The 57671-nt window shown below is 43.7% G+C and carries 53 protein-coding genes and 2 riboswitches (1 of these 55 running past the window's edge); of the genes, 27 read left to right on the top strand and 26 right to left on the bottom strand.

The features are described from left to right. Positions 1-715: the 5' portion of a prepilin-type N-terminal cleavage/methylation domain-containing protein gene (locus N2317_07025; GenBank protein MCX7817245.1), read on the bottom strand. 521 nt of this gene lie to the left of the window's left edge; the window shows 715 of its 1236 coding nt (coding positions 1-715); its start codon is at positions 713-715; the stop codon falls past the left edge of the window. Between the two features lie 183 nt (positions 716-898). On the opposite strand from N2317_07025, the gene recJ reads away from it, so the two are divergent. After that, positions 899-2650, top strand: coding sequence for a single-stranded-DNA-specific exonuclease RecJ (gene recJ, locus N2317_07020; protein MCX7817244.1), 1752 nt, complete (start codon positions 899-901; stop codon positions 2648-2650). On the opposite strand, the gene N2317_07015 is transcribed toward recJ, so the two are convergent. From N2317_07015 to N2317_06990, 6 genes are read right to left on the bottom strand one after another with little or no spacing between them, the layout of a single operon-like run. Next, on the bottom strand, positions 2645-3436 hold the full coding sequence (locus N2317_07015) for an ABC transporter ATP-binding protein (protein ID MCX7817243.1): 792 nt from the start codon (positions 3434-3436) through the stop codon (positions 2645-2647). The genes recJ and N2317_07015 overlap by 6 nt on opposite strands. 11 nt (positions 3437-3447) lie before the next feature. Beyond that, complete coding sequence (locus N2317_07010; GenBank protein MCX7817242.1) at positions 3448-4515, bottom strand: branched-chain amino acid ABC transporter permease; 1068 nt, start codon at positions 4513-4515, stop codon at positions 3448-3450. Between the two features lie 6 nt (positions 4516-4521). Further along, complete coding sequence (locus N2317_07005; GenBank protein ID MCX7817241.1) at positions 4522-5400, bottom strand: branched-chain amino acid ABC transporter permease; 879 nt, start codon at positions 5398-5400, stop codon at positions 4522-4524. Positions 5401-5403: 3 nt separating this feature from the next. After that, entirely contained in the window at positions 5404-7338 is a 1935-nt protein-coding gene (locus N2317_07000; protein MCX7817240.1) for an AMP-binding protein, read from the bottom strand. Beyond that, the gene (locus N2317_06995; protein ID MCX7817239.1) at positions 7322-8134 is read right to left on the bottom strand and encodes an ABC transporter ATP-binding protein; all 813 of its coding nucleotides are present in this window, start codon (positions 8132-8134) and stop codon (positions 7322-7324) included. Before N2317_06995 ends, N2317_07000 begins: the two co-directional genes overlap by 17 nt. Continuing rightward, entirely contained in the window at positions 8131-9345 is a 1215-nt protein-coding gene (locus N2317_06990) for an ABC transporter substrate-binding protein (protein MCX7817238.1), read from the bottom strand. Before N2317_06990 ends, N2317_06995 begins: the two co-directional genes overlap by 4 nt. Before the next feature lie 343 nt (positions 9346-9688). Between N2317_06990 and N2317_06985 the strand changes: the two genes are divergently transcribed. The 4 genes from N2317_06985 (at position 9689) to N2317_06970 (ending at position 17368) form a co-directional block, all read left to right on the top strand. Then, positions 9689-12148 carry a DNA internalization-related competence protein ComEC/Rec2 gene (locus N2317_06985; protein MCX7817237.1) on the top strand — a complete coding sequence of 820 codons (2460 nt, stop codon included), beginning with the start codon at positions 9689-9691 and terminating at the stop codon, positions 12146-12148. 67 nt (positions 12149-12215) lie between these two features. Next, positions 12216-13484: a histidine--tRNA ligase gene (gene hisS, locus N2317_06980; protein ID MCX7817236.1), complete on the top strand. Its 1269-nt coding sequence runs from the start codon at positions 12216-12218 to the stop codon at positions 13482-13484. Next, the gene (aspS, locus tag N2317_06975; protein ID MCX7817235.1) at positions 13481-15238 is read left to right on the top strand and encodes an aspartate--tRNA ligase; all 1758 of its coding nucleotides are present in this window, start codon (positions 13481-13483) and stop codon (positions 15236-15238) included. The genes hisS and aspS overlap by 4 nt, the downstream gene beginning before the upstream one ends. 240 nt (positions 15239-15478) lie before the next feature. Next, a complete protein-coding gene (locus N2317_06970; protein ID MCX7817234.1) occupies positions 15479-17368 on the top strand; it encodes a histone-lysine N-methyltransferase in 1890 nt (629 codons plus the stop codon). A 17-nt stretch (positions 17369-17385) separates the two neighbouring features. Here the strand turns inward: N2317_06970 and N2317_06965 are convergent, their stop codons facing one another. Both N2317_06965 and N2317_06960 read right to left on the bottom strand, forming a co-directional pair. Then, a complete protein-coding gene (locus N2317_06965; protein ID MCX7817233.1) occupies positions 17386-19332 on the bottom strand; it encodes an ATP-dependent helicase in 1947 nt (648 codons plus the stop codon). Between the two features lies 1 nt (position 19333). Next, positions 19334-19981, bottom strand: a complete 648-nt coding sequence (locus N2317_06960; GenBank protein ID MCX7817232.1) for an adenylate kinase — start codon at positions 19979-19981, stop codon at positions 19334-19336. 156 nt (positions 19982-20137) lie between these two features. Here N2317_06960 and N2317_06955 point away from each other — a divergent pair, with 156 nt between their 5' ends. Beyond that, positions 20138-21046, top strand: coding sequence for an MBL fold metallo-hydrolase (locus N2317_06955; GenBank protein ID MCX7817231.1), 909 nt, complete (start codon positions 20138-20140; stop codon positions 21044-21046). 8 nt (positions 21047-21054) lie between these two features. On the opposite strand, the gene N2317_06950 is transcribed toward N2317_06955, so the two are convergent. Further along, the gene (locus N2317_06950; protein ID MCX7817230.1) at positions 21055-22413 is read right to left on the bottom strand and encodes a sulfide-dependent adenosine diphosphate thiazole synthase; all 1359 of its coding nucleotides are present in this window, start codon (positions 22411-22413) and stop codon (positions 21055-21057) included. Between the two features lie 131 nt (positions 22414-22544). On the opposite strand from N2317_06950, the gene N2317_06945 reads away from it, so the two are divergent. Next, positions 22545-22934, top strand: a complete 390-nt coding sequence (locus N2317_06945; GenBank protein MCX7817229.1) for an acyl-CoA thioesterase — start codon at positions 22545-22547, stop codon at positions 22932-22934. Between the two features lie 5 nt (positions 22935-22939). On the opposite strand, the gene N2317_06940 is transcribed toward N2317_06945, so the two are convergent. Both N2317_06940 and N2317_06935 read right to left on the bottom strand, forming a co-directional pair. Beyond that, on the bottom strand, positions 22940-23860 hold the full coding sequence (locus tag N2317_06940; protein MCX7817228.1) for a patatin-like phospholipase family protein: 921 nt from the start codon (positions 23858-23860) through the stop codon (positions 22940-22942). A 28-nt stretch (positions 23861-23888) separates the two neighbouring features. After that, the gene (locus N2317_06935; protein ID MCX7817227.1) at positions 23889-25370 is read right to left on the bottom strand and encodes an AMP-binding protein; all 1482 of its coding nucleotides are present in this window, start codon (positions 25368-25370) and stop codon (positions 23889-23891) included. 293 nt (positions 25371-25663) lie between these two features. On the opposite strand from N2317_06935, the gene N2317_06930 reads away from it, so the two are divergent. Both N2317_06930 and N2317_06925 read left to right on the top strand, forming a co-directional pair. Beyond that, positions 25664-26083: a hotdog fold thioesterase gene (locus N2317_06930; GenBank protein ID MCX7817226.1), complete on the top strand. Its 420-nt coding sequence runs from the start codon at positions 25664-25666 to the stop codon at positions 26081-26083. 72 nt (positions 26084-26155) lie between these two features. Then, the gene (locus N2317_06925; protein ID MCX7817225.1) at positions 26156-26353 is read left to right on the top strand and encodes a hypothetical protein; all 198 of its coding nucleotides are present in this window, start codon (positions 26156-26158) and stop codon (positions 26351-26353) included. Between the two features lie 115 nt (positions 26354-26468). Here the strand turns inward: N2317_06925 and N2317_06920 are convergent, their stop codons facing one another. The 4 genes from N2317_06920 to N2317_06905 form a co-directional block, all read right to left on the bottom strand. Further along, the gene (locus N2317_06920; GenBank protein MCX7817224.1) at positions 26469-27209 is read right to left on the bottom strand and encodes an energy transducer TonB; all 741 of its coding nucleotides are present in this window, start codon (positions 27207-27209) and stop codon (positions 26469-26471) included. 12 nt (positions 27210-27221) lie between these two features. Continuing rightward, positions 27222-29216, bottom strand: coding sequence for a TonB-dependent receptor (locus N2317_06915; GenBank protein ID MCX7817223.1), 1995 nt, complete (start codon positions 29214-29216; stop codon positions 27222-27224). Between the two features lie 30 nt (positions 29217-29246). Further along, a riboswitch (cobalamin riboswitch) is annotated at positions 29247-29423 on the bottom strand. Then, on the bottom strand, positions 29420-30196 hold the full coding sequence (locus N2317_06910; protein MCX7817222.1) for an ABC transporter ATP-binding protein: 777 nt from the start codon (positions 30194-30196) through the stop codon (positions 29420-29422). Its footprint overlaps the riboswitch before it by 4 nt. 2 nt (positions 30197-30198) lie before the next feature. Continuing rightward, on the bottom strand, positions 30199-31257 hold the full coding sequence (locus N2317_06905) for an iron ABC transporter permease (GenBank protein MCX7817221.1): 1059 nt from the start codon (positions 31255-31257) through the stop codon (positions 30199-30201). 9 nt (positions 31258-31266) lie between these two features. Further along, positions 31267-31459, bottom strand: a riboswitch (cobalamin riboswitch). 85 nt (positions 31460-31544) lie between these two features. Between N2317_06905 and N2317_06900 the strand changes: the two genes are divergently transcribed. From N2317_06900 to N2317_06860, 9 genes are all read left to right on the top strand, one after another. Next, a complete protein-coding gene (locus N2317_06900; protein MCX7817220.1) occupies positions 31545-31838 on the top strand; it encodes a hypothetical protein in 294 nt (97 codons plus the stop codon). A 2-nt stretch (positions 31839-31840) separates the two neighbouring features. Beyond that, a complete protein-coding gene (gene ligA, locus N2317_06895) occupies positions 31841-33886 on the top strand; it encodes an NAD-dependent DNA ligase LigA (protein ID MCX7817219.1) in 2046 nt (681 codons plus the stop codon). Positions 33887-33903: 17 nt separating this feature from the next. Continuing rightward, complete coding sequence (locus tag N2317_06890) at positions 33904-34680, top strand: LamB/YcsF family protein (protein ID MCX7817218.1); 777 nt, start codon at positions 33904-33906, stop codon at positions 34678-34680. Next, complete coding sequence (gene pxpB / locus N2317_06885; protein MCX7817217.1) at positions 34677-35321, top strand: 5-oxoprolinase subunit PxpB; 645 nt, start codon at positions 34677-34679, stop codon at positions 35319-35321. The genes N2317_06890 and pxpB overlap by 4 nt, the downstream gene beginning before the upstream one ends. Beyond that, positions 35314-36258, top strand: coding sequence for a biotin-dependent carboxyltransferase family protein (locus N2317_06880; GenBank protein MCX7817216.1), 945 nt, complete (start codon positions 35314-35316; stop codon positions 36256-36258). The genes pxpB and N2317_06880 overlap by 8 nt, the downstream gene beginning before the upstream one ends. Further along, the gene (locus tag N2317_06875) at positions 36237-36530 is read left to right on the top strand and encodes an acylphosphatase (GenBank protein ID MCX7817215.1); all 294 of its coding nucleotides are present in this window, start codon (positions 36237-36239) and stop codon (positions 36528-36530) included. The genes N2317_06880 and N2317_06875 overlap by 22 nt, the downstream gene beginning before the upstream one ends. A 70-nt stretch (positions 36531-36600) precedes the next feature. Then, the gene (locus N2317_06870) at positions 36601-37593 is read left to right on the top strand and encodes a TRAP transporter substrate-binding protein (protein ID MCX7817214.1); all 993 of its coding nucleotides are present in this window, start codon (positions 36601-36603) and stop codon (positions 37591-37593) included. 74 nt (positions 37594-37667) lie between these two features. Continuing rightward, positions 37668-38198: a TRAP transporter small permease gene (locus N2317_06865; protein ID MCX7817213.1), complete on the top strand. Its 531-nt coding sequence runs from the start codon at positions 37668-37670 to the stop codon at positions 38196-38198. Between the two features lie 16 nt (positions 38199-38214). Next, on the top strand, positions 38215-39513 hold the full coding sequence (locus N2317_06860) for a TRAP transporter large permease subunit (protein ID MCX7817212.1): 1299 nt from the start codon (positions 38215-38217) through the stop codon (positions 39511-39513). On the opposite strand, the gene N2317_06855 is transcribed toward N2317_06860, so the two are convergent. Beyond that, positions 39503-40687 carry a pyridoxal phosphate-dependent aminotransferase gene (locus N2317_06855; GenBank protein ID MCX7817211.1) on the bottom strand — a complete coding sequence of 395 codons (1185 nt, stop codon included), beginning with the start codon at positions 40685-40687 and terminating at the stop codon, positions 39503-39505. The two genes, N2317_06860 and N2317_06855, sit on opposite strands and share 11 nt — an antisense overlap. Before the next feature lie 163 nt (positions 40688-40850). Between N2317_06855 and N2317_06850 the strand changes: the two genes are divergently transcribed. Continuing rightward, complete coding sequence (locus N2317_06850) at positions 40851-41057, top strand: zinc ribbon domain-containing protein (protein MCX7817210.1); 207 nt, start codon at positions 40851-40853, stop codon at positions 41055-41057. Between the two features lie 237 nt (positions 41058-41294). Beyond that, positions 41295-42230 (top strand): DMT family transporter, encoded by a 936-nt coding sequence (locus N2317_06845; GenBank protein MCX7817209.1) that lies wholly within the window; start codon positions 41295-41297, stop codon positions 42228-42230. Here N2317_06845 and N2317_06840 read toward each other — a convergent pair. Further along, entirely contained in the window at positions 42180-42938 is a 759-nt protein-coding gene (locus tag N2317_06840; GenBank protein ID MCX7817208.1) for a DnaB helicase C-terminal domain-containing protein, read from the bottom strand. The genes N2317_06845 and N2317_06840 overlap by 51 nt on opposite strands. Then, positions 42928-45018, bottom strand: coding sequence for an elongation factor G (fusA, locus tag N2317_06835; protein MCX7817207.1), 2091 nt, complete (start codon positions 45016-45018; stop codon positions 42928-42930). Before fusA ends, N2317_06840 begins: the two co-directional genes overlap by 11 nt. 262 nt (positions 45019-45280) lie before the next feature. On the opposite strand from fusA, the gene N2317_06830 reads away from it, so the two are divergent. Together N2317_06830 and N2317_06825 are read left to right on the top strand one after the other, a co-directional pair. Beyond that, the gene (locus tag N2317_06830) at positions 45281-46585 is read left to right on the top strand and encodes a YkgJ family cysteine cluster protein (GenBank protein MCX7817206.1); all 1305 of its coding nucleotides are present in this window, start codon (positions 45281-45283) and stop codon (positions 46583-46585) included. Further along, on the top strand, positions 46579-46869 hold the full coding sequence (locus tag N2317_06825; GenBank protein MCX7817205.1) for a Dabb family protein: 291 nt from the start codon (positions 46579-46581) through the stop codon (positions 46867-46869). Before N2317_06830 ends, N2317_06825 begins: the two co-directional genes overlap by 7 nt. Here N2317_06825 and N2317_06820 read toward each other — a convergent pair. After that, positions 46863-47816 carry a DNA cytosine methyltransferase gene (locus N2317_06820; protein MCX7817204.1) on the bottom strand — a complete coding sequence of 318 codons (954 nt, stop codon included), beginning with the start codon at positions 47814-47816 and terminating at the stop codon, positions 46863-46865. The genes N2317_06825 and N2317_06820 overlap by 7 nt on opposite strands. A gap of 80 nt (positions 47817-47896) precedes the next feature. Here N2317_06820 and rfbC point away from each other — a divergent pair, with 80 nt between their 5' ends. The 5 genes from rfbC to lptG all read left to right on the top strand — a co-directional run bounded on the left by rfbC (position 47897) and on the right by lptG (position 52267). Further along, complete coding sequence (gene rfbC, locus N2317_06815; GenBank protein MCX7817203.1) at positions 47897-48445, top strand: dTDP-4-dehydrorhamnose 3,5-epimerase; 549 nt, start codon at positions 47897-47899, stop codon at positions 48443-48445. A 95-nt stretch (positions 48446-48540) separates the two neighbouring features. Then, positions 48541-49206: an MBL fold metallo-hydrolase gene (locus tag N2317_06810; protein ID MCX7817202.1), complete on the top strand. Its 666-nt coding sequence runs from the start codon at positions 48541-48543 to the stop codon at positions 49204-49206. 8 nt (positions 49207-49214) lie between these two features. Further along, entirely contained in the window at positions 49215-50042 is an 828-nt protein-coding gene (locus N2317_06805) for a kinase/pyrophosphorylase (protein ID MCX7817201.1), read from the top strand. A gap of 3 nt (positions 50043-50045) precedes the next feature. Next, entirely contained in the window at positions 50046-51182 is a 1137-nt protein-coding gene (gene lptF / locus N2317_06800) for an LPS export ABC transporter permease LptF (protein MCX7817200.1), read from the top strand. Further along, complete coding sequence (gene lptG, locus N2317_06795) at positions 51179-52267, top strand: LPS export ABC transporter permease LptG (GenBank protein ID MCX7817199.1); 1089 nt, start codon at positions 51179-51181, stop codon at positions 52265-52267. The genes lptF and lptG overlap by 4 nt, the downstream gene beginning before the upstream one ends. A gap of 12 nt (positions 52268-52279) precedes the next feature. Here lptG and ahcY read toward each other — a convergent pair whose 3' ends face one another. The 6 genes from ahcY to N2317_06765 all read right to left on the bottom strand — a co-directional run. After that, positions 52280-53704, bottom strand: a complete 1425-nt coding sequence (ahcY, locus tag N2317_06790) for an adenosylhomocysteinase (protein MCX7817198.1) — start codon at positions 53702-53704, stop codon at positions 52280-52282. Between the two features lie 78 nt (positions 53705-53782). Then, complete coding sequence (locus N2317_06785) at positions 53783-54421, bottom strand: DUF502 domain-containing protein (protein MCX7817197.1); 639 nt, start codon at positions 54419-54421, stop codon at positions 53783-53785. A 30-nt stretch (positions 54422-54451) separates the two neighbouring features. Beyond that, positions 54452-54802 carry an aspartate 1-decarboxylase gene (locus N2317_06780; protein MCX7817196.1) on the bottom strand — a complete coding sequence of 117 codons (351 nt, stop codon included), beginning with the start codon at positions 54800-54802 and terminating at the stop codon, positions 54452-54454. A gap of 11 nt (positions 54803-54813) precedes the next feature. Continuing rightward, a complete protein-coding gene (gene panC, locus N2317_06775; protein ID MCX7817195.1) occupies positions 54814-55671 on the bottom strand; it encodes a pantoate--beta-alanine ligase in 858 nt (285 codons plus the stop codon). A 227-nt stretch (positions 55672-55898) separates the two neighbouring features. Then, positions 55899-56171 carry an HU family DNA-binding protein gene (locus N2317_06770; GenBank protein ID MCX7817194.1) on the bottom strand — a complete coding sequence of 91 codons (273 nt, stop codon included), beginning with the start codon at positions 56169-56171 and terminating at the stop codon, positions 55899-55901. Positions 56172-56423: 252 nt separating this feature from the next. Then, positions 56424-57671, bottom strand: a 1248-nt coding sequence (locus tag N2317_06765) for a DUF4301 family protein (protein MCX7817193.1), incomplete at its 5' end; no start/stop codon positions are given.

Here is a 57671-nt window from a genome sequence, read left to right as displayed (position 1 = left end):
ATTTATATTTTCCCCCGGTCGAGAAGGGAACACCACCTTCAGCATAAATAGTGGCACTGTAAGGAGTTCCCACGTATGCCCACGGAAGTTCATTGTTTAGTATTTTCAACTGGGACCCCTGACATCCTACTTTAATACGGAGCTCATCCAGAGCAACCCACTTTACGAGATCGTCGTACTCCTCTGGCCTTGTAAAATCTCCTGCGTACTCATCTATGTTTGGTGTGTCCTGTTCATACACTCTGATAAATTGTTTCCCTCCGGGACTCACTGAGAGGGGACCTGTCTGTACGTTAAAGTTCCCTGCGCCACTGACCACAACAAATGCCACATTTGGTATTTGGTTTGTGCATGTTGCGTCTAGGCAGACGATAATATTGGTTAATTTCCTACCGCATATACCTTCAGCAGGATTCGGAGGCACCGAAGTGAGGTTTTCATCCACAAAATAAACTAGAGCCTTCCCCCACGCATCATTGGGGTTCCTTACGGCGTTCCTGAATTCTGTAGGTCCTGGTAGTCTGTTATTTTTAGCGACAAAGCCGACGATTGATTCAACTGATGCATTGAGGATATCCCGTGTTTCTGATATTTTTACCCTTTTCGTTAGAGGTCCCACAAATGCAGCCCCAAGACCAATGAGAATACCTAGTATGACAAGAACAATAGCTATCTCCACTAGTGTGAGACCTTTTTCTTTTTTTCTACATGCCATTGTTTAGCCCGTCGGAACTTTCGAGATTTTAGAAACTTTTAAAATAATTTTGTATTTTAAGCAAAACTTTTTTGTACGTGTTAGAAATAAATCTCTTCTTGACATTCCGGTGATGGTGGATAACATAAGGCACAATTTCCAACTCAAAAGGCTCAAGAGATTTTCAAACCACATTAAGGGATCATGATGGGAAAAAAGAGTAGTCTTCCAGTTACCAGGTGGGTATTCCCATACGAAAATAGAACATTGGTAGAGGAGATATCAAAGGAGTTTGGGATACTTCCGGAGATTGCCCAGATACTCGTGAATAGAGGTATTAGGGATACTGATGCGGCTAAACGCTATCTCAGTCCCTCACTCAGAGATTTACACAGTCCCTTTCTAATGAAGGATATGGGTAAAGGTGCAAGACGAGTAATACGTGCCTTGCATAACAACGAAAAAATTACGATCTTCGGTGATTATGACGCAGATGGCATCACGGCAACTGTAATACTGTTAAAATTTCTTCACAATGTTACCTCTAACGTTGATTACTACATACCTGACCGAATTGAGGAGGGTTATGGTTTAAACAAGAAGGCAATTGACAGAATAAAATACACGGGTACGAGTTTAATTATTACAGTCGACTGTGGTATCTCCGATACGGAAAATGTGGAATACGCTAAATCGAAAGGAATGGACGTCATTATCCTTGACCATCACGAGATTCCCCCGAAGGTACCAAAAGCATTGGCAGTTATAAATCCAAACCAAAGAGATTGTAGTTTCGCTTTTCGCTATCTCACCGGTGTGGGCGTCGCTTTCAATTTCCTGATCGCTCTTAGAGCCCTTATGCGGCAGGAAGGATTCTGGGGTCGATTCACCTATCCTAATCTAAAGGAATATTTGGATCTCGTTGCCTTAGGCACATTGGGAGACATCGCACCTCTTATAGACGAAAATAGGATTATGACCAAGATAGGACTGGACCTCATCACTGAGGATTCTCGCGTAGGAATAAAGGCGCTAAAAGAAGTTAGTGGTCTGGCGAACCAAGTGATAGATGCCAACAAGGCTACTTTTTGTTTGATACCCCGTATAAATGCAGCAGGAAGAGTGGGATCACCTCAAGACGCAGTCCGACTGCTGCTCACCGAGGATCTTGAGGAAGCGAGGGAGATTGCACGTCGACTTGAGACCTACAACAGAAAGAGGCAAACTTTGGAAAGGGCTATTCTCCAGGACATCCTTAAAGAGATTGAGCAAGATTTCGATCTTGAGGGTAGACGTTTTCTTGTCTTTTCATCCAAAAATTGGCACCCCGGTGTAATAGGGGTAGTAGCTTCCCGCCTTGTTGATCGTTACCGTCGCCCTGTTATGCTCATCAGCCTCCAGGACGGGATTGGCAGGGGTTCAGGACGGAGCGTAAATGATTTCAATATATACGAAAGTCTCCGTGAGTGTGATCACCTCCTACTCTCATACGGGGGACATCAGTTGGCTGCTGGTATATGCATAAGGGAGGAAGATATAGAGAATTTTTCCAGGACGCTCGAGGAAATTGTGGGTAAACGATTAGGTGAAGGCAATTTCATTCGTTGTACACACATAGATGCTCATTGTGAGTTGAGCAATTTAAGCCACGAGCTACTGTCACAGGTAGCACTGCTTGCCCCGTATGGTAATCAGAACCCCGAGCCCGTGTTTTATTCCCGCAACGTCAGTGTTCTTTTTTCAAGTGTTGTGGGCAACAACCACCTCAGAATGCGTGTTGTAGGAAGTGGTATAACCTGTAATTCTATTTGGTACAGTATGGGTCATTTGGCTGGTTATATAAAAAACGTTTCTTCAGATATTGCTTTCACACCACAGATTAACTTTTGGAACGGAATGTCGGAAATCCAACTAAAAATGCTGGATATGGCAATACAGGAAAACATCTCTTTATAACCAGCGTTTTCTTCTTCTGTAAGATTTCACCACCTGGTAATTTCTCGTTTCTCCTGATGCACCTATACCGAGATAGAATTCCTTAATATCGGGATTTTCTCTGAGCTCTTCTGACGGACCCTCCATGACTATTCGTCCATTCTCCATTACGTAACCGTAGTGTGCAATCTGCAGGGCCATATTTGCGTTCTGCTCCACAAGTACAATGGTAGTTCCCTGTTCTTCATTGATCCTTTTTATTATTCCGAAAATCTCCCGCACAACCAGGGGAGCAAGACCCAGAGAAGGCTCGTCTAAGAGTAATAGTCGGGGATGGGCCATGAGTGCCCTGCCGATAACGAGCATTTGCAGTTCTCCACCGCTTAGATAACCGGCTTTAACTTTCTTCCGGCTGGCTAGAGCGGGGAAGTAGTTGTATACCATTTCCATGTCATCTCTGAACGGTTTACCGAAACGGGTTGCGGTTCCCACCCTCAAGTTTTCCTCAACGGTGAGATATTTGAAGGGCTGTCTTCCCTCAAGAACCTGAATGATCCCCATTCTCGTTATATCTTCTGGTGGTAGGTTATGGATGGGTCTTCCATCGAAAATGATCTCTCCATCTGTTACCTTTCCATTTTCAGGTTTTAGTAAGCCGGAAATAGCTTTCAGGGTTGTTGTTTTCCCGGCACCATTACTGCCCAAGAGGGCAACAATTTTGTGTTCCTCCACTTCAAGCGAAACACCTTTCAGTACCTGAATAACATCAGAATAAACAACAGAGATATTGTTAACCTGTAAAAGCATAACTCACCTTCTCAATAAGAGAATGGCCAGAGGCGAAAACTTGACTTTATAATGCGCCAGACTTCAGCTAGCCCCCGAGGTTCGAAAAGAATGAATAAGACAATAGCAATCCCGAATGTGAACTCCCGTAGTGGGGCCATGTTAAGCGCGAGGTGAGAGAGAAAATGGATGTTCATGAGTGCTTCCGTAATAACACGGAGGAATTCGTTAAGTAGCATTATGAACACTGTGCCGAAAACTGAACCTGTTATGCTTCCTAGACCACCTATGATCACCATTGCTACGAACTCCACCGAAAGGGCTAGGTTAAAAGGTTCGGAAGTGACGCTTACCGTGTAGTAAGCAAAAAGGGCACCAGCAACACCTGCGTAAAATGAACTTACACCGAAGGATAGGAGTTTGTACGGAAAGAGGGGAATACCCATGCCTTCCGCAGCCCTATCGTTATCCCTTATAGCCATAAAAGCGCGACCGTATTTGGTTCTCACAATGTTGACTGCAAACCATATCATGACGATAAATATAGGAAACGTTAAGAAGAAAAATGCCCTATCTCCCCTGATCTTCCATCCGAATAAGTCCGGAGCAGGTAAAGTAATGCCCATTGTGCCCATAGTGACTGATTCCCAGTGAACCAGGACGTATTCGATGATAAATTGACCGGCCAGAGTAGCTATTGTTAGATAAAGGCCCTTCAGTCGACTGGAGGGTAACCCAAAGACCATGCCTACAAGTGCAGAAATGAGCCCAGCAGCTGGAATGGTGATAAAAAGGGGAAGTTCCCAACGGGTGGCTAATATGGCTGCGCCGTAAGCACCAACACCGAAAAATGCCCCATGACCAAGGGAAATCTGACCTGTGTAACCTATGAGGATGTTTAAACCCACGGCGGCAATAGACATGATGCAGATGAAATTTATTACGTAAAGTACATAGGGTTTGCAGATGAAAGGGAGCAAGAGTGACAACACTATACCGAGAATTACGAATAAACGTCCAAAATCCGTTTCGAAGATGTTAAGCTCCTCTTCGTAGCTTTCTCTGAAATTACCACATGGATGAAAAATGAGTTTCTTCACTTATTTTTACACCCTCTCAATTTCTACTTCACCAAAGAGTCCGTATGGTTTCACCATAAGGATGAGTACTAAGACTACGTAAGGTACCACATCTTTAAGAGAAGGAGATACATAACCGCCAGTCATGGATTCGAGAAGACCGATTATTATGCCACCAATTATGGCACCTCCAATGCTTTCCAGCCCGCCTAGTATGACAACGGGAAAGACCTTCAACCCAATGGCACTCAGTTCATGGACGTTAACGCCGTTTATAATTCCAAGGACTATGCCGCTCATTCCAGCGACAAGCGCCGCAATGGCCCAGGAAAGGGCAAAGACCCTTCTTACGTTAACCCCAAGGGATAAAGCGGCTTTTTGATTGTCTGCGACCGACCGCATATAGATACCTTGGGAGGAAAATTTAAAGAACAAACCGAAGAGCGCTAAGAAAACTATACCCACAATGAACACCATAGAGTAAACAGGTGGTATATTCACCGAACCAAGGGATAGGCCCAGCCAATTAGGTAGAAAATCGGAGTACGTGTAGAGATTACCGCCCCACAAAAGAAGAATTAAACCTTTGAAAATAGCTGCAAGACCCACGGTAAGCATGATGACAAATATCAGGGGTTCTCCTATGAGGGGACGCAAAAAAATGCGTTCAATCACAAACCCCAGGACGAAGCATCCAACAAGTGTTACTAGAAAGGTTAACCCTATTGACAACTTACCCCAAGTAGTGAGAGCAAGAAACAGGTAAGCACCAAAGGCGAGAAGTTCCCCATGGGCAAAATTGAGGACACTAGATGATTTAAATATCATCACGAATCCCATCGCAGAAAGTCCGTACAACAAACCGAGACTTAAACCATTGATCACAAGCTGGAGTAGAAAATCCATCGTTTATCTCCCCTCTGAAGTGTCTACGTCAATAATCCTCACCGTGGTACTTACCTCACCTACCCTTCCGTCCCGATAGCGGATCTTTCCGGTGAACTTTACCTTTTCCGTTCCTGGGCGATACATTGCCTCTATTAGGTCTATGTAAACACCGTAGATGAAACGTCTCCTCACTTTGCCAGTACGGGTCAACTCTTCATCATCGGCGTCCAAAAGTTTGAAGAGGAGTATGAACTTTTTAATACGCATGACCTCTGGCAACTGATTATTAATTGACTTTACCTCTGCTTTTATCAACTCTTCCACCTCTTCTCGCTGCGTGAGATCCATATATGTGGTAAATGGTATAAGACGTTCTTCAGCCCAGTTTCCAACATTCTCCATATCTATATTTATTAGGGCTGTTATGTACGGTCTTCCCTCCCCAAAGACAACCGCTTCTTTTATGTAAGGACTGAATTTTAAACGGGTTTCTATAAAATCAGGCGAAAACGCATTCCCCCTTTTATCCCTAATAATGTCCTCTTTTCTTCCGATTATTATGAGATGGCCGTTCTGATCTATGTAGCCCGCATCACCTGTGCGCAAAAAACCGTCCTCTGTAAAAGCTGCCTCTGTTGCCCTGTAATCTTTGTAGTATCCTGCAAAGAGCGTGTCACTTTTAACTTGAACTTCCTGCTCGGGTGATAGGCGAACGGTTACTCCCGGTAGTGGTTTGCCAACAGTTTCCAGTTTTACCTCGTTGTCAGGTTGAACCTGGAATATTCCCCCACCTTCTGTGAGACCGTAACACTGTTTTAGATTAAGGCCGATGGCCTGGAAGAACTTGATTACGTCGGGACTTATAGGGTGTCCTCCTGTAAGAGCTGCCCTCAAGCGAAGGCAACCTATGCGGTCAAGCAAAGGTTTGTAGATCACAAAAGACGAGAACCTGTGGAGAACTTTGTAATGAAGAGGGATATCGCTGCCGTTAAAGCGGTAATCTATAACCCTACGCCCTATAAGCTCTGCCCATGTGAAGAGTTTTCTCTTTATGTAACCGGCATCGCTCATTTTTACCCGGATTCTAGAGGCCATGTCTTCCCAGAATCGAGAGGAAGTGACTATGACGGCAGGCCCTATCTCTCTGAAATCCTCACTTATAGTTTCCGGCGTTTCTGGAAAATTCATGGTCATACCGCACACCAACGCCACACCTAACCCCCACATCTGATCCACTATCCAGGCCGGTGGTGACATGGAAAGCCAGTTTTCACCAGGTTCCAAGTTCAATGCTTCCTTCCATTTCCGCCCCATAGCGAGCAAGCCCCTATGAGTGAGCATTGCCTGTTTAGAAACACCTGTAGTACCCGACGTTTGAATCATTACCGCTATATCGTCTGCCTTTCCTCTTCTTACCTCTTTGTAGAATTCCTCAGGTGTCTCCGAGTCGGCTCTTTCCCCGATCTTCAATACTTCCCTGAAGGGTATAAACCAGGGATCCTGCCAATAATCCCTCATGCCCGTCGTATCCACTACAACAACTTTGCGGACATGAGGGGTTTTGTTCCTGATCTCTAGCATTTTATCTGCTTGTTCTTGATTCTGAACGACTACACAGGTTGCTTCTACTCTGTTCAAAGAAAAGCAGAGTTCCTCAGGGATGGAGGAGGTGAACAAATTGATGGTGGTACAACCTATTGATTGTGCCCCAATTTCTGTGAATAACCATTCGGGGATATTGTCTGTTACAATGGCTACAATATCCCCTCGGTTTACACCCAGTCTCTTCAAACCAAGCGCAGTTTTTTTTGTGTACTCCAGGTAATCCCGCCACGTATAGGTTTGCCAGATCCCATATGCCTTTTCTCGAATAGCATATACTTTGTCATCTAAGTGGTGAGCTTGATAGATTAGCATCTGCGGAATCGTGACGGGTGGTTTATCCAAGGTATGCACGGATCACCTCCTGATTATTTCTTACCTCTTCAGGAAGTCCTTCCGCTATTTTCTCACCGAAGTTGAGCACGGCAATACGATGGGAAATGCTCATGACTATGGACATGTCGTGTTCCACAAGGATAATTGTCTGTCCCCAGGCTTCGTTGATCTCTTTTATGAAACGGACCATGTCTTCTTTTTCCTCAAAGGTCATACCCGCAAAGGGTTCATCAAGAACGAGGAGTTTTGGTTCAAGTGCCAATGCCCTTCCCAGTTCCACTCTTTTCATCATACCGTATGGGAGGGAACCTACAGGTTTTTTGCGGATCGCCTGAATTTCTAGAAAATCTATGAGCTCCTCCAGGATGCGTCTGTGACTGACTTCCTCCTCGCGGACTGACCGGGAGAAGAGGAGGGCCTTTAGAAAAGGATAACGTGTGTGGATATGTCTTGCCAGCATCAGATTGGAAATGACCGAGATACGTGGGAAGAGCTCTATATTTTGAAAAGTTCTTCCTATACCCAACTTTACCAGTTTATGGGGGTTGAGCCCCGTAATATCCTTACCATTAAATACAATCCTTCCCTCCTGAGGTTTGTAGAAACCGGTGATGCAGTTCATAAGACTAGTTTTGCCTGCACCGTTTGGTCCTATCACGGCAAATATCTCGCCTGTATGGACCTCAATGCTTACGTTTATGAGCGCCCTTACACCACCAAATGATAGAGAGAGGTTCTGAACTGAAAGTTCAGCCTGCCGATCTTCCGGATTTCTATTCTTTAATATGCTTGGTTCTCCTCTGAAAGTTTTCATTTCTTCTTCAAAAGTTTTATCTTATCTTTGCCGGGTGTAAAGAATTCTGTAAGTGGAACAAATGTTCCGTCTTCGTTAACTTTAACGATGCGCGCCTTAAAGGATGCACTATGGTCATTTGGAGTATACGTAACTTTAGGCACTAACCCACCGAAATCCTCGTTTCTGAAATTCTCCATTGCTCTGTTGATGGTCTCTCTGGTTATGTCCTTGTACATCTCCAGCGCGCGCGTAAAAGCCCTCTCCATTATCATCGCTACTACAACACCTTCCCAGTAGGCTGCATCGAATGACTTGACGGTTCCATAGCGTTTCCATAACTGTTCCATTAATTTTATTCCCGGAGTGTTGTCCGAGGGTAATCCTCCAGGGAACTGAATAATCAGTCTATCCCTTATAAGCCCTTTGCCCATTTTGAAGAAATCGGGATCTGTTGATGTCCACGTCCCAAAAAACATGGGATTGTATTGGATTTTGTCGGCACTTTTGAATGCTGTTATAATGGCGGAAGGTAGCATCTGCATGAATACGTACTCCACACCATTATTTTTAAGACGGAGGAGTTCAGTAGTCAGGTCAACTGCCCGGGGAGGGAATTCTTCGACGGCCACTATATTCACTTTGATCTTTTTTGCGTACTCCAAACTGGGTTGGTGAATGGATCTACCATAGGCATTATTAAAGGTGAGCAAGCCTACCTTTGGAGGTTCACTACCCTTGTGGATGGCTTTTATATAATCCAGAATGGCGTAGCAATCCATCTTGTAGTGTCCAAAAGGTAAATACATGTAATCTATAGGTTTTTCCAGAAGTTCCCAGCTTGTTGAGAAGTTAATTGTGGGAATGCGGTACTCTTGGATAATGGGTTTTGCAGCCAATCCCTCGCCGGCTCCCCAGGTGGCAATCATGTGTACGTTGTCCTGTACGGCAAATTTTTTTACCGCGGCAATTGCTTCTGGCACCTTGTATGCTGTGTCAACAAGGATCATTTCGATTTTTCTCCCACCTACTCCATTTTTAACTTCGTTAACATATCGGAAGTAATCCTGTATACCTTTTGCATGGTATTGACCCCAGGTGGAGGCAGGACCAGTCAGATTTATTGCAGCTCCCACTTTAATGCTACCTGGTCCGGAAATGGCAGGTGACAGGTATCCTAAAATAATAACACACGCACATAGTAAAACTCCCACCCATTTTTTGCCTTTCATGTTGCACCCCCAAACTTTGAATGAATATGAAAAAAGGGCCGTGTTGAACCCCCGGCCCTTAAAAATTTTAGAGCCGTGGGGACTTATTGGTCTGCCCACGGCTCCTTTTTTCCTGCATAAACGGTCAAGAGCCTATCGGGCAGACCCTGACCCTAAAGCTAAAGAAAAAGCAAAAACCGAATAGATCTTTAAAATTTCTCACTTTTGTTTTCATGCGCGTCCTCAAATTATGGCAATTCTCATATTTCAAGTAAATCACTATGTCAAGATAAATTTTACGAATTGAAAATGTAGCTTTTGCGAAACAGAATATGTATATGCTGTTGCTTTAGGAGTTTGCCAGATGGAAACACCTCTTATATTTCCCCTAATTTCGCTTATAGGTGGAATCGTTTTATCGTTTAAGTCGCAAATCGAGTTTTCTGTTATAGTTGGTGCGCTTTTTGCCTCATTCCTTGTCATTTTGTTAAGTCGTTATTTGAATCGGCCGCTTCTTTCCCTACTTTCTGTTTTTGCTGGGTTTTTTTTCTTAGGACTGCTTACCTATCACCTCCACTTTTACAGCGAAGTACCGGCCAATCATGTAGTTAATTTCGTAAGTAATGAAAAGATTGCTCTGGAAGGTGTTGTAAGTGAAATCCCTTTATTCACCTCCGAAAGAACAGAATTCGTGCTCAGTGCCAGTTATATTTACAACCAAAATGGTCAGCCCATGCCCGTTCAGGGAAAAGTCTTCGCTGTGGGCCCACCAAATATGTCCGTGGATTACGGTCATTACGTGCATCTGAAGACCCGTCTTAGAAAGCCGACAAACTTTGAAAACCCAGGGCGTTTCGATTACGCAAAGTTTCTGTTTCACCGGGGGATAACTGTTCGTTGCACGTTAAATAGGGAAACGGATTATGTTGTTATCCGAAAGGTAAACACCAGTCGCTTTATGGGGCTTCTTTCCGAAGCTAGGAGAAATTTAAGAGAACTCATAAATCAGAGAGTGAGGCCGCCAAACTCTGCCATTATCCAGGCTCTCATCCTTGGAGATACAAAGGAAATTCCCCCGCAAATAAGAGATAAGTTTAATGCCACAGGGGTGTCCCACATCCTTGCCATATCAGGTTTCCACGTAGGAATTGTTACCATAGTATCATTTTATCTGTTTCGTAGTCTGCTCAGTATATCCCCGTATCTCCTGTTGCGTTTTGATGTGAAGAAAATCTCTTTGACGTTTGCTATGCTTCCCGTTGTTGTGTACACTGCTATTGCCGGTGCTAAAGTCACCGTTATCCGGGCATCTTTAATGATAATCCTCTTCATTCTTGCTGCATTTCTGGGAAGGCTAAGAGACATTTACAATGTTCTTTTTATGGCTGCTCTTATCATTCTGCTTGTGGCACCGCATTCACTTTTTGAATCATCTTTTCAGCTCTCCTTCGTGGCTGTGTTATCCATTGTATATCTGACAAACCGCATAATGGCATTCATTCCCATTCCTACGCAAAATAGTGAATCTCCCAGGGTCGTCCAAAGAATGGTACATTCCGGGCGAACCTTTCTTTCCGTAACGATTGCTGCTACACTGGGAACGATGCCTCTTTTACTCTATCACTTCCAGAGACTTCCCCTTGTGGGTATACCTGCAAATTTAGTTGTTGTTCCCATCCTGGGTCTCATCACAGTTCCTCTGTGTTTGTTTGTTCTTTTTACGTATCCCTTTTCCACCTCCTTAGCTTCCATCTTTCTTGATCTTGCGGCATGGTTTGTGGATAAATCACTGTTACTTGTCGATTTTTTTAGCGCACTGCCATCTGCTTCCCTCTTCATTCCGCCGCCTAAATTGGTGGATGTAATTCTTCTGTACATAGTGATAATCGGTTTCACTAAAACAATGGATCTTTACAAAGAGGGAAACACCTCAAAAATGCGGTGTAGATTTGCGCTTTTATTGACTATTCTTTTTATTGCAATCTTTGTTTTCCACTATACGAATCCTCTTTTAAAAACAAACAGGAATGGTTCTCTCCGTATAACTGTTCTAGATGTAGGGCAGGGAAACTCAGTTTTAATTACCACACCAGAAGGCAAACACATTCTGCTTGACGGTGGAGGATACCATAAAAGTCACTTCGACATAGGGAGGTCTGTTGTTGTGCCTTACTTGCTCCACAGTGGGATTACAAGTCTTGACGTCGTTGCCCTTAGCCATCCTCATCCCGATCACTATGGGGGACTTTTATACGTTGTGGAAAATTTTCCTGTAAAAGAATTCTGGTACAACGGTGATGAAGTTGACGACGAGATGTTTCACATTCTGAAGACAACAGTTGTAAAGAAAAAGCTTTACGTTCGAATATTGAAAGAGCAAAGAACATTTTTTGAATTTGGTGGTATTTCCATTAGGGTGCTAAACCCTTCTGCAGACTCTGATGAAGGAACAATCAATGATCGAGCATTGGTTTTTCAACTGTTGTTCAAGGATTGCTCTGTTTTTCTTCCGTCGGACATATCTCAGGAAGTTGAGAAAAGGATAGTTTATGAACATCCAGATATCAGGGCATCTGTGCTTGTGGTTTCCCATCACGGCAGTCATCATGCCACGTCTGATGAACTGTTGAAGACTTTGAAGCCAAAAATAGCGATCATTTCTACGGGCAGAGATAATCCTTTCGGTTTCCCTCACGTTGAAACTCTCACACGTCTTGCCGAAAGAGGAGTAAGGGTGTTAAGAACTGATTTACATGGAGCTGTAACAATTACTTCCGATGGTTCAGGTGTAGATGTGGAAACTTACAAGAAAGAAGTAGAGTGAATCACTTTATGTTGCGTTAAAATGCATAATATGTTAACCGGTTCTGCTATTCCAGGAGTAAGTAACGGTGAACATAAAGGCGGTAAAAGGTTTTAAGGATATTTTACCTCAGGATTCCCCTAAGTGGCGATTTGTAGAAGAAAAGGCTAGAGAGATTTTTTCTCATTTCGGGTTCCGGGAAATAAGGGTGCCCGTATTAGAGAAAACGGAGCTTTTTCGTAGGAGTATTGGAGAATCCACGGATATTGTGGAAAAGGAGATGTACACGTTTCTTGATAAGAGTGATGAGTATCTTTCCTTAAGACCTGAAGCGACAGCTTCTATCATAAGGGCATTCATCGAGCATCACCTGTATACAGTTGATCCTATTGCAAAACTGTACACCATAGGTCCTATGTTTCGTCGGGAACGTCCACAGAAAGGCAGATTACGTCAGTTTCATCAAATTGATGTGGAAATCTTGGGTTACAACGATCCCAGGATCGATGCAGAGCTGATTCTCATGCTTGTTCAGTTTCTGAAAGATGTGGGACTGCGGGACTATCAAATAGAGGTCAATTCCCTGGGTTGCTCAAGCTGTCGTCCTATTTTTAGAGAGGCAATTGTAGATTATCTTAATAAAAGGGAATGGGATCTCTGTCAGGACTGTCAGCGTCGCCTCTATGTTAATCCATTGAGGGTTTTTGATTGTAAGGTGCCTTCCTGCGGGGAAATAGTGAATTTCGCACCTTCAATAAAAGACTATCTATGCGAAAGTTGCAACAGTCACTTCGCTGTTTTCTGTGAATCCCTTGCACGTTTTGCAATACCTTATCAAGTTAATGCAAAGATGGTCAGAGGACTTGATTACTACACCCGAACAGCATTTGAGATTACTACAACTGCCCTTGGTGCCCAGAATGCAGTGGCTGGTGGCGGACGCTACGATGGGCTTGTTAAATCCCTGGGTGGACCCGACATTCCAGGGATAGGGTTTGCGGTAGGTATGGAAAGGCTCCTCGAAATAATTCCTAATCCACCGGAGCTTCGGGAAGAAAACCCGTTTCTCTTTATTGCTGCTCTGGGTGAACTTGCCCAGTCTTTGGCCTATCATCTGTGTAACACCTTGCGTATAAATGGAATACCTGTGGAAATGAATTACTGTGAAAGGAGTTTGAAGAGTCAGCTTAAAAGAGCAGATAAGCTCCGTTGTCCTTATACTTTGATAATCGGGGAGAGCGAGATACAGGAAAATAAAGCAATTCTTAGGGATATGAGAAGTAGCGAGCAGGTTTTAATTTGCCTTAATGATGTCTTTGAGAAAATCCAGTGGCTTTATAGAGAGGGAAAAAGGTGAAAAGAACACATTACTGTGGTGAACTAACGGTTAGCGATATAGGTAGGGAAGTTATCCTTATGGGATGGGTACACAGGAGGAGGGATCATGGCGGGGTTATCTTTGTGGATCTTCGTGATAGAAGCGGGATCGTCCAGATTGTATTCAACCCGGAATTCAATCCCGAACCTCACAGAGAGGCCCACCGTATTAGAAATGAATATGTAATATCCATTAAGGGAGTGGTCAGACGCCGTCCCGAGGGAATGGAAAACTTCGAGCTCAAAACGGGAGAAATTGAGGTTTTTGCAGATAAGCTCAACATTTTAAGTGAAGCTCGGACACCTCCATTCGTGATCGATGGAGCGACGGAGATTTCTGAAAATATCCGTTTGAAATACCGTTATCTTGATTTGAGACGACCCTCTGTTCAGAGAAATATCATATTGAGAAGTCATGCTGCTGCTGTCACAAGGGAGTACTTCTACAATGCTGGATTTATAGAGGTAGAAACACCATTTCTCACTAAAAGCACACCGGAAGGTGCGCGGGACTACCTTGTGCCCAGTAGGATCTATCCTGGGTCATTCTATGCCCTACCTCAATCACCCCAACTTTTTAAGCAGTTGCTTATGATCGCTGGTTTTGATCGGTATTTCCAGATAGTGCGGTGTTTCCGTGATGAAGACTTGAGGGCAGATCGTCAACCTGAGTTTACACAGGTTGATGTGGAGATGTCGTTTGCAGAAGAGGATGACATAATAGCTACAATAGAAAGCTATATGGCAGATTTGTTCGGGAAATGTCTGGACCGTGAATTGAAAATTCCTTTTCCCCGCTTGACTTACCAGGAAGCGATATCTCGTTATGGAAAGGATAATCCGGATCTTCGTTTTGGTTTGGAGATGGTGGATCTGACCGATATTCTGGCAAATACGGCCTTTAATGCCTTCCGTGAGGTAATTGCCGCAGGTGGTGTCGTAAAAGCCATTAAGTTAAGCGATGCAAGAACAGTGTCTAGAAAGGATCTGGATGAATTTCGCGACTACGCAGCGAATTACGGCGCAAAAGGCCTTGCTTGGGCCCGCATACAGAAAGACAGTTGGGTATCTCCAATTGCCAAGTTTCTATCCCCACAGGAGATGGCAGGCATCGAATCGTGTGTAGGGGCTAAGGAAGGAGATGTACTACTCTTTGTAGCTGATGCACCATCAGTTGTGCACGAATCTTTGGGGAATCTCCGTATTTACATTGCTCAAAGAATGAATCTCATAAGTCCCGATGAATTTGCCTTCGCCTGGATTACCGACTTCCCTCTTTTTGAATACAGCGAAACAGAAAAACGGCTTGTCTCGGTCCATCATCCGTTCACAGCACCAAAGACAGAAGATCTCGGAATCCTGGATGACGCTCCCGACCGTGTTAGAGCCAGAGCTTACGATCTTGTTCTGAATGGCGCGGAAATAGGCGGGGGAAGTATCAGGATTCACAATCCCAAGTTGCAGAAGAAAATTTTTGATGTGCTCAATTTGAGTTCGGAGGAAGTACAAATTAAATTTGGCTTCTTTCTCGAAGCATTGGAATACGGCGCTCCACCTCATGGCGGGATAGCGCTTGGTTTCGACAGACTGGTTATGATGATGGCGGGTGCAGAAACGATAAGAGAGGTTATAGCCTTCCCGAAAACTCAGAAGGCAGCGTGCCCCCTAACAGAAGCACCATCCCGCGTAAGTGTGGAACAGTTGCTTGAACTTTCCTTGAAGGTTGTGCAGTAATTTTTATTGACAAGAGAGGAAAAAAAAAGTAATAAAACTAGCAAATTTTTAAGACAAAGTATGTGTTCGTTCAAACACTTTTGTTTAGAAGTTCCAGAAAGAATCCAGCGTGGCGGGGAACCGAAACCCTGCCTCCCATGTGGTGCACCTCAATTCCCTAGATAGTAATGCCCGTACAAAATAAAGTCTGAGAAGGGCGCATGAAATCTCAGGCGCCTTTTTTTTAGATAGGAGGAAAGAATGGCAAAGTGGAGTCAAAAGAAAAAGGTACTTGAGCATGAACACACAAAATTCTGGCAATACGAATTGAAGGATGTTCTGGAGCCTAATCTTCAGAAAGAAATATTTCCCTACCATGAGGTGGCGCGCATAGATTTTGATAATCGTATCATCGCCATCGATCCTGCGGATGAGATATTCATCACCGATACCACCTTCCGAGATGGTCAACAGTCTAGACCACCGTACACCGTTAAACAAATAGTTGATCTTTATACTTTTTTGCACAAGCTTGGAGGCGAAAAGGGTGTCATAAGGCAGACGGAGTTTTTCCTTTACAGCGCGAAAGATCGTGAAGCGGTGGAAAACTGTCTCGCCCTTGGTTACAGGTATCCTGAGATTACTGGCTGGATCAGAGCAAAAAAAGAAGATGTTCCTCTTGTAGTTGCGGCTGGACTCAAGGAGACAGGGATTCTAACTTCTGTCTCTGATTACCACATTTTTTTGAAATTAAACAAAACGCGAAAACAGGTTGTGGAAGAATACCTCGAGGTTGTTCGAACCCTACTTGAAGCGGGTATTGTTCCTCGTTGTCATTTTGAAGATGTCACGAGAGCTGATATTTATGGTTTCTGTATTCCTTTTGCCATTGAATTGATGAAACTCAGAGAGGAATCTGGAATAGATATCAAGATAAGACTATGCGATACCCTAGGTTTTGGTGTAACTTACCCCGGGGCAAGTTTGCCACGTAGCGTGGATAAGCTTGTAAGAGCTTTCATTGATGAGGCGGGAGTACCGGGCCATTTACTGGAATGGCATGGCCACAATGACTTTCATAAAGCTCTCATAAACGCGACGACAGCTTGGCTTTACGGGTGCGCCGCCGCAAATGGAACACTGCTTGGTATTGGAGAGCGCACGGGCAATCCACCCCTTGAGGGGCTGATAATGGAGTATATTGCCCTTAAAGGTTCGCATGATGGTATCGATACCACTGTTATAACTGATATTGCCCGTTATTACGAAAAGGAAGTGGGTTATCGCATACCGCCGAATTTCCCGTTTGTAGGTGCCGAGTTTAATCTGACAAAAGCAGGTATACACGTAGATGGAATTTTGAAGAACGAAGAGATTTATAACATCTTTGACACGAAGAAACTGCTCAAACGACCTATTGTTCCTATGGTAACGGACAAATCTGGCAAGGCAGGAATTGCCTTTTGGATAAACACGCACTTGGGGCTTTCTGGCGAAAATGCAGTTGATAAGAGACATCCCGGTGTATCAAAGATCCACAAGAGGATAATGGAGGAATACGAAAAAGGCAGGGTAACCAGTATATCTAACGAAGAGATGGAAAGACTGGTTCGAACGTACATTCCTGAACTTTTCATGTCCGAACTCGATCGGATCAAACATCGCGCCGCCGAGGCGGCCATTGCTGTGGTCAAGCAGGTTATTGAGCATCCCGTGATGAAAACAATGAAGCCTGAGCTCCAGGAACCCATCATGCAGAAATGTATTGAGGAGAATCCTTCCATACAGTTTGCCTACGTTGTGGACATGAACGGTAAGAAGATAACGAGGAACATCACGAACATAGCGGATAGGTCTAAATACGAGAATTACGGTGTGGGCACGGATCAGTCAGATCGCGAATGGTTCATCGTCCCCTTACGTACCGGTAAGGTTCACGTTACTAACTTTTACATATCTCGAATGACGGGCGCTTTATGTTTTACGGTTTCCGCACCCATAATTGATGATAACGACGAGATGGTGGGGATCTTCGGGGTGGATATCAAGTTTGAAGATTGGGTTAAACGTGTGGAGGATATGGAGGAAGCTACTAAGATCGCCCTTAGAGCAGAATACGAAAGCAGCATGAAACCCCATGGAGTTATGTAACTAAATGTGTCGATCAATCACTTTACATGCCAGATTTGGAAAGGATTTTCATCGGGACTTGCGGATACGATTTCTTTTATAAACCTTGAGATCCGCATAGGTTCCCTGCCACCTCCACGAGAATTCCTCACAGCGGGGAAGCATATAAACAATGAATCCCTGGCTCTTGTTATGGCGACATAGAATAGCCGCCGTTCCTCTTCTTCGCCGCCTGGATCCAGTAGTGCACGGCCGTATGGTAACATTCCTTCCGCGCACCATAAGATAAAAACAACCTGCCATTCTAGCCCTTTGGCCTGGTGTATTGTACTGAGGATGATACGGCCTTCTAAACGGCTCTTTTCATCATCTCCTGCTTCTGATTTGCTTGTCTGCAGAGCCACCTCCGCTAGAAATTCTTCGAGAGATTTGGATTTTTCCGCGAACAAAATCAATTCAATAATGTCTTCAATTCGTTCCTGGGCATTGGCAAATGTGTTTCGTATGTACTCCTCATAACCACTCTTAAGAAGGGCGTCAATCATAGGAGTGGGAAGTTTTTCTGGTGAGGCTTTTAACATTCCCTGAAGCACACGTTGACATGAAGAAACACTTTCTCTTGCCCCTTTGGAGACGATTTTAAGTAGATCCTCCCCGAAGAAAGCCTCCACAGGATCCTCACTTTCAGATATGTATCTCCAGATCTTGTCTACCGTAGATTTACCTATACCCTCATACATCCCGAGAATCCTGTTCCATGCCATTTCATCTCTGCTGTTGGACAGAACCCTTAAATAGGCTACTATATCTTTCACATGAGCCTGTTCGAAGAAACGTAAGCCTGATCGGAGGTCGTAAAGTATACCTCTCCTTGTAAGCTCCATTTGTACTTCTACCGATTGAAAATGAGCTCTGTAAAGAATAGCTATCTGATGTGGAGGTATTGCTGCGGCCAGGCAATCCTCAACTTTTTTAGCGACGAATCGGGCTTGATCCTCGTCGTTACGAAGGAATACAAGAAGAGGGACTGAACCATTTTCCCTTACTGGCACCAGTCTCTTATGAAACTGATTGATGTTTTTACGTATACTTAGATTTGCCACCTGGAGTATCTCCGGGGTGCTACGGTAATTCGTTTCTAGGCGAAATATTCTACTGTCCGGGTGACGTTGCGGAAAAGTGAGAATATTTGTGTAATTCGCACCTCGAAAGGCGTATATACTTTGAGCGTCATCTCCGACAACCATAAGGTTTCTGTGATATGAACCCAAATAGTCCGTGATTTCCCCCTGGAGGTAATTCGTGTCCTGATACTCATCCACAAGAACGTGTAGGAAACGTTCTCTGTAATATTCACCTATATGTGGAAAATCCCGCATGAGAAGCCACCAATTGAGAAGCAGATCGTCAAAATCCATTACGTTCAACTCTTTTTTACGTTTTTTGTACCTCTCGTAGATTGCTTCAATTTCTTCGATGTACTTTGCAAAAAAGGGGTATCTTTCCTCAATAACACGGTGGAGTTGTGTTCCAGTGTTAACAGAAAAACTGATAATCTCAAAAAGAACATCCTTCTTGGGAAATCGAGCATCCTTTTTATTAACAACCTCTGTAATGCACTGTCCTAAAAGTCCCACCGCATCTTCTGCATCGAGGATTGTGTAATTTTTGTCGTATCCAAGAAGATCGGCCTGTTTCCTCAAAATGCGATTTCCGAGGTGATGAAAAGTTCCACCCCAGAAAACATTCACGTCGCATTGTATGAGGTTAGCCACTCTGGTTAACATAGAACGGGCTGCCTTATTTGTAAAAGTAACAAGCATAACTCGGCTGGGATGTATCCCCTGCTCCAGTAACCGTGCAACCCTGTAGGTCAACGTCCTCGTTTTGCCGCTTCCCGCACCGGCAAGGACTAAAAGAGGACCGCCTTCAGCCATTACAACAGCCAGTTGTTCTCTGTTAAGTTCACGTTCGTAATCAATCATACTATGGTCTAAAAATTCTCTTTATCTCCTCTACTGTTTCTTTGCTGCTTAATGAGGTAATTGTTATTAAAAGTCCTTCTTTTTTATAAAACTCGATCAATGGCTCCGTCTTGACTCTATAGATTTCCAAACGATGATTGATTGCTTCTTCCGTTTCATCCTCGCGCTGGACTGTGGGACTACCACATTTTTTGCAGGTTCCGTCAGGATTTGGGGGGTTGCTTTTGATATTGTAGATCTCCTGGCAGTTGGGATTGGAACACGTTCTTCTCGTGGTTAAACGATCTATTATTACCTCTCTCGGGACTTCCAGGTTAACCACCATGTCCAGTTTCATGTTCAGTCGATTTAACATTTCCTTAAGAGCTTCTGCTTGAGACACAGTTCTAGGAAAACCATCAAGGATAAATCCCTTTTGAATGTCATCCTTCATAAGTCGCTCTTCCATGATGCCGATGATTATTTCATCAGGCACGAGGTCTCCCCTTTCCATGTAAGATCGTGCCTTCTGTCCGAGGGGAGTGTTTTCTTTGACTGCTGCCCTCAGAATATCCCCCGTGGATACTTGCAAAGATCCGTCAAATTCGGACAGAAGTTTGGCTACCGTTCCTTTACCTGCGCCAGGTGCGCCTAACAACACGATTCTCATACTTACAAGTCCTCCTGCTTTTTTTGGTTAGAAGGGGAACACATATAGGACAAAGTCTTTTTACGGTCAAGAAATTGCAAAGCTCCTTGACTTCTGGGCGTTGACCTTTTAAAGGGACTTTATCGTAAGTATTGATTCTCACGGAAGTGGAAAGTGATGGATAACTTACCAAGGGAGATGCACTTTGGGCCGCTTTGGTTCATCCCGGGTGAGAAAGGTGGGAGATACCCTTTCTCGCATTCGTTGTTTTTAGAGGTAGGAGATGGAGGTATAATTGTAGATCCTGCTTCTCATATGGAACGTCTTCAGGAGCTGCGTAAGAATAAAATACACGCGGTCTGGCTCAGTCACTGGCATGAAGATCACTTTACCTATCTTGATCTTTTCAACAACGTTCCCATTTTTATATCAAAAGATGATTATCCACCCCTAACAGATATAGATGTTTTCCTCGACTGGTACGGTTTAGAAGGAGAATACCGTTCGTATTGGCACACGTTAGTGATGGAAAAGTTCCACTACCGTCCGAGGGAAATGGCAGGTTTCCTGGAGGGTGACTCTGTTTTGGATCTTGGGTCGCTAAAGGTAAAAATTATCCACTGCCCTGGACACACACCTGGTCACCTGGCTTTCTATTTCCCAGCACTAGAGATTGCCTTTATAGGTGACTATGATCTTACCCCCTTTGGCCCGTGGTATGGTGATAGGTTCTCTAGTATTGAAGACACGTTAAGGAGCATAGAACTTCTCAGGTCTCTGAAAGCCAAGATATACATCACAGGTCATGAGACTGGTGTGTTTTTTCAGCCTGACGAGGAGGTTTGGGAACGATACAGAAATGTGATCTTCCAACGAGAAACGCGGCTAATGGAGTTTCTTCAGGAACCACGGACAATAAAAGAGATTGTAAACGCTTGCTTCGTGTATGGCAAACCACGGGAACCAAAAGGTTTCTTTGAGTTCGGTGAATGGGCCATTATGTCGAAGCACCTAGAAAAACTTATAAGGGAGGAAAAGGCAGTCAAACTGCCTGATGATCGTTATATACTTTTATCCCGCTGTTAGATCGCTCACTAAAATTCATCTTTTAGAATAAGTTCTGCTACCTTCTTTCCAGATAGCAACATCCCTCCGAATATGGGTCCCATACGTGGCCCTCCGAAGGCCGCGTTTGCGGACATCCCTGCTACGTACACACCGGGGCATATGCGTTTTGTATTTTCCAAAGTTAGTAGCTCAGCTTTGTGAGACCACATTGAACGTTCTCCCATTATTTTTCCCGTGGGAGTTTCCAGGGTAATATCCGCTTTTCTTTCTATTACCCTCAGGACTTCTGTATCATGGCCTGTGGCGTCGATTACACATTTGGCCATTATGGTGAGAGGATCTACATGAAGTCCCGTCATTTCAACTGGGGACCAAGTGATGACCAGTCCTATTACCCTGTTGTCTCTAATTACCACGTCTTCGACTGTTATACAGTTGAAGATTTTAACACCTGATTTCATGGCGCAAGAGCATATGGTTGTTACTGCTTCAATGGCATCGGCCGTATAGTAACCATCTCCGTATGGTTCAGTTGATACCCCAAAGAGATCCAGTAAACCCTTCGCTTCTTCTTGAACCACTATTTCATTAAACATCATTCCACCACCCCACATGCCACCGCCTATGGACAATTTCCGCTCAAATATCGCCACCTTACGTCCACCTTTAGCCAGGAAATAAGAAGCGACGAGTCCTGCAGGACCACCACCTACAACAGCAACGTCCACCTCCGTGTGATTCAGGAATTTATGCATGTACCTCTCAACAATAGCCCTTGTTATTTCCAATTCTTTTAGTTCCCTTTTTTCTTTCATTTGATCAGTTATCCTCCTCTCTATTCCAGCTATACGCATAATCTTGTCGACAACGTCCTGTGGATCCCTACCGATCACTCTTATCATAGGTTCCTTACCCACACTACCTCGATCAAATATTATATCAGGGACAAACCCACATTCGCGAATGGCATAATCCACTCCCCATTCTAATGTTGCACCTTCTTTCGCTTTTACATCATCAGGTTCCAGCGTACGATCAAACTCGGCTATACTGAGTCCCTTTTCTTGGCAGCGTTTTAGAATTTCTTCATCAAAACGTATGTTCATTGCCGATCTATATTGACTATCATGCCTCATCACGGTAAGTACAATGTTAGCTACGTGACTTGACGCTCCGAACTGAGGATCAGAGACAACCTTTATCCTATCCCCTATTCTGACTATTCGCCCTGGGAACGCCGCCACCTCTTCCAAGGATTGAGCATTGGGCAGGGCGAAGGCCAGGTTGGAACACACCTCTGGGATCAAATAACCGGGGCAACTATCCTCGAGAACTGAGCCTGCCTCTTTTAACCTGCTAAGGTACTCTTTTTTTCTAGGTTCCATGGAATTTTATTGTTTTTTAATGTATCTTTACAACCATCAAAAGTCAAGTACGTCAATTTATTGTTTTACCTGATGCGACTTCATCCGGTATTAGAGGTGACAAATTTGACTACAAATGTTAAATACAAAACATGTTCAAAAGGAAAATTCACCCCCGTATATCGGAGACCAATCTAACAGGACATATAAGCCACAGTGCTATCCCAGTTTGGTTGGAAGAAGGTTATGAAGAGATACTGATGCTTTTCCCTCAACACCACAATAACCCGTCCCTGGTAATGGTGAACATAAATATCGATTTCTTAAGAGAGCTCTTTTTCGGTAAAGATGTAGAGCTTATTACGGGCGTTGAAAAGATTGGCAACACTAGTTTAACCTTAAAACAGTTGCTCTTCCAGGATGAAGCGCTTTGTGTTGTTAGCAATACAACTTTTGTCCATCTTGATCAGGTTTCTAGAAAACCTTCTCCTATCCCCGAGCCCATAAGGAAAATCTTAAGCGAGCATCTTTACAAGGAATGAGGTCTTTAGGGAGCCTTCCCCGCAGGTAATTTTCCCTCTTCTTTTAGTTTACTGAGGATCTCAACAATCTTGGGAATAGCTTCAAGCGCAGCTTTTTCCCCTTCAAGAATTGCTTCGTGGCGTTTAGAAATATCACTGGACGCTATATGCCGAACACGCGGCCTTATTACAACATCCGCCTGGCGTAGTTGGTTTTCCGCTATTCTTGAATACATGATATCCACGGCCTGAAGTATGGTTTCAATTGTTCCAGAGGGAGGATCTGTGTTCACACCGGAAGAGATGTCCACTGCGATTACCACATCTGCGCCCTGCTTCTTTGCGAACTCCACCGCTACGGGACTTACCACACCTCCATCCACGTATATCCTACCAGATATCTTGACGGGCTGAAATATACCTGGAATGGAGCAACTGGCGCGTACGGCCATACCTGTGTTTCCTCTAGCAAATCCCGTCTCTTCGCCTGTCTGAATGTCCGTTGCTATCGCGTAGAAGGGTATCCGTAAACTCTCTATGGGTGTATTCCGTAACATTCTGTTAACGTAATTCTGTAAGCGCTCACCCTTTATAAAACCGTTGTCAGGTAAAACGAGGTCGAAAAGGTCATCTCTGCTTAAGGATAGGGAAAATGATTGGATCTGGTAAGCATTATAACCGTAAGCGTATAATGCTCCCACTAAACTGCCCGCTGATGTTCCCACTACCATATCAATAGGAATTCTGTGGGTTTCCAGAACCTTGAGGACACCGATGTGGGCAAACCCCCTTGCAGCACCGGCTCCTAGAACTAGTGATATTCTGGCAGGCTTTTCCGACGGTGGAGGCGTAACGGTCTTTGGTGCACACCCTACCATTATCCACAATGAAAGGAGGGATAGTATACATACGTGTTTTAAAAAGATTAGACTGCCGCGATATAACACGTGAACCCTCATACGCACCTGCACGAACTTATTCTTTGTGAAACAGTTTTTTTACCGCCTCTCTATTTACAGATCCATCGCTGTGACGTGGAATTTTATCAACGAATAGGAGTCGTCGTGGTCTCTTATAACGGGCCAGTCTTGGAAGTAAGAAGGCATCTATTTCTTCATCAGTCAGGGTGTGTCCACTCTTAACGACACACACCGCAACCACTATCTCACCCCAAACCTGATCAGAAACCCCAACAACACAGACATCTTCTATTGCGACGTGTTCTCGAAGAATTCCTTCTACTTCTTCTGGATAAACGTTTTCACCACCCGTTTTTATAAGCTCTTTCTCCTTCTTGCGTCCCTCGAACCACAGGAATCCATCTCTATCTATCCGACCCAGATCGCCTGTATGGTGCCATCCTTCACGAAAGGTTCTAACAGATATTTCAGGTAGATTCCAGTAACCAGCAAAAACAGAAGGGGAACGTACACAAATTTCTCCTACTTCATCATGAGATAAAGGTTGCCCAGCTTCATTGAGAATCGCGATCCTTGTAAGCAAAGCGGGTTTGCCTATACTTCCGGGTCTATTTTTGTAGTTTGAACCAGAAACGGGCATAACCTCTGTTTGCCCATATATACTGTAAAAGTGTGCCCATTTAAATTTATCTAGGAACCGTTCGATCGTGTTTGGTTGTTCTACGCCAAGACAGAGCCGAACCGAAGATACGTCGTAGTCGGTTTTTCCCCAGGCATCTAATATGGAAGAAAGAATGGGTGGAAAAGTCACAAAGAAAGTAACCTTTTCTCTTTCCATCAGTTCGAGAGCTCTCTGGGCTTCGAAACGATCCATGATCACAGTTTTACCCCCTGAGAGCATGGTGGCCAGGGTAAATCCCAGTCCCCCAATATGAAAAAGTGGTAGAAAACATAAATAGCAGTCATCTCTTCTCAAATCTGCAAGGTTCAGGAGCTGAAAGGCGCAGGCGATTAGGTTTCTTTGGGTAAGCACCGCACCCTGGGGGCGTCCCGTTACAGCGGCAGTATGGATGATCACCGCCGGGTTTGATGCTGGGACGGGATCACATCTATCCTCAAAGTTACCGATTTTCTCTACGGTCTCAATTTTGTGTTGAGGTATAGAGGGTAGTCGGGATGTGGCTCCTTTAGCCAAAAGTTCCGTTGCTTCGGATATTAAAAGTATCCGTGGGGAAACATCATTCAAGATGTATGCTATTTCTTCCGTACTTAAACGGGGGTTGATCAGTACGCACACAACCCCCAATTTGGCTGCGCCTCCAAGAACTGCAAGAACATGAAAGGAGTTTGGGGCTAAAACGGCGATTCTCTCTCCCGAATTTAACCCTTTCTTCTTAAAAAAAGCCGCCCAAAGGTCGCATGCTTCTTTAAGTTCTGCATGGCTCAACCGCTTTTCATCCTGCACAAAGGCTATTTTTGAACCGTTAATCTCAGCGTTCCGGGAGATTAAGTCATAGATACCAAAATCGATCCCCATTGGATGCACCCTCCAGGAAAACTTATTAATAGATAGAAAACATACGTTATGTTCTTTGATTATGCAAAGCAGAAAATTTGTAGGGCTGCACCAAGATTATGCCAGGAATTCAGCTGGAAAGATAGGATAGGTGGAATGGGTGTGGACATATGAAAAGAATGCGTGTGATTGAGATTTTCTCTTGCCCTCTTTGGTATTGGTGTTTTATTTAAGAAGTAGTCTCGTTGGGATGGTTAACCTATGAAAAGAACATTGTGTTTTTTCAGACTTTTTAATGATTACAATGAGAAAAGATGAAAGCGTATTCCCTCGATGAGAACCTTGTGAAAGGATTGCTGGAACGTTTTTCCAAAGATTACTTTGCCCATTATGTGGGTATTGAGATTGAAGAAATGGCCCCGGGTAGAGCAAAGACCCGTTTAAAGATTCAAGATCGTCACCGAAATGGTGTTGGTATGATTCATGGTGGTGTTATATTCACCCTTGCGGATCTTGCTTTTGCCGCTGCATCTAACTCTCACGGTCCTGTTGCTGTCGCATTGAATGCTTCTATAATGTTTCTGAGGTCATCTCGGGGAAACACTCTGTACGCTGAAGCAGAGGAGTGCTCAAGGACCAAACGCGTTGGTACTTACAGTATAAGGGTATACGACGATCTGGGTGAAACCATTGCCCTTTTCACGGGGCAGGCTTATGTAAAATCGGAGCTATAGTTTTCTCCATTCTTGACATACGATTCCCTTTCTTGTATAGCCAGCCCAGTTCTGAGTATTGAGGGGGAGAAAATGACCAGCACTGAAGTAGCAAAACTTAGAGCGATGATTGAAAAAGCTATTGAAGATCATCAAATTACTACGACGGAATATGAGAAGATACTGGCTATTGCCAATGCGGATATGAAGATCGATCCTGAGGAGCAACGTCTCCTTTCTCAGCTGCACGAGTTGATATCCAACGGTACAATCAAACGGGTTCCAGGGTAAGCATCTTAACCAGAAGGTTTCTCCCACATACCTCTCTTCATTATGCCGAAGTATTGTATGCACGCATACGGTGAAGTTTTCGACCCTTGCCTTTTTGCATTGGATGAAAGGGTTCTTATTTTAATGCAAACCTGATAGGTACATCCACCCACATGGTTATGGGGACCCCCATTCTTTTTCCCGGTATAAAAGACCACCTTTTTACTGCTTCGATGGCCGAGTGATCCAAAAGATTATAACCGGACGTCTGCTTGACTACCACTTGACCCACTCGGCCATCAGGTAGTACTTCTACAGATAAAAGCACCAATCCCTCTTGTCCCCGGATACGGGCTAGTGGGGGATATTGAGGGGGAGGATTATGTCCGTATCGTGGTACCGCTTTTGAGTGATACTGCTCTTCTGCTAACGAGCCGTAGGAAAACTCACCCGTTGTTAAACTCGAGCTTTTGACCGCGTCGGATGCCGGGTTTGGAGCAACAATACTTTTTCCCTCCTTTCGGTCCTTATTATTGAACCCTTCTGGCACTGGAGGCGAATCGGGTTTCACCCCGGATGTCTTTTCATCATTATTACTTTTACTGAAGGATAACTGCACGGGTGACACGACCTCAATGGAGTCGTGGCGAAATGGTTTCTTAAAAGCGTGAGAATTGATGGTGCTTCCTTCTTTCTTCTGGGTTACAAGATCAACAAAAAGACAGGAGTTTTCGTTCAGTAATGGGTTTGGTGAAGCAGAGAGGACAGGTCCGGTTAATACCATTGCGACTAATGCGCAGTGAAAGACAGCAGAAATAATAACACTGTTTAGGAATACCCTTTTCAAACTCTCTGCTTCAAGTCCGTACCCGTTCATTCTCCATTTTCACTAAAAGGTATATCTCAAACCCAGGGTGAAAGTTCTTCCTGGCATTGGGTATCCCTTTACATATTCGTAATCCTTGTCGAACAAGTTTTGAATTTCACCCCTTAAGGTGAGATATCCGTATTTGTTTAAGGTCAAAAGTTTTTTTGTTATTGCTAGGTTAGCCACTGTAAAGCTTCCTTTTGTTATAACTGGTGTGGGGTAAGCACCACTTTCCCAGTCGTCGATTAGCTGCTTTCCCACATAAGAGAAGTTCAGGTTTGCCGAGAAATCTTCGCCATAAATGGTAATACCGTACGTCACGAGGAGATCAGATGTGTACTTCAAATCCTCGTTTGTGTCCTTGTCCCGATACTTCATCATGTATGTGCCGGTGATATAAGGCAAAACCCTGATCGGCCAGGAAAAGAGATTTCCCAGATCGTAGGACAAACTACCCTCCACACCCTCAATTTCAGCCTTACCGATGTTCCTAGCTGATCTATCTCCATTTGGTTTGGTGTACCATTCTATTTTATCCCGGAAATCCGTATGGAAATAACTTAAACTCGCGTTCAAAGCCGATATTGATATATCTATTCCTCCCTCGTATGTGCGGCTTTTCTCTGGTTTAAGGTCAGGGTTTCCCACGAAATGTGTTCCCCAACTCCAGTAATTACCTGCAAGCTGTTCCGCCGAAGGCATACGGAAAGCCTGACCGTAGTTAGCCCGGAGCTTCAACCACTTTGTGGGTATATAGGCAAGACCGACCTGTGGGGAAATGTGATGTTCACTTTCCTTCCCACCTTCACTTTTGACGTCAACCCTGTATTCATCATAACGAGCACCACCGGAAATAATGAAACTGTCGTTGAAAAGTTTCAGTTTGCCGAGCAAAAAGGCAGCAGGGTTATCGTACCCCGTATTTTTAGGACTGCTTGTGCTTTCTGTTTTGTACTGTATCCAATCCCCACCACCTGTAACCGTGAACAAAGTTCGATTGTACGAAACCTGGATCTGTGCGCCTTTGAAGTCCACCACGTTTCTATCGGGAACACCATCATCCCAACCGTCAGGATTGCTTCCAGTAGGATCAAACCATTCGTTTTTATCGCGACCAGCAAAGTAACGAACCTTCCAGGAAAGCAGACCTGTGGTTGTTTTCCCATCGTATATTACATCGAACGAATGGTTACGACTTTGAACATAGTCGTCCTTGTCATTCTGGCTCAGGTAGCCGGGATTTCCCTGATGATCGACTTTGAAGAACGTGTAGATAAAACCAATTCTATTCCCCGGGAGAAACTCGTAACCTACGTTGATACTCCCGTTTTCCTTGTGGTTGTAACCTGTGTTGAAGTACTTTATCCCCTGTGCTGTCTCGTAATCTCCCCGGGAATCGCGCGTGAATGAACCTGAAAAGTCCATCTTTTTGAACGTACCAGAAAAACCTATTGTTCCACCTTTATAATCGTAACTTCCTATGAAGCCATCAGCATAGAAAGACGGTTTGCCCGTTCCTTTTTTTGTAATTACATTCACCACACCACCAACAGCGGTTGTACCATACTGGACCGCTGCTGGACCTCTTATAATCTCCACCTTTTCTATATTGTTAGTCATGACTTTGGCAGCATTGGCGGTTCCTGAACGCCTACCGTCAATGAGGATAAGGACCCTACTCGCAAGATCGATACCTGTTGCATCCGTTCTGAAAGCTCTTATCCCTATTGAGGTTGTGGAACTATCGTACTTCATGATTGTTCCCACACCTTTTTCAGCGAGAAGATCCCCCAGATCTTTCGCAGAGGAGCTCCGGATCTCTTCCTCGTCTATAACTATAACATTGGCCACAACTTCCCGCTTTTTCTCCTCAATTCTACTTGCTGTAACCACAACCTCTTCCAGACGTACCGTTTCTTTTCCCTCCGTTTTTTTTCCTTCCATCTGGGCACTAACAGTTTCGCCCGTACTGAAAATGAGAATCATTAGTAAAAAAACAAATACTGAGCGTTTCATACATCCTCCTTCCTTCCCCCGCGGGAGAAAAGATTTATTTTCTCATCAGACAAGTATCCTGGCTCGGGGCATCCTACTTGCCTCACCTTCCCAGTCATGAAGACCAGTGGTTTTTCATGGTTTTCGTTCCCCTTACAGTTGCGGGGCAGCGCCGGACTCTCACCGGCTTCCTTGTCTGATGAAAATGTCCAAAAGACCATCATTCAAACCTCAATCCAGGGTATAATCAACGGGCGGCCTGTAGGTGTATGCGTGCTTGCTATCACAGTTGTGTCAAAAGTGATTTTTATCTGTTCTTCACTTAGCACTTCCTCAGGGGTCCCCTCAGCCAATATGCTACCTTCTTTTAAGAGGATGACCCTGTCGCAGTAGAGCGAAGCTAAGTTTATGTCATGTGTTACTAATACCACTGTAAGACCGTTTACTCTATTGATTGTTCTGATCAGTTTGAGAATGTCTGCCTGATGGCGAACGTCAAGATACGCTGTAGGTTCATCGAGAAGCAGGAGTTGTGGTTCCTGTGCCAGGGCTCGAGCTACTAACACACGCTGTCTTTCTCCACCGCTTATGTTTTCGAGTGATCTGTGGGCGAGGTGTTGGGTCTCTGTCTGCTCCATCACCTTCCATACTATTTCGAGATCCTTTTCCCCTTCAAAGGCCAGTAGACCGAGGTGGGGTGATCGACCCATGAGAATTATCTCTTGCACAGTAAATGGAAAAACGCCTGCATAGCCCTGTGGAACGAGGGCAATTATCTTTGCTACATCTTTGCGCTTCATGCTTTGGATGGGGGTCCCATTCCATAGAACTTGTCCCTTTTGTGGCAAGAGTATCCCATCTATAACCCTAAGGAGTGTGGATTTTCCTGATCCATTTGGTCCCAGAATCCCTACAAAATCCCCGGAATTAACCTTGAAACCCACATCTTTGAGAACCCAGGGACCGTTGTATTTGAAGCTTACATCTATTACTTCCAGCATGTTCACACTTCTTCTTTCATTAGTCTCCGACGGAGCAAACATAGAAAGTACGGTGCACCACATAGGGCAGTTATAACGCCCACAGGTAGCTCGGTTGGTGCAATCAAACAGCGTGCTAATGTGTCTGCCGCTACAAGAAAGGTACTTCCCAGGAGAAACGCCGCCGGTACCAGGATCCGATGATCAGGGCCACAGATGACCCTAAGAATATGAGGTATGATCAAACCAACAAACCCTATGGGTCCCGAGGCTGACACAGCACCTGCGGTGATCAGAGAAGCCGCTATTAATAGTGCTATTTTTGTTTTCTCAACGGAGACGCCCAGCTGTGCAGCTGTTTCTTCCCCAGTAACGAGAAGATTCAAATTTCGACCTTGACTGTAGATGAACGAGACTCCGATGAGAAGCAACACGAAATTAATGATGATGGTTTTGGCTTGGGCTCCACTCAAGTCACCCATCATCCAGAAAATCGCACGTTGGAGCTGGAATTGGTCACTTATAGAAAGTACAAAGAGGATAACGGCGGAGAAAAAGGCGTTTACCATTACACCCGTTAAAAGTAAGGTATTAGTCTCTAGACGTTTTTTGTAACCAGCGATACCAAATACAATGCCCACTGAGAACAGACCACCTGCAAAGGCTAGTACGGGAATACTAAACCAACGAGTGACGGAGCTGAGTAAAATTCCTGTCATAGCTCCCAGTGCAGCCCCGGCAGAGACTCCCATAATATAAGGGTCAGCTAAGGGGTTGCGCAAAAGAGCTTGAAAAACCACTCCAGCAACAGATAGAGCTGCACCTACCAAAGTAGCCAGCAGTACCCTCGGTAAGCGAATAGATAAGACTATTACTTCTTCAGGAGGAGTGATTCCCTGAATGGTTTCCCCTGGCAAGGCCATGAGACCTCTAAGTACGGATAACAAAGAAATGCGTGCAACTCCAGTGGACAGGGAAAATATAGAGACAATAACGAGAACCAAGAACAAAACCAGAGAAATCTTAAGTATTCGTGGAAGTGTAACCGGAGGATGTAATGCTTTATCTGATGGATAACCCATTTTGCCTCCCTCGAGGTCCTTCGGATGGGTTGGTCTTCCGGCTCCGGGCAACCTACTCACCACCTTCCCATCCTCATTTGAGGACAGTGGTCCTTGGTTTTCGCTCCCGTCACGGCTGCGGGGCAGCGGGGGGTTCTCACCCCTCTTCCACTAACCCATCCATTTAAAAAAATAAATTAGAACCACATATCTGTCAACAAAATTTGTGCAACAACTTGAACTTTTCATTTTAAGGTAAATCTTGACATTACTTTGTGGCGGTTATAGGATGCCAAAAAGGTTGAAATATGGGTATGATAGAGGATACTCTTGAGCGAATAGCCGAGAAAATACTTGCTCTTGATGAGGCATCGCTTGTTGCTCTGTTGGATAAGTATCGCCATCGCATGGAACAATTTGATGTTAGTCGGGAGTGGGAGCGGTCTGTCATTATTTTTTTTATAATAAACGCAGTCAGAGCGAAAAATCAGATATTTAACGAACAAATCCTTAAAAGCGTTGAGAAGAAGGAACTGTCACGGAAGAAGAGTGATATCAAAGGGAAACCGGCTTTACGTCTCATAAAGAGAGAAAACGATTGACGATGCATGATATTCCTGAGGATATCAAGAGACGGGTCAATGAGCTCCGGTCACTTATTGAATACCACAATAGGCGGTACTATCTGCTGGACGATCCTGAGATTTCTGATGCAGAATATGACCGCCTAATGGCAGAGTTGATCGAGCTCGAAGAAAAGTATCCAGCGTTACGTAGCCCTGATTCACCCACTCAGCGTGTGGGAGCAGCTCCCCTGGAAAAATTCCAGAGTTTTACCCATCTTTCACCCATGCTGAGTCTCGCCAATGTCTTTTCTGAGGAAGAAATTGTGGAGTTCGATGATCGCATCCATCGCTTTATCAACTATACGGGTAACATTGAATACGTGGGAGAACCAAAACTGGACGGCGCTGCTGTGAATCTTTTGTACGAAAACGGTGTTCTGGTAAAGGCAGCAACCAGAGGAGATGGTGCTGTGGGTGAAGATATTACGCAAAACATTAGAACCATTCCCTCCATTCCTCTGGCATTAGGGGGTAGCAACGAGTTCTCCAGTTCCAGTATAAGAACTCCTCAGCGTGTTGAGGTGCGTGGTGAAGTGATAATGGAGGTGGAGCATTTCAAAAAATTGAATGATAGGAGGGTAAAAGCAGGTGAACCTCCTTTCGCCAATCCCCGTAATGCGGCAGCCGGTTCATTGAGGCAACTGGATCCGCGTATCACCGCTCGGCGACCACTGGAGTTTTTTGCATATGGATTGGGTTTTATAAGCGAGGCTTTGTTTAAAACCCATTGGGAGATTTTGCAGGCTTTGTCGAGGTGGGGTTTCCGCGTGCACAGTCTGAGCAGGTTGCTGAAAGATGTTTCGGAGTGTATCCAGTATTACAGAGAAATGATGGAAAATCGCCATAATTTACCCCACGAGACAGACGGTGTTGTTTTGAAGGTTAATGACCTTTATCTGCAGGAGCGGTTGGGTGCTGTTGCGAGAAGTCCCAGATGGGCTGTGGCTTGCAAGTTTCCGGCACAGGAGGAAACAACAACCGTTGAAGACATCAAAGTTCAGGTTGGTAGGACGGGAGTACTCACTCCGGTCGCNATAATGAAACCAGTACGTATAGCTGGAGTCACTGTATCCCGGGCTTCTCTTCACAACCAGGATGAGATTGAGAAAAAGGATATTCGCATAGGTGATACGGTGCTGGTACGGCGTGCAGGTGACGTTATTCCAGAGGTCGTAAAGGTAATTTTTTCAAAGCGGACAGGGAATGAGCGCATATTCAAGATGCCCTCTTCCTGTCCGGAGTGCGGGTCTAGTATAGTTCGCCTGCCTGGGGAGGTTGCCCATCGCTGTGTTAACCTGTCCTGTCCGGCACAAATTAAGGAACGGATTATACACTTTGCCTCACGTTCTGGTGTGGACATAGAGGGTTTGGGAGAAAAACTGGTATCCCAACTTGTAGAGAGAGGTTTGGTTAGGAGTCTGAGTGATCTGTACAATCTCAAATTTGAAGATCTTGTCAATCTTGATAGAATGGGGGAAAAATCGGCTCGAAATGTCCTCTCTGCCATAGAGCGATCCAAAACACCGCCTCTCGCTAAGTTCATATACGCTCTGGGTATACGCCACGTTGGTGAAACAACGGCCCGGGTTTTGGCCGAACGGTTTGTTACTCTTGAGGATCTAATGAATGCTTCGGAAGAAGATCTTCTTAGCATCAGAGATATCGGTCCCGAAGTTGCCGGCTCAATTATTCGTTTTTTCCGCGAGCAATCGAACCGTAAAACTTTGGAAGATTTAAAGAGAGCTGGATTGATACCCATTTCTACACAAGTGCATCAAAAAACAACAATTCACCACCCATTTGCCGGGAAGAACTTTGTACTTACAGGAACTCTGAAAAGTATGACGCGCGCCGAGGCTCAAAGAGTGATAAGGGAAAAGGGTGGGAATACCTCGGATTCTGTAACTAAAAAGACTGATTTTGTGGTTGTAGGTGATTCCCCCGGCTCCAAGCTAGCAAAGGCGAGAGAACTGGGTATAACGGTACTTACTGAAGAAGAGTTCTTATCCCTTTTGGGAAGATAAAAAATCAGAGGTGGGTTATGTCCAGAGTGGATTTAAATTGCGATATGGGTGAGTCTTTTGGTGCTTACCGCATAGGAAACGACGAAAAGGTCATAAAATTCATCACATCCGCCAATATTGCCTGTGGTTTTCATGCCTCAGACCCCAATGTGATGGACAGAACGGTAAGATTGTGCTTGGAGCATGGGGTAAAAGTAGGGGCTCACCCAGGCTATCCCGATCTTGTGGGTTTTGGCAGACGTTTTATGGATATAGATGAGAAGGAAATCGTTAATTTAATCCTATATCAGGTGGGTGCATTGCAGGGGTTTCTGAAACTCTATGGAATGGTGCTGCAGCACGTAAAATTGCATGGAGCTTTATACAACTATGCGGCCGATCACACTGACTTTATATTGCACTTAACTGATAAACTGGGAGTCGCTTTTGAAAATCCAATTTTCCTGACTCTTGCCACTCCCAAGAATATGGAACTGAAGGAGAAATGTGGTATTTCTGGAATTCGTATTGCCCTGGAAGCTTTTCCCGATCGCCAGTACGATGATGAAGGGTTGTTGCTTTCACGCAAGGTACCAGGGTCAGTTCTAAAAGATCCACTAATGATCGTTGATAAAGCACTTGATATGGTGCTCAACCGGAGAATCGAAACAGTAAGCGGAAAATGGATTCCAATAGAGGTTGACACACTATGCCTTCATGGGGACAATAAAGAAAGCATAGAAGCGGCTGCCCTAATAAGGACATCCCTTGTGGAAGCAGGTGTCGAAATTCGCCCATTGGGAGATCTTTTATGATAATAACTCCGTACGGCGAAGAAGGGTTGCGCATAATTCTCGGGAGTGAGGTTAATCAAGAGGTCCATAGAAAAGTCCTAAGATGCTACACTTTACTTACATCTCTGAAGAACCGTTCCATTATAGATATAATCCCTTCTTTTTGTAGCTGTGTCGTTGTATTTGACTGTGAATCGGTACAATTCGAAGAGATGAAAGACATGATCACACGAGCATTGGAGGATATGGATAAAGTCGACCTACCAAAACCTAACTACTTTGAAATACCCGTTCGCTATGGTGGTGAATATGGACCGGACATGGATTTTGTCTGTAACTATACAGGGCTTTCAGAACGAGAGGTGATTGTATTGCACTCAGAAACACAATACACTGTTTTTGCTGTGGGATTCACTCCTGGATTTCCCTATTTGGGGCCTCTTCATCCAAAACTCCATGTTCCCCGATTGGAAACACCGCGGACCGAAGTTCCTGCAGGCTCTGTAGGTATTGCTTTGAATCAGACGGGTATTTATACTTTCAAATCACCGGGTGGTTGGCGTCTTATTGGAAGGTCAGAGGTACAACTTTTCGACTACACACAGCCACCTTATAGTCTTTTGAAAATCGGGGATGTTGTACGTTTCGTAACACATGATTGAAATCCTAAATCCTGGTTTTATGTCGCTGATTGTGGATAGGGGTCGATATGGTTTTGCTTCCATTGGAGTACCCCCTTCTTCTGTTCTGGATGACTACGCCTACGACACGCTCTGTACCTTGCTTGGAAGGGAACATATACCTGTTATTGAAGTAATAGGCTCCAATTTTGGTATGCGTTTTGGGATGGATATGACGGTTGCTGTCACAGGGGCGCGGCTTAACCTCACGCTTGATGGTTCGCCCGTAAAAGATTGGTCTTCATTTCATGTTCCTGCCGGATCTGAAGTCCGTGTAAGAGCAGTGAAAGAGGGGTTTCGGTATTACATAGGTTTCTCGGGGTCAATGGTAATCGATAAGGTAATCGGTAGTTACTCTACGTATTTAGAATGTCAATTTGGAGGTTTGAATGGTAGGTCACTAAAAAGGGGTGATGTAATTCAAGTGGTGGACGTTCAGGCAACCCCTCCCAGGGAGGTACCTGAGGAGGTTATACCTAGTATTTCCTCTTTTCATGAGATACGTATTATACCTAATTTGGAATCCCAGTTATTCGAAGATGAGGATCTTAGGAAACTTTTATCGGGAAAGAGAGAATTTGCATACACAGTAAGTGTAATGTCAAACCGCACGGGTATTCGTTTGGAGGGTATGAATTTAAGGTTCAAACAAAACGTCCAGAAGAGTATCGTTTCTGAGGGTGTAATACCCGGCACCATACAAGTACCCGGCGATGGATTTCCTATAATTGTGCTTTACGAACGTACCATAGGAGGTTATGCGAGGATAGGTGTTGTGTGCAAAGCTGATCGGTGGCGACTTGCTCATCTTAAGCCAATGGACCAAGTTGTTTTTAAGAGCATTGATATTGGAGAGGCGCTCGTACTCTATCAGACCACACGTATGGAGCTCATCAAATGGAAAAAAAGTCTGAAATGAGAAGAGTTCATCTGTTCATCTCAGGTAGAGTTCAAGGGGTTGCTTTTCGTGCATATACTCAGGAACAGGCTTATTTGCTTGGGCTTTCCGGTTGGGTTCGCAATCTGCGAGACGGGAGGGTAGAGGCAGTGTTCGAAGGACCGAAAGAATCAATTGAAGCGATGATAGAGTGGTGTAAGGTCGGACCACCGGGTGCCCGTGTTGTCCATGTAGAAGTTGTGGATGAACCCTTTGGGAATGAATTCAAAGATTTTAAGATAAGATTCGGATGAAGTTTCCATCTTGACATTCCTGTATAGAGTATCTATACGTCTTTGCTATTACAAACCGTGGAGGAAGGATATGAAAAAATTATACGCCGTTCTACTATCTGTGGTTTTTGTTGTCGGGTTTTATGTGCTTCCATCATTTGCCAAAACTGTTTGGAACGCCAATTCTGTGTGGCCACCCAAGAATCAACATACTATAGGTCTTATGGAGTTTGCCGATAAAGTGAAGGCGGCCACAAATGGTGAGTTGGAATTGGTGGTTCACTCAGGCGGTGCGCTGGGTTACAAAGGGCCCGAACTTTTAAAGGTTGTTCGGGATGGTTTGGTTCCTGTTTCCGATATGCTGATCAGTGGTGTTGCTGGTGACGAGAAACTTTTGCAAATAGTTACATTACCATTTCTCGTTAGGAATTTTGATGAGCTTAGACTCTTGATTGATATCTGCAGGCCACACTTTGATAAAGTAGCGGATAAATGGAACCAGAAGATACTGTACATCGCTCCCTGGCCGGGTGCGGGGCTGTGGACAAAAAAAGAAATCCGGAAACTTGAGGATATGAAGGGTTTGAAGACAAGAACGTATGACAAGAACGGCGCCCTCGTTATGGAGGCAGTGGGTGCTACACCCCTGGCACTCCCATTTAGTGAAGTCTACACCTCCCTCCAAACAGGTGTTATAGATTCCGTCATGACCTCTTCACCCACCGCGGTGGACGCGAAGTTCTGGGAAGTACTCAAATATTTTGAACCCCTTAATATCACTATTGCAACAAACATGGTCACGGTAAACAAAAAGGCGTTTGAGAAGTTGCCGAAGGCCCATCAGGACATTCTTGTGAAAATTGGAAGGGAGATGGAGAAGAAGATGTGGGCGAATGTGAAAAAGTGGGACAAAGAGATGGTGGATATATGTGTCAAAAACGGCATAAATGTGGTGCATCCCTCAAATAAATTGATCACCGATCTTGAGAGAATTACGGAGAATATTCGCTCCGAATGGCTAAAAGGTGCTCCCGAGGAAGCAAGGGTAATATACGCTGAGTTTGTGAAAAAGGTAAAACGATAATGTTCCTATTACATAGAGTCTAGTTGAAGAGTTGAGGACCATGTCAAAAAGCATGGTCCTTTTGATTTTGCATTATGAGAATTATCATACGTATTATAGATGGCATTTCTGGTTTATTTGGGTGGTTTGCCGGGCTTATGGCCGTCATTGCCCTTATGCTTACACTGGGCGAGATACTGTTGCGGGGTGTTTTTTCAAAAACACTCTACATCACGGATGAATATACAGGTTACCTCATGACCATACTCACTTTTATGGGTTTTTCATACACAATGAGAGAACGGGGACACATCCGCATGACTCTACTGCGGCGCTTTCTAAAAGGAAAAAGTCAGGCCATCCTCGAGATGGTTTGTTTTCTCATAGGTTTCACATTTGTATCAGCAATGACATATTTCACATTTCAGTTTTTCTGGGATTCCTGTGTGAATCAAACACGTTCTATGCAGATATCAGAGACGTACCTCGCTATTCCACAGGTATTTATGCCTTTGGGATCGGCTGCGTTTGCCCTTCAGTTTCTCGGCGAACTTCTGAAGGAAATACTTTTTTTAAGAGGTAGAATCGCTGATATTAAAAAAGAATCGGAAGATTTTGGGAGGTAGAGGCGGTTTATCTTAAATGGACATGGGTCACATTGCAGCAACGATTCTTGGGTTGTTGATCCTGTTTATGGGGGGATCTGTTTGGATTGGAATTTCTCTTTTTATTGTTGGTCTATGTAGTTTATTTTTCTTTACCGATGTATCGTATGGATCAATCCTTGCGAACATATGCTGGAATAACACGAGCGGTTCGACTATGATGTCTCTTCCCTTCTTTATATGGATGGGTGAGATACTCTACCGGAGCAGGCTGTCTGAGAACCTCTTCCGTGGGCTTGCCCCATGGATGGATTTTCTACCAGGTCGCTTGCTACACGTGAATGTTCTTGCTTGCACTTTTTTTGCTGCAGTAAGTGGATCATCTGCTGCAACAACGGCTACTGTGGGTAGAATCACCCTTCCAGAGCTTCAAAAGCGCGGTTACGACTATAGTTTATCTGTGGGTTCTTTAGCAGGTGCGGGAACTCTTGGTTTCATGATTCCGCCCAGTATGGTGATGCTGGTTTACGGTATAATAGGTGATGTTAGTATAGGTAAGCTATTTATAGCTGGACTTATGCCCGGTTTAATGATTTCTTTTTTGTTTATGCTGTATATCTTTTTCCGTTGTCTAATTAATCCTCAGTTGGCTCCGATCGAAAGTGAACACTTCACATGGAACGATCGCGTTCGTGCTTTGCCCGATATTGCACCTGTTTTAGTACTCATTTTATTTGTGTTGGGTAGCATATACATGGGCTGGACAACCCCTACGGAAGCCGGAGCAGTAGGTGTTGCTGGATCGATATTGTTTGCGTACTTAACTAGAAGTTTGTCCTGGGATGTTTTCAAGTCGAGTCTTATACACTCCATAAGAACAACGTGTATGATTATGCTTATTGTAATAGGTGCAGCTTACCTCTCCACAGCATTGGGATTTCTGGGAATAACCCGTTCCGTTACACAATTCGTGCTCTCTTTAGACCTTTCTCCTTACATGCTAATTTTCATTTTGACCATCTTTTATGTAATTCTAGGGTGTTTTATTGATGGATTTTCAATGATAGTAATGACTGCACCATTGGTCATACCAATTATAGAGGCCATAAACTTTAGCACACTATGGTTTGGAATTTACCTCGTATTGATGATAGAACTTGCCCAAATAACACCTCCTGTTGGTTTCAATCTCTTTGTAATCAGCGGTCTTAATAATGACGATATCTTTCACATTGCTAGGATAACCCTACCCTTTTTCCTCATCCTACTTTTTGCAACTGCCTTATTGACCGCTTTCCCCCAAATTGCTTTGTACTTGCCTTCGCTTATGAAGTAAATTCCCGAAGGGTTTCACCAAAACCCTCTATGGATCGCTCAATGGTTTCATCGGGCACGCAGTAAGCGATACGTATGTAACCTGATTTCATAAATGCTCGGCCGGGAACAGTAAGTATTCTCCTTCTCTGTAGAGATTTTGCGAAAGCATCATCGTCTGATGTGGGCGTTTTGAGAAAGAGGTAGAAGGCACCCTCTGGTTTCTGCACCGTGTATCCCACACGACTGAGACCGTCACATAGAAGATCTCTTTTCCTCTTGTATGCGTTGATGTCGACCTTTGCTCCTGGTATCCTTGCAATAACACGCTGCATAAGTGCGGGTGCATTTACAAATCCCAGCATTCGGTTGCAGAGAACCAATCCAGCAAGGAGCTTTTGAACACCAGCTATTTCGGGATGGATAGCTATATAACCGATCCGTTCTCCCGCCAACGAAAGACTTTTTGAATATGAAGAAGCCACAATGGTGTGGGGATAAATCTGAAACAGACTGGGAACTTTTATCCCGCCATACACAATTTCCCTGTAGGGCTCATCAGATATCAGATATATGATTTTCCCCAGTTTTTGGGACTTTTCCTTTAGCATGTCGGTGAGTTCCCTCAAAGAACTAGCATCGTAAACCTTTCCTGTGGGATTATTTGGAGAATTGATTAAGATTGCTTTCGTTTTTGCTGTTACTTCTTTTTCTATGGTCTCTATATCTAGGGAAAAATCATCCTTCGTTGGTACGAATTTGATTTTTCCTCCTGCATTATCCACATAGAAAAAATACTCAACAAAACAAGGGATTGGGGTTATTACCTCATCTTCGGGGTCTAAAATCGTTTTAAAAATTACATTGAGAGCTCCACCTGCGCCGCATGTCATTATTACGTGTTCGAAGTCAAATTTGATGCCGTATTCGGAGGACAGGTTTTCGGCTACCCGAGCTCGGGTCTCAGGATAGCCAGCGTTGGGCATGTATGTATGCTTGCCCGGTATGTTCTCTGAAACTACCTGCTCGAGTGATTCCTGAAACTCACGGGGCGGTGGGAGATTTGGATTACCAAGACTGAAGTCATAAACATTCCCTTCCCCGTATTTTTTTTTAAGCTCAAGACCATCTTCGAACATTTTTCTTATTAAAGATGCCTGCTCTATAAAACCCTCTATTTTTCTTGAAATGGACATTGTTCCTCCTAAACCCCAATTGATAAATCGTAAATAGACAAAAGCAAACCATTTTATAGAAGCTTTGCCGTTACCTGTCAACGTGAATAAAAACAGGACTTGACAACCCCAAATTCAAGACCTTAAATAAAATTAAAAAAGCGGTGAGAGGAGAGTAGTTTCAATGCCAATATATGAGTTCCGTTGTCCAGATTGTGGCACAGAATTTGAGAAAATTGTGTTTACATCTGACTGTGCTATTAGAATTGCATGTCCTAACTGTGATTCTGAGAGGGTTCAGAAACTCATGTCGGTTTTTGCTGGTGGTGGTAAAACAGTTTCGGGTTGTAGTAGCTGTTCCAGCTCAAGCTGTGCAAGTTGCGGGAGTTAATGCTTGACTTTTTTGGTACGATGGCGTAATTGAAAAACTAAGCGGGTTTCTGCCGTGTTCGTTTAGGATCGTTCAGCTGGAATCGAACAGAGAACAAACGACAGGGTCTTTGTGGTGATTGCCACCCTAAGTAGACCAACTACTTGTAGATGCGACTCCAGCGAAGATAAGACGGCACAGGTGGTGCCCGTAATACCCTCAGGATAAAACCTGAGGGTCTTTATTTTTTTGAATGGTATGGCACATCTAAGTCCAGCCGTATGGTCACTTATTCTGTTATCCGCCATCTGGGGTTATAATTGGCTTGTAATGAAGGAATGTCTCCGTTTCTGTCCTCCTTTCGAGTTTGCAGCTCTGCGCACAACCATTGGGGCTATGTCTTTATTTGTTTACCTCGCCTTAAAGGGTTCGAAACTAAAGCCTAGGGCACCGGTTCAAACTTTTATTTTAGGATTCTTTTCAACGACTTTGTGTATTGGTCTTGTAACTCTTTCTTTACATTTAGGTGCGGTAGGAAAAACGGCAATCCTCGTTTACATTATGCCTTTTTGGGTATTAATTTTGGCACGTCCTATTCTTTCCGAACGGCTCTACGGTTTACACTGGATTGCTGTACCTCTCGCTTTCCTGGGGCTGGTTCTTACCCTTGAACCGTGGAATTTGAGAACTCTTTTGTACGGCATCCCACCTGTGCTAGCTGGTGTTGCATGGGCGGTTAGTGTGATTTATACCAAGATAATAAGGAAAAATATCGAGTTTGAATTGATATCCTTAACGGCATGGCAGATGTTATTTGGTGCAATTCCCCTTGCCTTAACGGCGGCTCTCATTTCGCGAGAACAGATCCATTGGACGCCGTATTTTGTTGTGGGTCTTGTGTACAGTGCTGTGATCAGTCAGGCAGTGGCGCTTGCCCTCTGGTTCTACATTCTGCAAGAATTGCCAGCGGGGATGGCAAGTCTCGGAACACTGGCAACCCCGGTTTTAGGTACGTTGATGGCGGCTATTCAATTGGGTGAAAGACCTACTTTAACGGAGCTTTCAGGTATGATCTTGATAGTGATTGGGCTGATACTGCTTACCATTCAGGGAATGGTTCAAGTAGAAAAGCTTAATCGTTATCTATTTCCTTTCAACTACAAGAAAAGAGGTAGGGTTGAGGATGAACGGTAGAGTTTCCGCCTCCCATTCTTTGTTTCTACACAGGGTAATTTTAATCACATCATCAACTGGCGAGAGAAAGAGAAATGCTTCAAAAAGGTCGTTTGTGTTTTCGAGTGCTGATAAATTATCTGAGGTTTCTATCCTGTTTTCTGTAACTGATAATGAAAGCCAAGCTTGAAAGCTGTGTCGTTCTGCGATAGCTTTTATTGACGAGATGATCTCTCTTCTTATCTGATCGGGCGGCATACCGTCAAACAGTACCACTCTGGGTCTGAAGACGTTTTGTACAATAAGATCCTCGAGCCTCTCCTGAAAAACGGGAACTCTGAAACCCTCAATGCGAAAGGACATGATCATACGAAAAGGCAACATTCGTTCCCAGACCACCTGCTTTTCTGCTGGTTCTAGTTCAGATGCCAAACGGGAGAAAAGTTCATCGTACCACACGGAAACTTTACTGACAGGTTCGTGCAGACTAACATGAAGCACTTGTTCTTTTTTAAACATAGAACGGATAGCCATTTGTACCATCAAGGCCGTTTTGCCCACACCAGGCCTGGCGACGACGCCACCCATCCTGACCCATCTTGTGAGCTCGTCAAAAAATGCTAAATCTTGCAAAAAACTTTTCTTGTCACCTGTCATTCTTTTGATCCTTTCGCGAAAATAGACAATAACATCACCGTAGACGGCACCCATGACGTCATTAAGCGGCATTTTTCCTTCTCTTGTTAACTTCTTCTTCAATTTTAACTGCGATAGCTGGCGGAACCTGCCTATATAGAGCAAATTCCATTGTAAACTGCGCTTTTCCTTGGGTGGCAGATCTTAGAACAGTGGAAAAACCAAACATCTCTGCAAGGGGGACCTGAGCCTCTATTACGCTTATTAAACCTTCATCCTGAGCACCAACGATCATACCCCGTCTCTGGTTTATGAGCGCCATGACAGAGCCCTGAAACTCAGTGGGGGTTTCCACCACGACTTTCATAATGGGTTCATGGATGACGGGTTTGGCTTTCAAAAATGCCTCCTTAAAGGCGGCCCTCGCCGCGGTTTGGAATGCAATATCTGAGGAGTCAACGGGATGAAAAGCGCCATCGTTGAGAACAACTTTAACACCCGTTACTCTGAATCCTAGTTTTGGTCCCTTCTCGAGGCAGGAACGGAATCCTTTTTCGCAAGCAGGGATAAACTGAGAGGGGATAACACCTCCTGTAATCCTGTTTTCAAAAACGAATTCTCCATCCATCAGTGGTTCAATGTAACCAGCGACGCGTGCATACTGTCCAGCCCCCCCTGTTTGTTTCTTATGTGTGTAGTTAAAATCTGCTCTCTGTGTTATTGTCTCTCTGTAAGCAACCCTTGGATTTCCAGCTTCAACCATAGCATTGTATTCTCTTCTCATACGTTCCAGATAAATCTCCAGATGTAACTCTCCCATCCCCTCAATGATAGTCTCACCCGTTTCCTCATCGACGTATGTATTAAAAGTGGGATCCTCTTTTGTGAATCGCGCCAGCGCTTTAGACATTCCAATTTGTGATTTACTATCCTTGGGAGTGATAGCCAAGGATATCACAGGTTTGGGAACAAATATGGAGGTCATAGCTACGTTAAGGCCAGGGGTAACAAAAGTGTCTCCTGATGAACAATCGATACCAAAGAGAGCTCCGATGTATCCTGCAGGTATGGATTCGATATCCTCCATCTGATCAGCATGCATCCGCACAACGCGCCCTACTTTGAACTTTTTACCAGTACGAACATTGAGTAGAGTAGAACCCCGACTTATCGTTCCCTGATAAACCCTAATGTAGGTAAGCTGTCCATAAGGTCCATCTTCGATTTTGAATGCAAAGGCCACAACAGGGTCATCCGGGTTGTTAGTCAAAACTACAGGTGTTTCTCCGTGATCAAGATTGAGGGCTGTATTTTTCACATCAGACGGACATGGTAAAAACTCTGTAATCGCGTCAAGTAATGGTTGAACACCTTTATTTCTGTATGCAGAACCCATTAGTACAGGCGTTATCTCTCTGGAAAGGACACCCTTTCTTAGAGCTCTCCAGATAAGATCTGAGGATATGTTTTTATCTTCAAGAACTGCTTCAGTTAGTTCATCGGAAAAAATTGATGATTTATCTATGAGTTCTTCCCTTCTTTTGCATGCTTCTTCGTAGAGTTGTGGGGGTATCTCTTCCCTTCTCACAATCTCGCCGTTTACACCATCGAAGTATACGGCTTCCATGTTGATGAGGTCGACTACCCCATGAAAATTTGCCTCAAGCCCTATGGGAATCTGTAATACTACAGGATTATGTCCCAATTTTGAACTCATCTGTTCCACCACACGGAACGGGTTTGCACCTGCACGATCACACTTATTAATGAAAGCAATACAGGGAACATTGTATCTCTTCATTTGTGCGTCCACAGTAATGGACTGCGATTGCACTCCTGCTACAGCACACAAAATCAGTATAGCACCATCAAGAACACGGAGAGACCTTTCTACCTCTATTGTGAAATCCACGTGACCAGGCGTGTCAATTATATTTATTTCGTGACCTTTCCATTCACAATAGGTAGCTGCTGCAGTTATCGTAATACCTCTCTCTTTCTCAAGATCGAGAGTATCCATAGTGGCACCAACGCCGTCTTTTCCCTTCACCTCATGGATGGTGTGTATGCGTTTGGTGTAATAAAGTATTCTTTCAGTAAGAGTCGTTTTTCCTGAATCTATATGTGCGCTTATGCCTATGTTACGTATTTTTTTTGTGTCCCTAACCAACATTGCTGTTTAAATCGACCTCCATAGATGTATCATGGTTTTGTTTCAATTCAATGCCCCGTATTCCTTTCTTAATTGGGGAATTTCCTCGGCGGAACTGCCGAAAGAATACCCAAACAAAAGACTAGCATTTTAGAATTTTTATATAATAATCACTTTTTTGGTAAAAAGTCAAACATTTTTAGGTACGTTTTGTGGACTGCCCAATCTGTAGTCTTTTTTCTACTACTTGACAGTTGGAGGTTTATCTGCATGAATATGACTTATGAAGCTAAATCTTACTCAGGATTACCACAGGTTTGAGCTCCAATCTCTAGGGTGGGAACTAACACTCTGCAATATTCTTGACGAAAAGAGTAGCCCTTGCCGTCGTATACTGAAAAGAAACGCGTCATACGGGGAGCTTTTGTATTTTTTTTTGAGTCGTGTTTTGCCTGAGCCTATGCCCTGTCGGTTCGTAGAAATTGGAGGAGGATATGGCTATCTAATGCGGGATATTCTGGAACTTAATCCAGACGGGCAGGCTTACATGGTGGAAATATCACCTTTCCTGCTAGAGAAACAGAGGGGGATATTAAGCGGGAAAAACGTGGAATTTTTAGAAACCGATGTTCTTGAGCTTGACGGGAATGTGTTCCAAGGAGCTGACCTTGTAGTTATGAATGAGATCCTTGGTGATCTCCCAACCCTAGTTGATATTCCAGCGGATGAACTATTGACGGTGGAGGAAAAGAATGACCCTTTATGGCGGAGGTTTTCCTTTTTGAGGGATAAGTACCACCTTGATACTCCCCTTGGGGGATACTTTAATTTCAATATCGGTGCAATTGAAATTCTTGAAAAAATCTGTAGTTCAAATGTGCCTTACATTTTCATATGCGAACACAGTTGTGAATCTTTTGTTCCGCCAAACTTGGAATCGATTATCCACTTCTCCTCATCGGGTTTTCCTGAAAGAATTTCTCTTAAGGGTCACTGTGAGTATACTGTAAAGTTCTCGCACCTGGAAAATGTGGGAAATTTCTGGGGATATGAAATGATGCGTGGTCCTGCTGCAGATTTTATTCCTTTAAACTGGACTGAAGTAAAACGTCTTTTATTTGAATCTCTTACTGAATGCGACGAAAGTGAGATCCTACATTACTTTATTGAGGATCTTTTCAAGTACGAATATCTTCTGCTTTATCGCCCTAGTTTAAGAGAAGGGAAAAGGAGTTTTTCGAAGAAGCAAAAGAAATCCTGTTTGCGTTGCGGCAAATGTTGTTTAGCTCACCTTCAGCTGTACGTAAAGGAAGAGGATATCGAGAGATGGAAAAAAGAGCAGAGAGGGGATATACTGGAAAAACTAGAACATGTTATTTGGGCAGGCGACCACTTCGTTAATGATACTAATGGTCAATACCTCTATGGTTGTCCTTTTCTCTCCTTCGAAGGTGGATATGCAACATGCACTATATATACTACGCGACCCAATAGGTGTCGTAGCTTTGTACCCGGTTCGTCAGAGATATGTCCCTTATGGGGTAAAAAAGTTACAAAAAATAAAAATGAGGAGATGTTTGTATGTTGATTCACGTGGTTCTAATAAAATTCAAGAAGGAAACAACGGACGAGGAAATCGAGATATTGGAACAGGCTCTCAACACTCTTCCTCAAAGAATTGCAGAAATAAAGGGATACGAATTTGGACGGGATATCTTGCGTACTGAAAGGTCATATGATTTTGCACTTGTGGCCCGATTTGACGATACGGAGGCCTTGAAACGTTATCAGAATCATCCGGACCATATCCCAGTTCTCATGAAGGTACTCGAGATGGCGGAAGCTGTAATAGCAGTTGACTTTGTTCAGTAAACCTCATCCCATTGTATTGCAGGAAACGTCTCCAGTACCTTCCGAACTGCATCGATGGAAAGGCTGTTACCCAAGAGACGCCATTTAACTCGGGTAGTCATGCCTTCTGGAAAGCGGAAATCAGGTGGGAAACCCATTAAACGGGCAATTTCATCGGGTGAAAATCGCCGGATGCCATGGGGACATTTCAAGTATGATCCTGAATGCATTAGGGATTTACCGTACCCTCCCGTAAAGCACGTAACATAGGCGTCGGGATCGAGTGGAGAAACGACATGAAAGCCTTTACCGAAGCGCTCTATTATATCTTTTCCGAGAATCAATGAGTCCTCATAGGAAGAAGGACTTCCATTAATGAAGTTAATGAGAGGTTTCTTGTTAGTGTAGTGTTCAAGATTCAAGGAATTTAGTTCTTTTTGGGATGCAACAAAGTAGTACCGTGGTCTGCGCATAGGTATTCCCAGATGGGTGGGACACAAAAGATATTCACAATAACGATATCCCCGGCGGTTGAAAACATCCAGTAAAACCTCATGCATTCGTGAACTAGCAAATCCTTCTACATTTTCTAGAGCAAAGTATACAGGACGTAGAGCTGGTTCCATTTGATCGACGATTTCCAATATGCGCAGCAAACTTCGAGCTCGGGGATCGTTTACATCTCTACCCCGCCCACGAACCGTGTAAGGTTGGCAGGGCGGAGATAGCCACCACATTGAAGCTCCAAGTTTAGCTATTTTTTCAGCCTTTACCGTTTCCAAATTCCATTGGTAAATCACGTGATTCGGGAAATTTAGACGGTACACATCGAGAGCTACATGGCTCTGGTCAATAGCTGCTACAATGCGTACATTTGTCCCTCTTACCGCGATGCTGAAACCACCTATTCCGCAGAAGAAATCAACGGCATTGATCTCGCCTTTGATGGTTTTCTTTTTTTGATCCATCAATTCACCTCTTCACATTACCTTTTCAAATTTTCGGGAATGCATAATATTGAATAATGTGTTATACAAGCATAAGCAATATGCCATTCAACTTTCATCAACTTGAGATACCCGATGTTGTGCTTATAGAGGCGGTGAAGTTTACCGACGAGCGTGGGTTCTTTATGGAGAGCTACAAATTGTCGGAATTTTTATCGCATAACATACCAGGTCCTTTTGTGCAGGATAACTTGTCGTACTCGGTAAGAAACACCCTTCGTGGTTTACACTATCAGAAAAGCCCCTATTCACAGGGTAAACTGGTGATGGTCTATGTAGGTGAAATATTCGATGTTGCTGTGGATATAAGAAGAGGTTCCCCAACCTACGGAAAATGGGTAGGAATCCACCTATCGGGAAACAGTGGACTCATGGTATATATCCCCGAAGGTTTTGCTCACGGATTCTGCGTTCTGAGTGAATACGCACTTGTAGGTTACAAGGTAACCAAAGAGTACCATCCCCCGAGTGATCGGGGTATTATCTGGAACGATCCAGACATAGCTGTTGAGTGGCCCATTGAAAATCCGATTTTATCTCCCAAAGATGCCAATCTTCCCACCCTAAGTAAAGCGGATAACAACTTTTGAATGATTGTTTTGCTATTTTGGACGTTTTGCGTTAAAAGACTTACCCGTAAAAATTATTGTGTTTTTATATAAATTAAAAAAAAGGGGTTTAGAATATGAAAATTGACAACGATATTTATGTTTACGAGTGGACAGATTACTTTGAAAACAACTGTAATTCATATTATGTAGGAGGAGATGCCCGAGTCTTAATTGATCCAGGTCTTTTGAAATACGTGCCTCAGCTTCTGAAAAGGATGGCGGCCGATGGTATCGATACCGAGAATATCCGTTGTGTCATAAATACCCATTCCCATCCTGACCATTTTGAAGGTTCTGTGTTTTTTTATGATAAGAACACAGTGGTGGGATTGCATATAGATGAGGTTAATTTCTTGAAAGGTGTAGGAGGTCAACTCTATCATTTATTTGGTCTAGATGCTCCCGAATCGAAGATTGATATACTTCTTCAAGAAGGAGAACTACTGCTCGGGAGCGAGCGCTTTGAAATTCTCCATCTTCCCGGTCACTCCCCCGGTTCAATTGCGATCTACGATCTCAATAGAAAAGCTCTTTTCTCGGGGGATGTTATTTTCGATCAGAGTGTTGGCCGAACTGACTTCCCTGGCGGAAATGGGAGTCTGCTGAAAAAAAGCATTCTTCGCTTGGCAGCACTGGATATAGATTATCTGTTACCAGGACACATGGGTATCATCATTGGCAGACAAGCGGTCCAGCGTAATTTTCACATGGTCGTGCAACACATATTTCCCTATATTTGAAGATGGCTGTGGCAAGGAGATCCATTTTCTTTATTTCTGATGGTACAGCCATAACGGCGGAAACACTGGGACATAGTCTTTTAACGCAGTTTAATCATATCCAATTTGATTATTATACCATTCCCTTTGTAGATACAGTGGAAAAAGCAAAAATTACGGTGGTGCGGATAAACCAGGAGGCCGATAGGACCCAATCGACACCTATTGTATTCAGTACTCTAATTTCTCCAGAGATAAGGGAAATTATCAAGCAAAGCAAGGCAAAAGTCTATGATCTTTTTGATGTATTCATATCACCTTTAGAACAGGAGTTTAGTGAAAAATCTTCTCAAGTTGTGGGAAAATTTCATAGTCTTTTGAATCTTGATAATTACGACGTTCGCATCGATGCTGTTAATTTCGCATTGAACACTGATGATGGAAAATCTACCAGAGATTATAACAGAGCGGACATTGTAATCATTGGTGTGTCAAGAGCGGGAAAAACACCTACATGCCTTTATTTAGGACTTCAGTTTGGCATATACGCTGCTAATTTTCCTTTAACGGAAGATGATCTTCTGAAACCGGGAAGGGGATTACCAAAGGTCTTAATCCCCTTCAGGAGAAAGCTCTTCGGACTCACTATTCATCCTGAAAGACTTCATAAGATTAGGGAACAGCGACGCCCAGGAAGTCGTTACGCTTCCCTGTTACAGTGTCAAGCAGAGGTTAGAGCTGCAGAATCTTTATTTCTGGCTGAAAAAATACCTTTTTTAAATATAACCACTATGTCGGTCGAAGAGATTGCTGCTAAAATCACGCTCGAAGCCAGCCTAGAGAGAAGGATTTTCTGATCGATGAAGAAAATCATAGACGTATACATATTTCGGGAGATAGCTCTACCCTTTATGATTGTTCTTTTCATTTTAACGTTTGTGCTCCTTATGGGTAAGATTCTGCAACTCATGGATCTTATGATTAACAAAGGGGTTAATGTCCTTCATGTTGCACTGTTTGTGTTTTATATCTTACCTGCTCTTCTTTTGTTCACCATTCCCATCTCACTTCTTGTAAGCACTATGATGTCTCTCGGCCGCATGGCCAGCGACAATGAAATAACAGCTTTAAAAGCATCAGGTGTTAGTTTACTACGCCTTGCAGCACCAATTTTTGTTTTTGGATTTATAGCATTTATCTTTTGTCTATTTTTGAGTTATTACCTTGTTCCAGCTGGGAATCATGCGGCTAAGAATTTGATGTTTAACGTTGCTCGCCAGAAAGCCAATATTGGAATCAAGGAGAAGGTATTCAACGATGATTTTCACGGACTTCTCATATATGCGGATTATGTTCCGACGCGGGGATCGTATATGGAACGGGTGTTTATCTGTGATAGCAGGCTCTCTAATGTTACGAGCACAATTGTTTCCCAACGAGCCTATGTGATAACGGATAAAGAGACTCTCGCAGTAATACTGAGACTTCGAGATGGTAGTGTTCACTCCTTAGAGAAGGCTTCTAAAAGATATCGAAGGATCGATTTTTCCATTTACGATGTTAAGCTCGAACTGAGTTCGCCAGAAGCTGCGGAAAAGAAAGATAGAAAGAAGACAACGTCCGAAATGAGTGTCTCTGAGTTGAAAAAGAAGTTACAGAGCGGTGGTTTAAATGAACGGGAAAGGAGGGAATTGGAGATTGAAATTTATAAAAAATTATCGATTCCCACATCCTGTCTTATATTTGCTTTTATAGCTGTACCCCTTGGTATTAAGAAACATAGGACGGGTCGTTCACGGGGGTTCGTAATGGGATTATTAATTGTTCTTGCATATTATTTGCTGCGTTTAGGGGGGGAGGCCTTGGCAGAAACAGGAAGAATAATTACCATCTTAGGTGTTTGGATACCCAATATAGTCTTCGGTGTTATTTCTATTTACCTTTTTGTACAGGCCGTGGGTGAAAAGGGTATGATTTCGTATTTCAAGCAAAAATGAAACTCTTTCGCATCATTAATCGTTATATTCTCAGTGTATTCCTCTCAAGTTTGATTCTTATTCTCGTGTCACTGATTTCAGTTTATTTGATAGTGGACTTCTTTGGTAAACTTCGTATGTTTATAAGCAATCACGCATCTTATTCTCAGGTGCTACGGTTCTTCTTACACATGATTCCTGTAATTACCACTCAGATGGTTCCAGCCGCTATTCTTCTGGCGACACTCGTGACTTTCGGCAGCTTATCCAGGTACAATGAGATTGTTGCCTTTAAGGCTAACGGAATAAGCATCTATAGCGTAGCATTACCTGTGATTCTGGCTGTTATGATTATGACACCTGCACTTTTCTTCTTCAGTGAATTAATTGTGCCTAAATGTTTAGAAAAGGCAGAATACATCCGCCTTGTAGAAGTTCAGAAAAGAAAAAGATCCGGATCTTTTAAACAAAATCAGATATGGTATCGGGGAGCGGAGGGTATATACAATTTTCACATTTTTGACGAGCAGTCTAACACCATAAGAGGTGTAACTCTGAACTTTTTTGATAAAAACTTCGAGTTAGTAAAACGAATTGATGCGGAAAAGGCCGTTTGGAATAATGGCAAGTGGGAATTTTATAACGTTTTTGTCATAACGTTTACGGATGGAAACTATCCAGAGCTGGAGTTCAAGGAGAAAGTTGCGATAGAAATTCCTGAGAAACCCGAAGATTTCAAACATCTTCAGAAAGACGCTGAAAAAATGGGTTTCTTTGAACTATTTTCCTATGTAAAAAAACTGAACCGTGAGGGATATGATACCACACGTTACATTGCCGATCTGCACAGCAAAGTTGCCATGAATGTCATATGTATTATATTCGTGTTGTTGGGGATCGGTTTTTCACTCCGGAAAGAAAAAGGCGTAACTTTAACGCAGAGCATAGGTGCTGGAGTACTCATAGGTTTTTCCTACTGGCTTGTTCACGCTTTCTCTCTCTCGCTAGGTAGGGCTGGAGTATTACCACCAATCCCAGCAGCGTGGGCAGCGGACTTCATATTCGTTGTCGTTGCCTATCTAGTGCTTAGAAGGGTACATACGTAGTCTGCTTAAACCTCAGTATCGATAATGCTCGGGTTTGAAGGGCCCCTTCACGGGGACACCAAGGTATTTAGCCTGTTCTTTTGTTAACTTTGTTAACTTAACACCGAGACGCTTCAGATGTAATCTGGCCACTTCCTCATCGAGATGGCGAGGCAATCGATAAACGCCCGGTTTGTATTTACCTTTTGCCAGTTCCATCTGAGCTAAACATTGGTTAGTAAAGCTTGCACTCATAACAAAGCTGGGGTGTCCCGTTGCACATCCTAGATTTACAAGTCTACCTTCCGCAAGGACTATTATCGAATGTCCCGATTCTAGAGTCCACCTATCAACCTGTGGTTTGATAGTTGTTTTTTTACATTTGGGATTGTTCTCCAGGTAGCTCATCTCAATTTCACTGTCGAAATGACCTATATTGCAGACTATCGCTTCGTTCTTCATCCTTTCCATGTGGCGGCCTGTGATCACGTTACAACAACCTGTTGCCGTTACAAAAATATCCGCTTTGGAAACTATTTCATCTAGTGTCCGCACTTCGTAGCCCTCCATAGCTGCTTGTAAGGCACAGATTGGATCCACCTCAGTGACTATTACTCTGGCCCCCAGACTCCGCATGGATTGTGCACATCCCTTACCCACATCCCCATAGCCGCAGACAACCACTGTTTTTCCTGCGATCATAATGTCTGTTGCCCTTTTTATACCGTCTGCCAAGGATTCTCTGCACCCATATAGATTGTCGAATTTTGATTTAGTTACTGAATCATTAACATTTATAGCGGGAAAAAGAAGCTCTCCTTTTTTTGCCAGTCTGTAAAGTCGGTTCACACCTGTGGTAGTTTCTTCTGATACCCCTAGTACCTTTGATGCTATCCTTTGCCACCGGGTTTTGTCCATTTCATAACTGACCCTTAGGCGTTCCATGAGTGCTCGCAGATCTTTATTTTCCGGATCTTGATCGAGAATCGAGGGGTCTTTTTCCACTTTAACCCCAAGATGTATAAATAAAGTTGCATCTCCACCATCATCAACAATGAGATCAGGCCCTGACCCATCAGGCCACGTCAGGGCTTGTTCTGTACACCACCAGTATTCCTCGATTGACTCCCCTTTCCAGGCAAAAACTGCTGCGGAGTCAGCTTTAGCTATCGCCGCTGCTGCATGATCCTGTGTGGAAAATATATTGCAGGATGCCCAACGAATGTCTGCACCCAGTTCTTTAAGCGTTTCTATCAGCATGGCCGTTTGTATTGTCATGTGCAGACTGCCCATAATTTTTTTTCCTTTTAAAGGCTTTTTGGGACCATACTTTTTCCTTATGGCCATAAGTCCCGGCATTTCGTTCTCAGCCAATTTCATCTCCTCTCTTCCCCACGAAGCAAGGGATATATCGGCAACTTTGTATTGTAGGCTTGGATCTATCTTCAAATAGGCCATCTTTCCTCTCCTTTTTACTTAGGTTTATTCGAACATAACACACCTGGTTAAAGCATTACAACACAATCGGGGAGAAATTTATACTGTGAAACGTGGTGATGTCAGTTCTGGCTTTTTTTCGGTTGGAAATACAATACCGCATGAAATAATGAAAGTTATAGCATCCTCGATACCCATATCGATTTCTTTTAATTCGTCTACGGGGACAATCACGAGATAACCTGAGGTGGGATTTGGCGTTGTGGGGACGAAAACACTCACTGAAGGCTTACCCAGGGATTCAACTACCTGTTTTGGGGCATCTCCCATAACTAGAGCTACAGCGTATACACCAGGACGGGGAAATTCAATGAGAACTACTTTTTTAAAATTTTGGCGATTGCTTATAAGAACACTGTCAACCACCCTTTTTGTGCCTACATAAACACTCCTCACCACTGGTATATTGTTAAAGAGGTATTCCCCAAATCGAACGATTCTGTCACCGATGTAACTTTTCGCTAACAATCCAGAGAGAAAAACAATCGTTATTGTTGCCAAGACTCCCAGTCCAGGAATGTGAAATCCAAAAAGAATATCTGGGCGGTACTTCTCTGGAATCACGCTGAGTACATTGTCCATTATCCCTATGAGGAAGAAGAAGACATACAACGTGAATCCTATAGGGATAGTTACAACTAAACCGGTAATAAATATTTGACGGATCTTTTTTTTCAAAATTCTGTCAAACCAACTGGGATTTTAGTATCAGGATTTTATCCTGTTGTTTTCATCGAGGAGTATGCATGTTGGCATCCAGTTAACAGCGTCCTTCTCATCAACCAACACATAAGTTGCGATTATCACTATGTGACCTTTAGAAGCTTTATGTGCTGCGGCACCATTCATACAAATGACTCCTGACCCTCGCTCTCCTTTTATAGCATACGTTGAAAAACGTTCCCCATTGGTCACGTTATACACTGCCACTTTTTCATAAGGCAGTATGTTTGCGGCTTCCATGAGTAGCTCATCAATGGTTATGCTTCCCTCATAGTGTAAGTCGGCATCGGTAACCCTGGCACGGTGCAATTTTGATTTTAACATGAATCTTTGCATGGCGGTCACCCTTAAATATGGAGTTCTTCTCCAAAAACGTAATTGTCAATGAGTCTCGCCGATCCAACAAATACGGCGAGGGCAATAACACACTCCCCTTCTATCTTTTGAACATCCTCTAGTGTTGCAGTGTCGCAAATCTTAACGTAATCAATTTTCGTATATGGGTGGGATTCTATGAAACGCCTAACTTCGCTAATGATACTTCCCGCATCTCTTTCCCCTTGTTCATACATATCCTTTGCCAGCTTTAGGGATTTGCTGAGACTTAAAGCTGAGACTCTTTCCCCAGGGCTCAAATAAACGTTACGAGAACTCATGGCAAGACCGTCGGGTTCTCTCGTTGTGGGCATAGCTACAACTTCCAGATCGATATTCAAATCAGCCACCATTCTCTTTATGGTCACCAGCTGCTGAAAATCCTTTTTTCCAAAGATTGTAACGTGGGGTTTCACTATGTTGAAAAGTTTGCAACACACAGTCGTTACACCTCGGAAATGACCAGGTCTTGAAATACCGCATAGGTTCTGAGTGACCTTCTCAACATTAACATAAGTCTGGTAGTTGGGCGGATACATTTCTTCGTCGGGAGGATAAAATATCACATCAACTCCCACATCACGTGCTAACCTTGAATCTCTTTCAAAATCACGAGGATACCGGTTCAAATCTTCATTGGGACCAAATTGAGTGGGGTTCACATAAATGCTTACCACTAAACAATCACCCCGCTTCCGGCCCTCGCGCATGAGGTTCAAATGCCCCTCATGGAAGTAACCCATGGTGGGAACAAAGGCGATGATCTTTCCCTCCTTCCTCAGAGATTCTGAGAAAGCTTGCATTTCTCTAACTTTAGTGAATACCTTCATATCCCCTCCTCAAAAAAAAACCCCTCCCTTCGGGATGGGTTTTCTATGACGTACAATGATTTGCTTTCTGCTCAAAGTCTTTTTTCCTCCGTCTCAGTCCGCTTAACGGATCCAAGCGGCGTGATCCCTCTAGCAGAGAGTAAAAAATTTGTCAAGCTTTTTAAAAAACCCCCCAATCAATTATAGAATGATTGGGGGGCTAGAAAAATACAATAAATAATTGGTTTCTACTTCGCCACCGCTTCTTTCAGGTTTTTGCCGGGTACGAATTTTGGAACCTTTTTAGCTTTAATTTTTAAAGGCTTTCCTGTTTGGGGATTTCTGCCCGTTCTGGCAGCTCTTTTTGCAACCTTGAACGTACCAAAACCAACGAGCGTTACAGATTCTCCTTTCTTGAGAGCTTCTGTGATAGTGTCCAAAATACAATTTACAGCTGCCTCTGCTACTTTTTTCTTTCCCACTACTGACACTAATTCATTCACCAAATCTCCTTTGTTCATTTCTTATCCCTCCGTTTTTGTTGATTTGATACCGTTTGTCACGGCTTTCCACCCCTTAGAGCAGATTCCACATTGTATTTTAGGCAGATTTTTTAAAGACCGATTCTATCATGATCAAGAACCTGAAATGTACTACCCAAGCGGTTTTCAGCTTTCATAGCTCTGAATCTTGACAAAGTCAAGAAAATATTTAGGTCAATATCAAATAAATGTGAGCTTTTTAAGTTCATAGAAATTTTTCGCGGAAGTGTTCTAAAGTTCACAAGCTTGATGTGAAAATCTCAGAAGGTCATCGACGACTTTAACGGGATTAAAGGTATCAATGGGAGCTTCCACAAAAACGGTGTTCCAGAAAGCCATGCTTCCGTTCCACAATCCTGGGTACTCCAGGGCTTTGATTTCCTGACCTCTTTCCGACTTAATTGATACCGTGTAGGTCTCTGGATCAGAAAATCTCCTCAGGTCGAAATTCCTGCCCTTGTGATCTTTAACACCACAGACTATGTCCACTGGATTAAAATGTGTTGCTGATTGCCAGATATCTCTCTGCGATATATTTTGGAAATCTACCTGGGATTCCTCAACAATCTGCGGGTAAGATCTACCGTCACTATGCTTGACCCAAAAAGGTCCACCTCCAGGTTCCCCCTCATTTCTGACTACTCCGCAAACGCGCAAAGGTCGATTTAAGATGTTTAGCAACTGTTCTTTTCGCGTTCTAAAATCGGAAGTTCTTTCTAAATTTATAAACAGCTTATTTTTGCAAAACTCTTCCATCAGTGACAACTCACTTTCGTCGGGATGACCCTCATTTAGAACTTCTATTAACGAGAAAATTTTGTATTGCAGATGCAATAGGTAGCCACCAAGAATTTTTTTGTAATGGACGTAGATCGCTCTGTTTCGATCACAGGAACAGTTATCAATATTTTTAAGGAAAATTATGTCGCCTTTTATCTCGCAGAGATTGTGGAATAAAGCCCCGTGACCTCCAGGGCGAAAAAATAAAAACCCATTAGGTAGTACGTATGGTTTATTGTCCAGTGTGAGGGTTATAGTATCCGTTCGTTTGCTTTGTGTTGATAAACTTATCTCCAATATACAGTCTAGAAACTTTTCAAATCTCGGACGGAGATTTTCGACGTAGTCTTTTACCAAACAAAGATGATTTTCAGATACGGTAAAGTGTATGAGGCAAATATTGTGTTTGTCCCGGACGTATTGAGCTGCCTCTACAATTTGCTCCTCAAGAGCCGTTCGTGTGCCGTTTCTGTACCTATGAAACTTTAAAAGCGCTTTTGGCAGATTTCCATAATTTAGACCGTTTTCGGATAGTATAAGCTTTAGTACCTCTCTGTATTCTCCTTCTAAAAGGAGATTGTCTACACATCTCCCACTTTTTTTCCCTAATTCGACTAAATCGTCATAGAAGGCATAGCGGGGAAGGTTTTCCTTGAAGCGTTTTAGATCAATCTCCGATATCCCAGAGCTTTCCAACAT

This window comes from Syntrophales bacterium, assembly GCA_026417625.1.
Lineage (GTDB): Bacteria > Desulfobacterota > Syntrophia > Syntrophales > UBA8958 > JAOACW01.
Note: the sequence above shows the minus strand (reverse complement) of the source record. Positions and strands in the feature narration are given on the sequence as shown.

Excerpts from the sequence above, each read along its gene's own strand:
- N2317_07005 (MCX7817241.1), bottom strand. The coding sequence starts at position 5,400 with ATGGATTTTCTACTCCAGCTTGTGATCAATGGTTTAAGTCTCGGTTTG.
- N2317_06925 (MCX7817225.1), top strand. The coding sequence starts at position 26,156 with ATGACCAGCACTGAAGTAGCAAAACTTAGAGCGATGATTGAAAAAGCT.
- N2317_06860 (MCX7817212.1), top strand. The coding sequence starts at position 38,215 with ATGGACATGGGTCACATTGCAGCAACGATTCTTGGGTTGTTGATCCTG.
- N2317_06930 (MCX7817226.1), top strand. The coding sequence starts at position 25,664 with ATGAAAGCGTATTCCCTCGATGAGAACCTTGTGAAAGGATTGCTGGAA.
- N2317_06880 (MCX7817216.1), top strand. The coding sequence starts at position 35,314 with ATGATTGAAATCCTAAATCCTGGTTTTATGTCGCTGATTGTGGATAGG.
- N2317_06780 (MCX7817196.1), bottom strand. The coding sequence starts at position 54,802 with ATGCAAAGATTCATGTTAAAATCAAAATTGCACCGTGCCAGGGTTACC.
- N2317_06890 (MCX7817218.1), top strand. The coding sequence starts at position 33,904 with ATGTCCAGAGTGGATTTAAATTGCGATATGGGTGAGTCTTTTGGTGCT.
- N2317_06875 (MCX7817215.1), top strand. The coding sequence starts at position 36,237 with ATGGAAAAAAAGTCTGAAATGAGAAGAGTTCATCTGTTCATCTCAGGT.
- lptG (MCX7817199.1), top strand. The coding sequence starts at position 51,179 with ATGAAACTCTTTCGCATCATTAATCGTTATATTCTCAGTGTATTCCTC.
- N2317_06840 (MCX7817208.1), bottom strand. The coding sequence starts at position 42,938 with ATGCCGCTTAATGACGTCATGGGTGCCGTCTACGGTGATGTTATTGTC.
- N2317_06955 (MCX7817231.1), top strand. The coding sequence starts at position 20,138 with ATGGATAACTTACCAAGGGAGATGCACTTTGGGCCGCTTTGGTTCATC.
- N2317_06900 (MCX7817220.1), top strand. The coding sequence starts at position 31,545 with ATGGGTATGATAGAGGATACTCTTGAGCGAATAGCCGAGAAAATACTT.
- fusA (MCX7817207.1), bottom strand. The coding sequence starts at position 45,018 with ATGTTGGTTAGGGACACAAAAAAAATACGTAACATAGGCATAAGCGCA.
- N2317_06920 (MCX7817224.1), bottom strand. The coding sequence starts at position 27,209 with ATGAACGGGTACGGACTTGAAGCAGAGAGTTTGAAAAGGGTATTCCTA.
- recJ (MCX7817244.1), top strand. The coding sequence starts at position 899 with ATGATGGGAAAAAAGAGTAGTCTTCCAGTTACCAGGTGGGTATTCCCA.
- N2317_06965 (MCX7817233.1), bottom strand. The coding sequence starts at position 19,332 with ATGATTGATTACGAACGTGAACTTAACAGAGAACAACTGGCTGTTGTA.
- pxpB (MCX7817217.1), top strand. The coding sequence starts at position 34,677 with ATGATAATAACTCCGTACGGCGAAGAAGGGTTGCGCATAATTCTCGGG.
- lptF (MCX7817200.1), top strand. The coding sequence starts at position 50,046 with ATGAAGAAAATCATAGACGTATACATATTTCGGGAGATAGCTCTACCC.
- N2317_06850 (MCX7817210.1), top strand. The coding sequence starts at position 40,851 with ATGCCAATATATGAGTTCCGTTGTCCAGATTGTGGCACAGAATTTGAG.
- N2317_06990 (MCX7817238.1), bottom strand. The coding sequence starts at position 9,345 with ATGAAAGGCAAAAAATGGGTGGGAGTTTTACTATGTGCGTGTGTTATT.
- N2317_07015 (MCX7817243.1), bottom strand. The coding sequence starts at position 3,436 with ATGCTTTTACAGGTTAACAATATCTCTGTTGTTTATTCTGATGTTATT.
- N2317_06845 (MCX7817209.1), top strand. The coding sequence starts at position 41,295 with ATGGCACATCTAAGTCCAGCCGTATGGTCACTTATTCTGTTATCCGCC.
- N2317_06915 (MCX7817223.1), bottom strand. The coding sequence starts at position 29,216 with ATGAAACGCTCAGTATTTGTTTTTTTACTAATGATTCTCATTTTCAGT.
- N2317_06855 (MCX7817211.1), bottom strand. The coding sequence starts at position 40,687 with ATGTCCATTTCAAGAAAAATAGAGGGTTTTATAGAGCAGGCATCTTTA.
- N2317_06810 (MCX7817202.1), top strand. The coding sequence starts at position 48,541 with ATGAAAATTGACAACGATATTTATGTTTACGAGTGGACAGATTACTTT.
- ahcY (MCX7817198.1), bottom strand. The coding sequence starts at position 53,704 with ATGGCCTATTTGAAGATAGATCCAAGCCTACAATACAAAGTTGCCGAT.
- N2317_06935 (MCX7817227.1), bottom strand. The coding sequence starts at position 25,370 with ATGGGGATCGATTTTGGTATCTATGACTTAATCTCCCGGAACGCTGAG.
- N2317_06950 (MCX7817230.1), bottom strand. The coding sequence starts at position 22,413 with ATGGAACCTAGAAAAAAAGAGTACCTTAGCAGGTTAAAAGAGGCAGGC.
- N2317_06945 (MCX7817229.1), top strand. The coding sequence starts at position 22,545 with ATGTTCAAAAGGAAAATTCACCCCCGTATATCGGAGACCAATCTAACA.
- panC (MCX7817195.1), bottom strand. The coding sequence starts at position 55,671 with ATGAAGGTATTCACTAAAGTTAGAGAAATGCAAGCTTTCTCAGAATCT.
- N2317_06870 (MCX7817214.1), top strand. The coding sequence starts at position 36,601 with ATGAAAAAATTATACGCCGTTCTACTATCTGTGGTTTTTGTTGTCGGG.
- N2317_06825 (MCX7817205.1), top strand. The coding sequence starts at position 46,579 with ATGTTGATTCACGTGGTTCTAATAAAATTCAAGAAGGAAACAACGGAC.
- N2317_06770 (MCX7817194.1), bottom strand. The coding sequence starts at position 56,171 with ATGAACAAAGGAGATTTGGTGAATGAATTAGTGTCAGTAGTGGGAAAG.
- N2317_06905 (MCX7817221.1), bottom strand. The coding sequence starts at position 31,257 with ATGGGTTATCCATCAGATAAAGCATTACATCCTCCGGTTACACTTCCA.
- N2317_06910 (MCX7817222.1), bottom strand. The coding sequence starts at position 30,196 with ATGCTGGAAGTAATAGATGTAAGCTTCAAATACAACGGTCCCTGGGTT.
- N2317_06830 (MCX7817206.1), top strand. The coding sequence starts at position 45,281 with ATGAAGCTAAATCTTACTCAGGATTACCACAGGTTTGAGCTCCAATCT.
- N2317_06960 (MCX7817232.1), bottom strand. The coding sequence starts at position 19,981 with ATGAGAATCGTGTTGTTAGGCGCACCTGGCGCAGGTAAAGGAACGGTA.
- N2317_06820 (MCX7817204.1), bottom strand. The coding sequence starts at position 47,816 with ATGGATCAAAAAAAGAAAACCATCAAAGGCGAGATCAATGCCGTTGAT.
- N2317_06970 (MCX7817234.1), top strand. The coding sequence starts at position 15,479 with ATGGCAAAGTGGAGTCAAAAGAAAAAGGTACTTGAGCATGAACACACA.
- rfbC (MCX7817203.1), top strand. The coding sequence starts at position 47,897 with ATGCCATTCAACTTTCATCAACTTGAGATACCCGATGTTGTGCTTATA.
- N2317_06995 (MCX7817239.1), bottom strand. The coding sequence starts at position 8,134 with ATGAAAACTTTCAGAGGAGAACCAAGCATATTAAAGAATAGAAATCCG.
- N2317_06985 (MCX7817237.1), top strand. The coding sequence starts at position 9,689 with ATGGAAACACCTCTTATATTTCCCCTAATTTCGCTTATAGGTGGAATC.
- N2317_06865 (MCX7817213.1), top strand. The coding sequence starts at position 37,668 with ATGAGAATTATCATACGTATTATAGATGGCATTTCTGGTTTATTTGGG.